The organism is Pseudonocardia sp. HH130629-09, assembly GCF_001294645.1.
Classification (GTDB): Bacteria; Actinomycetota; Actinomycetes; order Mycobacteriales; family Pseudonocardiaceae; genus Pseudonocardia.
In genome coordinates this window covers 4,007,958-4,065,628 of sequence record NZ_CP011868.1, presented here as the reverse complement: position 1 = coordinate 4,065,628, position 57,671 = coordinate 4,007,958, and the positions used below count along the sequence as shown (strand labels likewise).

Sequence of the window (57,671 nt, the reverse complement as noted above, 5' to 3'; positions counted from 1 at the left end):
GGCACGCCTGCGCGAAGGGGCTCGGGCTCGCCGAGCTGGACAACGACCCCGACCGGCTCTCGGTCCCGCTCGTCCGGCGCGACGGCGAGCTGCGTGAGGCGACCTGGGCCGAGGCGTTCGCCGAGATCGGGCGCCGGCTGGCGCCGGCTGCCGCCGCTGGTGGCCGCCGACCCGCAGTCGGTCGCCGTCTACACCGGCAACCCCGCGGCCCACCACCTCGACCACACGCTCTACCTGCCCGCCCTGCTCGGGGCGATCGGCTCCCGCAACCTCTACTCGCCGGCGAGCATGGACACCTGGCCGAAGAACCTGGTGACGGTGCTGCTCTACGGCACCGGGATCGGGATGTCGCTGCCGGACATCGACCGGACGGACTTCCTCCTGCTGCTCGGGAGCAACCCGCTGGTCTCCAACGGCAGCACCGTCTGCGCCCCCGGGTTCGGCGTGCGGCTGGACGCGCTGCGAGCCCGTGGCGGCACCCTGGTCGTGGTCGACCCGGCCCGCACCCGGACCGCGGAGGTCGCGGACAAGCACCTCGCCGTCCGTCCCGGGACGGACGCGCACCTGCTCATGGCGATGCTCGCAGTGATCGACGCCGAGGGGCTCGTCGACACCGGGGCGGCCGGCACGCTCGTCGACGGCCTCGACACCGTGCTCGACGCCGCGCGGCCCTTCACCCCGGAACGCGTGGCGGACGTCTGCGGGGTGGCGGCCGCGACGATCCGCGACGTCGCGATCCGTTTCGCGACCGCACGCTCCGCCGTCGTCCACTCCCGGATCGGCACCTGCACCCAGGAGTTCGGGACGCTGGCGAGCTGGCTGGTCGAGGTGCTGAACATCGCCACCGGCCGGCTCGACGTCCCCGGGGGTGCGATGTTCGCGACGCCGCCCGGCGGGGGACCGACGACCTGGCCCGGCAGCATGAAGCAGCCGCCGTTCGGCCGCTGGCACTCGCGCGTGCGCGGGATGCCGGAGATGCTCGGCGAGCTGTCCGTCGCCTGCCTCGCCGAGGAGATCCTCACCCCCGGCCCCGGGCAGGTGCAGGCGCTGGTCACGATCGCCGGCAACCCGGCGCGGAGCATCCCGGGCAGCGCCACGATGGAACGCGCGCTGCGCGAGGTCGGCTTCCTGCTCTGCCTCGACACCTACCTGAACGAGACGACCCGGCACGCCGACGTCGTGCTCCCCGCCCCCGGTCTGTTCGGGCACGGGCACATCGATCTCACGCTCAACCACTTCCAGATCCGCGACGTGGCCCGCTACAGCCCGCCCGCCGTCACCCCCGCGCCCGGCGCGATGCCGGAGTGGCACCAGGTGCTGCGGATCGCCGCGATCGTGCGCGGTACCCCGGACCTGCCGATCGAGGTGATGGACGACGAGGTCGCCGACCAGTCGGCCCGCCGGGCCGCCCGGCTCTGCGGGACCGGCCAGGACGAGGTGCTCGCGGCCGTCGCCCCGCGGACGGGGCCCGAGCGCCTGGTCGACATGCGGGTGCGCAGCGGGCCGTTCGGCGACCGGTTCGGCGCCGATCCCGGGGGCCTGACGCTGGAGCTGCTCGAGCGGACCCCCGACGGCGTCGACCTCGGCCCGCTGGAGCCGCGGCTGCCCGGGGTGCTGCGCACCCCGGACGGCCGGATCGACGTCGCCCCGGCGCTGCTGACCGCCGACGTCCCACGGCTGCGGTCGAGCATCGGGCACCGGCACGCCACCGACCTGCGTCTGATCAACCGGCGCCAGCACCGCGGGATGAACTCCTGGCTGCACAACGCGCTGCCCTACCGGGACGACGGCGCGGGCGGCCTGATGATGCACCCCGACGACGCCGGGCGGCTGGACCTGGTGGACGGCGAGCTGGTCCGGATCAGCGCCGGTCCCGGCGACGTCGTCGCCGAGCTGCGGGTGAGCGCCGCGATCCGGCAGGGGGTGGTGAGCCTGCCGCACGGGTGGGGGCACACGGGGTCCGGGCTGCGGATGCACCGGGCCGAGGCGGCGCCGGGGGCCAACGTCAACCGGCTCGTCGACGACCGGGTGCTCGAACCGCTCACCGGGACCCCGATCTTCAACGGCCTGCGCGTCACGGTGACGCCCGCCGACGTCCCGGTGCCGGAGGGGGACCGATGACGCACGTGATCACCCGGACCTGCTGCAACGACGCGGCGTGCGTCGACGTCTGCCCGGTCGACTGCATCCACCCCCGGCCGGGCGACCCGGGGTTCACGACGGCGGAGAGCCTCTACATCGATCCGGCCGCCTGCATCGACTGCGGGGCCTGCGCGGACGTGTGCCCGGTCGGCGCGATCGTCGGCGACCACGCGCTCGACGTCGAGGGCCGCACGAGCCTGCGCCTCGCCGAGACCTACCTCGAGGCGTTCCCGCCGGCGCCCGACCGCGCCCGGCGCCCGGCCCCGGCGCCGCGGCACACCGCCGGGCCGTTGCGGGTCGCCGTGGTCGGGACCGGCCCGTCCGCCTACTACGCGGCCCAGGAGCTGCTGGAACGGACCGGTGGCGACGTGTCGCTGACGTTGTTCGACCGGCTCCCGGTCCCGGGCGGGCTGGTCCGCTTCGGCGTGGCACCCGACCACGGCGCGACGAAGGGCTTCGGCGACGGGCTGGAGCGGCTGCTGCGCCGCCCGCAGGTCCGGCTGCACCTCGACGTCGAGATCGGCGAGCACCTGACGACCGGCGAGCTGCTCGCCCGGCACCACGCCGTGGTGTACGCGGTCGGTGCCTCCGGCGAGCGCCGGCTCGGCGTACCGGGGGAGGACCTGGCCGGCAGCCTGCCCGCCCGTGACCTCGTCGCCTGGTACAACGGCCATCCCGACCACGCCGGGCGGGACGTCCCGCTGGACACCGGGCGGGCCGTGGTGATCGGCAACGGGAACGTCGCGCTCGACGTCGCCCGGGTCCTGGTCTCCGGACGGGCCGCGCTCGCCGCCACCGACATCGCGCCGCACGCGCTGGACGCGCTGCGGGACAGCGCGATCCGGGAGGTGCACGTGGTGGGCCGCCGCGACGCGTCGCACGGCGCGTTCAGCACCCCGGAGCTGCTCGCACTGGACCGGATCGACGGGGTCCAGGTGCTCGTCGGTGACGGCGAGGCGGTCACCGGCCCGGTGGACGGGTACGCCGCCGGGCTCAAGTCCGAGGCGGTCGCCCGGTACGCGGCGCGCACGCCGGACCCGGACCGGCGGCGGATCGTGCTGCGCTTCGGCCGCACCCCGCGGGAGATCGTCGACGACGGCGCCGGGGCGGTGGCCGGGGTCCGGTTCGGCACCCCCGACGGCGGGACCGAGCTGCTGGACTGCGGGCTGGTGCTCCGGGCGATCGGGTACCGCGGGACGCCGCTGCGCGGCCTGCCGTTCGACGACGACCGCGCGGCCGTCCCGCACGCCGCGGGCCGCGCGCTGCAGGAGCCCGGCGGGGCGCCGCTCACCGGGCACTACGTGACGGGCTGGATCAAGCGCGGCCCGTCCGGCGTCATCGGGACCAACCGCGGGTGCGCGGCCGAGACCGTCGCCGCCCTGCTGGAGGACCACGCGGCCGGCCGGCTTACGGACCCCGGGCCCGGCGCCGAGGCCGACCTCGACCGGCTCCTCGCCGAGCGCAGGCCCGGACGGGTCGGACTGGCCGGCTGGCGGGCGATCGACCGGGCCGAGCGGCTCGGCGGTCGCGCCGCGGGCGCTCCCCGCCGCAAGATCGTCACCCTGGAGGCCCTGCGCACCACCGCCGCACAGGCACCCCCCACCCCCTGACCCGCCCACAGCCGCCCCACCCCGGCTCCAGGCCCTGCGGCAGACGCTCACGGAATGCGGCGGCGCTCGCGCGATCGGGCGAGCGTTCTTCGGTTCGGTGCGCGTCTGCCGGGGCGTGGCTGTCAGTAGGCGATGAAGAGGATCTCGTCCCGGGAGTACTCGTGGTCGGGGTGCTTCGCGGCGAGGTGCTCCTGGGTCAGGCGGACGAGGTCGTCCTCGTCCTCGCCGTGGATCCGGGCCCCGCACGGGCAGGTCAGGTTGGTCTTCACGGTCGTCCCTCCGGTCGTCCGGTTCCGGCGGCCGCGCCGACCGCCACGTGCTCCATGAAGTCGAGCAGGCTACCGGTGAAGACGTCGTTGTCGTCCCCGGCGACCATGTGCCCGGTGCCGTCGACCTCGACGTACCAGGCGTCCGGCACCAGCTCGAGCAGCTCGCGCGCACCGGCCGGGCTGACCACGTCGGACCCGGCGCCGCGCACCAGCATGGTCGGCACCGCCAGGTCGCGCGCGGCCGCCCGTGCCCGCCGCTCGTTCGCGGACAGCGTCTCCGGCGCGGTCTGCCGCTCGTCGACGAGCCGCGGGTCCCAGTGCCAGTACCAGCGCCCGGCCCGGCGCCGTAGGTTCTTCAGCAGTCCACGCGGATTGCGGGGCCGCGGACGGTGTGGGTTGTAGGCGGCCACCGCGTCGGCGACGGCCTCCAGCGACGGGAATCCCTCCTGCCCGGCCCGCATGAAGCGGGTGACCGCCGACGTCCCGGCCCGTTCCGTGGTCGGGGTGACGTCGACGAGGACCAGGCCGCGGGCGAGGCCCGGGTCGGTGCCGGAGGCGAGCAGCGAGGTCATCCCGCCGAGCGACGCCCCGATCAGGACCGGGGGTTCGTCGAGCGTCCCGGTGACCGACCGGAGGTCCGCGACGTGCGCGTCGAGGGTGTAGTCGCCGTCCGGGGACCACTCGCTGTCCCCGTGACCGCGCAGGTCGAGGGCCAGCACCGTCCAGCCCGCCGCGGCGAGGCGCCGCGCGGTGTGCCGCCACGAGTGGCGGGTCTGGCCGCCGCCGTGCAGCAGCACCACAGCGCCGCGGCGGTCCGGACCGGTGGGCTCCCACCGGTCGGCGGCGAGCCGGACGCCGTCGCCGTCGAGGTGGACGGTGCGGCTGCCGGGCTCGTCCCGGACGCCCGCCGTCACCGGTCGCTCCGCACGGCGGTGGCCGGCTCCGGGGCCGCAGGCCAGTCCGGCACCAGGTGGAGCCGGTCGGCGATGCGGTCGCCGAAGGCGGCGGGCCGCTTCTCCAGGAACGCGGAGACACCCTCGGCCACGTCGCCACCCCGCCCGAGCTCGTCGATCGCGAGCGTCTCGATCCGGTGCGCCTCCCACGGGTCCGCGGCGCCGAGCATGCCCCACAGCAGCTTCCGGGACAGCGCGACCGAGGCGGGCGAGGTGTTCCCGGCGATCTCGGCGGCGAGCGACAGCGCGGTGTCCAGAAGCTCGCCGGTGGGCACGACCCGCGAGACCAGTCCGCCCGCCAGGGCCTCCCCGGCGTCGAACACGCGGCCGGTGCTGACCCACTCCATCGCGCGCGAGATGCCGACGATCCGGGGGAGGAACCAGGTCGACGCGGCCTCGGGCACGAGCCCGCGCCGCGCGAACACGAAGCCGAACCGGGCTGTGTCGCCGGCGATGCGGACGTCGGAGGGCAGCGTCATCGTCGCGCCGACCCCCACCGCGGCCCCGTTGACGGCGGTGATTACCGGCTTGCGGGAGGCGGCGATCCGCAGGGCGACGACACCCCCGAGGTCACGGGCCACGCCGTCGACGGTGCCGTGGTCGGCCCGCGGCGCGCCGGCGGAGTCGCCGGAGAACGTGTCGGTCCCGCGCTCCAGGTCGGCGCCGGCGCAGAAGCCGCGGCCGGCGCCGGTCAGGACGACGGCGCGCACCGCGTCGTCGGCGTCGGCGGTGTCGAAGGCGGCGACCAGCTCGGCCGCCATGGTCGCGGTGAAGGCGTTGAGCCGGTCCGGCCGGTCCAGGGTGATCAGTGCGGTCGCGCCGGTGATCTCGTAGCGGATCTGGGTGCGAGGCGGGGTGTCGGTCGCGGTCATGACCTTCCTCCGGCTTCCGGGGCCCCGGGCGGGGCCAACACGGCCGGACGGCGTTCCCGCGCACCCGGCCATAAACCATAAGACATTAGTTTTAGTATGCCCGGGCGCGTGCCGGACGCGGAAGCACCGCGGTGTGGCTTACCGTAAGACATACAACGTTGATTGTCACATATCCTGCCGGATACCGTCCGCTCGCCGGACGCGACGCAGCGCCACCGGGCGCGGAATGGAGACCGGTTCGTGTCGAACGATCTCGCCAACGCCGTCGATCGCAGCACCTTCTTCGTCGGTGGTGACTGGGTCCCGCCCGCGGGGACGGAGCGGGTCGACGTCCTGGAGGCCGCCACCGGTACCGCCTTCGGCAGCGCGGCCCTGGCCGGCCCGGCCGACGTCGACGCCGCCGTGGCCGCCGCGGGCGATGCCCTGCACGGCCCCTGGGGAGCGACGACCGGCGCCGAGCGCGCGACCGTCATGCGCCGGCTGGCGGCCGCGCTGAAGACCCGCGCCAAGGACACCGCCGCGCTCGTCAGCCGCGAGAACGGGATGCCCCGCTCGCTGTCGATCGGCGCCAACGGGTTCAGCCCGCCGCTGATGCTCGACTACTACGCGGGCCTCGCCGAGGGCCTCGACGCCGACGACGTCCGCTCCGGCATGCTGGCCCGGGTGCGGGTCCGCCGTGGCCCGGTCGGCGTCGTCGCCGCGGTGACGCCGTGGAACTACCCGCAGGCGCTCGCCGCGATGAAGATCGCCCCCGCGCTCGCCGCCGGCTGCACGGTGGTGCTCAAGGCCGCCCCCGAGACCGCGCTCGACGCCTACGTCTGGGCCGACGCCGCCGTGGAGGCGGGGCTCCCGCCGGGCGTGCTGAACATCGTCCCCGGCGGCCGGGAGGCGGGGGCGCACCTCGTCGCGCACCCGGGCGTCGACAAGGTCGCCTTCACCGGGTCCACCGCGGCCGGGCGGGCGATCGGCGAGGTCTGCGGCCGGCTGCTCCGCCCCGTCACCCTCGAGCTCGGCGGCAAGTCGGCCGCCCTGCTCGCCGAGGACGCCGACCTCGACGCGTTCCTCACCGCGCTGCCCGAGGTCTCGCTGGCCAACAACGGCCAGACCTGCCACGCGTGCACCCGCATCCTCGCGCCGCGCGGCCGCTACGACGAGATCGTCGACGCGATCACCGACACCGTCCGGTCCCTGCCGGTCGGTGACCCCCTCGACAAGCAGACCCGGATCGGCCCGCTGGTCAGCGCGGCGCAGCGGGACCGGGTACTCGGCCTGGTCACCGCGGGCCGGGACGCGGGGGGCCGGGTGACCACCGGCGGCGCCGTCCCGGCGGGGCAGGAGCGGGGCTGGTTCGTCGAGCCCACCGTGTTCGCCGGCGTCGACAACGACAGCGCGATCGCCCGCGAGGAGGTCTTCGGCCCGGTGCTGTGCGTCCTGCCCTACGACGACACCGACGACGCGGTCCGGATCGCCAACGACTCGGAGTACGGGCTCGGCGGCACCGTGTGGACCACCGACCTCGACCGGGGGCAGGCGATCGCCGACCGGATCCGGTCCGGCACCGTCGGCATCAACCACTACGCGCTCGACGTCCTCGGGCCGTTCGGCGGGGTCAAGGCCAGCGGCCTCGGCCGCGAGCTCGGGCCGGAGGGCCTCGCCCCCTACGTCGACCTCAAGTCCGTCTATCTGACCCCGGAGTCCCGATGACCGGCAGTGCCACCCCGGCCGAGACCCCCGACGAGCCGGCCGCGACCTACGAGCGGCGCGGCCACGTCGGCCTGATCACGCTGAACCGGCCGCGCGCGATGAACGCGGTGAACTCCGCGCTGTCCGTCGCGGCCGGTGACGCGCTCGCCGCCGCCGGCGCCGACGACGAGGTGCGCGTCGTGGTGATCACCGGCGCCGGCCGGGGCTTCTGCGCGGGCGCGGACCTCAAGGAGGTCGCCCGCGGCAACCGGATCGACGACCGGGACCACCCGGAGCGGGGGTTCGCCGGGCTCGCCCGGCACTGGGTGGACAAGCCGACCGTCGCGGCCGTCAACGGCTTCGCGCTCGGCGGTGGCACCGAGATCGTCCTGGCCTGCGACGTCGCCGTGATCGACGAGACCGCCTCCCTGGGGCTGCCCGAGGTGAAGCGCGGCCTGATGGCGGCGGCGGGCGGGGTGATCCGGCTGGCCCGGCAGATCCCGCAGAAGGTTGCGCTGGAGGCCGCGCTGACCGGGGAGCCGATCCCCGCGGCCCGCGCGCACGAGCTCGGGCTGGTCAACCGGGTCGCCCCCGAGGGCACCGCCCTCGACGTCGCTCTCGGCCTCGCCGGTGTGATCGCGGAGAACGCCCCGCTGTCGGTGCGGTACAGCAAGCAGGTCGTGCACCGCTCCCGCGACGCCGGCTCCGACTGGGACGACCCGGCCTGGAGGCTCAGCGACGACGCGATGAAGGTCGTGTTCGCCAGCCGGGACGCCCGGGAGGGCCCGACCGCGTTCGCCGAGAGGCGTGCTCCCCGTTGGGAGGGGCGCTAGATGACGGGTGCGGCGATCGCCGGTCTCGGCACGACCGCGATGGGCAAGGTGTACGGCCGGTCCTCGACCTCGCTGGCGGCCGAGGCGGTGCGCGGCGCCGTCGCCGACGCGGGCCTGGCGCTCACCGATCTCGACGGGCTGCTCGTCAGCTCCGGGATCAAGCAGGACGTCGGGGTCGGGCTCGCCGCCGTCCTCGGTCTGCAGGACCTGTCGGTGCTGAACCAGGTGAACGCGTTCGGCGCGACGGCGGGTGTGATGGTCGCCCAGGCCGCGCAGGCCGTCGCCGCGGGCACGGCGAGCACCGTCGCGTGCGTGTTCGCGGACAGCCCGCTGAAGCCCAAGGAGTCCGCGGGCTCGACCTACGGCGCCCCGCAGCGCAGCGGCCGGGGCCGGCCCGTGCGCGGCTACGCCGGGTGGTCGGTGGCCTCGGGCGCGACCAACCCGAACATCCTCTACGCGATGTGCGCGCGCCGGCACATGGAGCGCTACGGCACCACCTCCGAGCAGCTCGGCGAGATCGCCGTCGCGCAGCGGTCGTGGGCGGCGCGCAACCCGCTGGCCCAGATGCGGGAGCCGATCACCCTCGCCGACCACCAGGAGTCGCGGTGGATCGCCGATCCGCTGCACCTGCTGGACTGCTGCCTGGTGAGCAACGGCGCCGTCGCGGTCGTGGTGACCTCGGCGGACCGCGCGGCCGGGCTCGCGCGGCCCGCGGTGCACGTGTGGGGATACGGCCAGGCCCACGCCCCGCGGCGGATGCAGGCGGGCTCCGACTGGGGTCTCGTCACCCCGGCCGCCCGTTCCGGGCCGCAGGCCCTGCGGATGGCCGGCGTCGGGGTCGGCGACGTCGACGTCGCCGAGATCTACGATTGCTACACCTACACGGTGCTGGTCACTCTCGAGGACTACGGGTTCTGCGCCAAGGGTGAGGGCGGTGCGTTCGTCGCCGACGGGCGCCTCGCCCCTGGTGGCACGCTGGCCTGCAACACCGGCGGCGGCCAGCTGTCGTCGTACTACATGTGGGGCTTCACGCCGCTGTCCGAGGCCGTGATCCAGGCGCGGGCCGACGGCGGGGAGCGTCAGGCGCCCCGGAACGACGTCGTGGTGGTCAGCGGCAACGGCGGGATCCTCGAGCACCACTCCACGCTGGTGCTCAGCCCGCACGCGAGGAGCGGACGGTGACCGGCTTCCCCCAGGTCGAGCGGGACGACACGAGCGCCGCGTTCTACGACGCGGCGGCCCGCGAGGAGCTGCTGATGCAGCGCGGCCCGTCCGGCACGGTGCTGCCCCCCGAGGCCAGGACCGACCCCGCGAGCGGATCGGCCGATCTCGAGCCGGTGACCGTCTCCGGCGACGGCGTCCTGGTCAGCTGGGCGGTGGTGCACCGCGCCCCGCTCCCGGCCCTGGCCGACGCCGTGCCCTACGTCAGTGCGGTCGTGGAGCTGGCGGAGGGGCCGTGGGTCATCGTGCGGCTGGTCGGCGACATCTGCTCGCTCAGCGCCGGTGACCCGGTGCGGGCACGGTTCGTCCGCTCGGGGGCTCCCGAGGACCCCGGCGAGGTGTTGCCGGTGTTCGAGCCGGTCGCGACCGGTGTGACCAGCTAGCATCGACGGGGTTTTCGACAGGGAGGGGCCGGACGTGGCACGAGGGCGAGGGCCGTTCGCGGGCGGGCCGGAGCAGGCCCGGCGCCAGCTGGTGGTGGCCGCGGAGGAGTGCTTCCTGGACTTCGGTGTGCGGCGTACGACGATGGACGACGTCGCGCGCCGGGCGGGTGTCTCGCGCCCGACCGTCTACCGCTACTTCTCCGACCGGGACGCGCTCGTCGTCGAGGTCGTCACACGCCGCGCGCGGACCTTCGGGGTCCGGGCGAGGGAGTACATCTCCGGGCGCCCCGACTTCCCGTCGAAGATCGTCGACGGGCTCGGCTACCTGGTGCGCGGCGGGCGGCGGGACCCGATCCTGAGCGCGTTGCTCCAGCCGGACAACCTGTCCGCCACCAGCGGGATCCTCACCGCGGGGAAGGTCGCCGAGCGGCTGTCCTTCGAGGTGTGGGAGCCGATCCTGATCGCCGCCCAGGAGGCGGGGGAGATGCGGCCCGAGATCGACCCGCAGGAGCTCTGCGGCGTAATGGCGGACCTGGAGCTCATGATGATCGGGCGGCAGGACCTGCTCGACCCGGACGGGCCGGGCGTGCGCGAACTCGTCGGCGACTTCCTGCTGCCGGCACTCGCGGCGTGAGGGTGCCCGGCCGTCCGCTCAGCCGGCGGCCGGCACCGGGACCGTGCCGTAGGTGCCGGCGCGGTGCAGAGCCGGCGCGACGAAGGTCTGCATGAGGGAGCGCTGCGCCTCGTCGGTGCTGCCGGGCCGGTTGGTGCGGCTGAGCACCACGAGTTCGATGTAGGTCAGCCAGGTGCAGAACGCCGTCACGTCCAGATCGGAGCGCACCTCGCCCGCGTCCTTCGCGTCCTGGACGATCGGGCCCCAGAGCTCCGCGGACAGGGTCACCGGCAGCCGGGACGCTTCGGGGTGACCCTGCATTCCCTCCATGAACTCCAGGCTGACCAGCTGCTGGAGCATGGGATCGCGGCTCCCGGCGTCGACCAGGAAGATCATGCCGTCGACGAGCTTGTCGTCGATCCGCGCACGAGTGTCGATGAAACGGCGGGCCCGGTCCAGCAGGTCCCGGGCGCGGGACAGCAGGACGCCGAGCACCAGGTCGTCGCGGTTGGAGTAGTGCCGGTAGACGGTCGGCCGTGACACCCCCGCCTCGCGAGCGATGTCGTCCATCGTCGTCTTGGTGATACCCAGACGTAGGTAACAGGCCTCTGCGGCGAGCAGGATCGCCGTCGCGGGGTCGGACACCCGTGTCCGGGCGGCCCGGGGCCGGCCGCCACCGGAGCTCTTCGACATGGCACCTCTTCTCGAAGCTCGACCGCAGGATACCTCGCCGCCGGACACACCGATGATCGATCGTTGGGCCGGACGGCGCAACGGCCGTCATGACACGTGACCCCGCGCGCGGGCGCCCGCTGCATGGCCCGCCCGTCCATGGTGCCATGTGATACGAAAAACACGGAGTGTCCGGTGTAGTGATCTCGGACGCGGAGGTAGCCTCTCCTCTTATCTATATTCTTTAGATTTCTGGGTGAGTGGCCGCGCCGACGCGGCCGGGACCGAAGGGGCGCACTGCGTGAGCGGCACGAACATCCAGCACGACGGCCTCCCGCTGGCAGGGCTGCGGATCATCGACCTGGCCGACGGGGCGGCCGAGGGGTGCGGACGTTACCTCGCCGACCTCGGCGCCGACGTCCTGCGGGTCGAGCCGGCCGGCGGGGCGCCCGGGCGGGCCGACCGGCTGGGGTTCGCCCTGCGCAACGCGAACAAGCGCAGCACCGTCCTCGACCTCGGCTCCGGCGCGGGACGGCAGCGGCTGATCGAGGAGGCCCGCCACGCGGACGTCCTCGTCGAGTCGTTCACCCACGACGAGGCCACCGCGCTCGGTCTCACCCCGGACGAGCTCGCCGCCGTGAACCCGGAGCTGGTCGTCGTCTCGGTGACCGGGTTCGGCCGCACCGGGCCGTACCGGGACCGGGTGGCGACCGAGGACGTGCTGGCCGCCGCCGGCGGCGTCCTGTGCCGGTCGGGCCGCCCGGGCGGGACGCCGCTGCTGCCGCCCGCCGGGCTCGTCGACCAGCTCGTCGCCGTGCACGCGGCGTGGGCGACGCTGGTCGCGTATGTGAAGCGGCTGCGGACCGGCGTGGGTGAGCACGTCGACGTGTCCGCGCTCGAGGCCGTCGTGCACGGGTTCGACCCGGCCTTCGGCGCCCAGGGCACGGCCGCGGCCGGCCGTGCCGAGACGTTCCCGCGGGACCGGCCCGACGCGGCCAACTTCTACCCGGTCTTCCCGTGTGCCGACGGGAGCGTGCGGATCTGCCTGCTGGCGGCCCGGCAGTGGCGTGCGATGTTCGCCTGGCTCGGCGAGCCGGAGGAGTTCACGGATCCGCGGTTCGACGCCATCCCGGCCCGCTACGCCGCAGCGGACCGCCTCAACCCGCTGATCGCGAAGCTCTTCGCCGGATCGACGCGCGAGGAGCTCGTCGCCGAGGGCACCGCCCGCGGCATCCCGGTCGCGGGGATGCTGAGCCCGGACGAGGTGCTCGGGGCGGAACACTTCCGGGAGACCGGCTCGCTGGTGGAGACCGAGCTCGCCGACGGGCTCCGGGCGCTCGTGCCGTCGGGCTACGTGACCGTCGACGGCGTCCGGGCGGGCCTGCGTGCCCCGGCACCCGGCCCGGGGACCGACGCCGGCGGGTTCGGCGAGGCGCCGCCCCGGGACCTCGGGCTGCCCCCGCTGCCTGCCGGTGCCGGACCGCTCACCGGGGTCCGGGTGCTCGACCTCGGAGTCATCGTCTTCGGCGCCGAGCTGGGCCGGGTGTTCGCGGACCAGGGTGCGGACGTGATCAAGGTCGAGAACAGCGCCTACCCCGACGGTCTGCGCCAGACCCGCAAGGGCGGCGGGATGAACCCGTCGTTCGCCTGGGGGCAGCGCAACAAGCGGGGTCTCGGGCTCGACCTGCGCAGCTCCGAGGGCGGCAGGCTCTTCCGGGAGCTGGTCGCCACGGCGGACGTCGTCCTGGCCAACTTCAAGCCGGGCACGCTCGAGTCGCTCGGCTTCTCCCAGGCCGAGCTCGCCGCCGTCAACCCGCGGATCGTCGTCTCCGACAGCAGCGCGTTCGGCGCGCGCGGGCCCTGGCGGAAGCGGATGGGGTACGGGCCGCTCGTGCGGGCCTCCTGCGGGCTCTCGGCGCTCTGGCGGGACCCCGCGGCGGACCCAGCGGACCCGGCCGCGTTCTGCGACGGGTCGACCGTCTATCCCGACCACGTGGCCGCGCACGTCGCCGCGGTCGCGGTGCTCGCCGCGGTGATCGGGCGGGCCCGCACCGGCCGGGGCAGCGCCGTCGACACCGCCCAGGCCGACGCGGCGCTCGTCGCGCTGGGCCCGGTCCTGGCGCGGTCGTCGCTGCGGCCCGGGACGGAGTCGGCGGAAGGGAACGCGCGGCGCGGTGCGGCGCCCTCCGGTGTCTTCCCCTGCGCGGGTGACGACGAGTGGTGCGTGATCACCGTTCGTGACGACGAGGCGTGGCGCCGGCTCGCGTCCGCGACCGGCCTGCCCGACGATCCGGGTCTCCGGACCGCCGAAGGGCGGCTCGCGCGGCGCGGGGAGATCGAGGAGACCCTCGCCCGGTGGACCGCGGGGCACTCCCCGGACAAGGTCGCCGAGATCCTGCAGCGGGTCGGCGTGCCCGCGGCCGCGATGCTGCGACTGCCCGACGAGCTGACGGATCCGCAGCTCGTCGCCCGCGACGCGTTCCACACGCTCGAGCACGAGCAGCTGTCCGCCGCGGTCCCGACCGGCGCCCGGATCGCGCGGTTCTCCACGGTGCCGGACCCGGAGCTGCGCCCGGCCCCGATGCCCGGCGAGCACACCCGACAGATCTGTGCCGAGGTGCTCGGCCTGCCGGATCCGGTTGTCGACGAGCTCGTGGAGGCGGGTGTCCTGCAGGTCCGCGACCCCGGGCCGGCGATCGGGTGAGGTTCCACCCGACCCGGGGTCGACGCCATCACCCGTATTGGCTAAGTTACTTCGAGACAATATTCGTCGTTTGTCATGTTACGCGTCACCGGCGACCGAACAGGAGCGACCCATGACCACCACTGAGGCCGACCTCACCCCCGATCTCGTCGTGGATTTCGACATCTACGACCCGTCCGTCACGATGCCGGTCGACCGGATGCAGGAGAAGACGGCCGAGCTGGCCGCCATCGGGCCCATCGTGTGGTCGACGACGCACGGCGGCCACTGGCTCGTCACGTCCTACGAGCACGTCCACGCGATCCTGCGGGATCCGGAGACCTTCTCCAGTCACCCGAACAACCTGGTCGACGCCGGGCAGGGCAAGTTCCTGCCGATCGAGCTCGACCCGCCGGAGCACACCTCCTACCGGCAGGCGCTGCAGCCCCTGTTCAGCCCGAACCGGATGAAGGTGCTGGAGCCGCGGATCCGCGAGATCGTCATCGAGCTGATCACCTCCTTCCAGGCCGACGGGAAGGTCGAGTTCGTCGAGAAGTTCGCGCACGAGCTGCCGACGCAGGTGTTCCTGGCCCTGATGGGGTGGCCGCTGGAGGACGCGGCGTTGTTCACCGACGCCACCGAGGTCGCGCTGAACGGACGCCCGGGCGAGACCCCGGAGCAGGCCGCGGAGTCGCGCACGAAGGCCGCCTACGAGATGTTCGGCTACTTCATGAAGGTCATCGCCGAGCGCCGGGCCGCCATCGCCTCCGGTGACGCCGCCCCCGAGGACGTCACCAACGCGATCATCGCCACCGAGATCACCGACTCCGAGGGCGTGCAGCGCCCGCTCACCGACGACGAGCTCGCCCGGATGTTCTTCCTGCTGCTCATCGCCGGTCTGCACACCACACAGGGCTCGCTCGCGTGGATGATGCTGCACCTCTCGCAGAACACCGAGGAGCGCGACAAGCTCATCGACGACCCGGGTGCGGTGCCCGCGGCGGTCGAGGAGATCCTGCGCTACGAGGCCGCGATCGCGATGGGCCGTCGCGCGACGACGGACGCCCGGATCGGCGACATCACGGTGCGTGCGGGCGACCAGATGCTCCTGCTGCTGTGCGCCGCGAACCGTGACGAGGGCGAGTTCGACGACCCCGGCTCGCTCGACGTCGAGCGGACGCCGAACCGGCACCTGACCTTCGGCTCGGGCCCGCATCGCTGCATCGGGTCCCACCTGGCCCGGCTGATGCTGAAGATCGCGGCGGAGGAGCTGCACCAGCGGATCCCGGACTACCGGCTCGACCCGGAGGACCCGCCCGTCGTCCTGCCGAGCCAGGTCCGCGGGTTCGCGCGGCTGTCGTTGCTGTTCACGCCGGTGGCCTGACGGCCGACGGCGACGTGAGGCCGGCCGGGCGCGCCCCGGCCCGCGACACCGGCGGCACCGCGACCGGGTCGGCTCCCGGGCTCCCGGGGCCGGCCTCGGTGCGCGACCGGCGCGGCTGCCGGGCCCGTGGCACGTACGAACGGGTCTGCACGGCATCGAGGAGCACGAGGAGAGACATGGAACAGCACCTGACGGTGGACCGGAAGGCCTGTGCCGGACACGGGCTCTGTTACGGGGCCGCGCCCGAACTCGTGGATTGCGACGAACAGGGCGACCCGGTCGTCCTCACCGATCCGGTACCACAGGCACGGGTCCGCGAGGCCCAGCATGTCGTGGACATGTGCCCGGAGCGGGCGCTGGCCCTCGAACAGACGCAGTCGGCGTGACCGGCGACGGCAGCGCGTGAAGTGAAAGGTCATCGAGGTGGGTAGGTCCGATCCGGCATCCGTGCACGACATCGACATGGAGGTCGCGGACCGGGAGACGGTCGCCGACGGCGTCGTGCGGCTGACCCTGCGCGCGATGGACGGGCGACCCCTCCCGGAGTGGGAGCCGGGCGCGCACCTGGACCTCCATCTCGGCGACGACCTGATCCGGTAGTACTCGCTCTGCGGCGATCCCGGAGACCGCGAGGTGTACCAGGTGGCGGTGCTGCGGGAGCAGCCCGGCCGGGGCGGCTCGACGCACGTCCACGACGTGCTGGAGACCGGCACCGCACTGCGGGTCCGCGGCCCGCGGAACAACTTCGCGCTGGCCGAGGCGCAGCGCTACCTCTTCGTCGCGGGCGGGATCGGCATCACGCCCGTCGTCCCGATGATCGCGGCCGCCGAGAAGGCCGGCGCCGAGTGGCGGCTGGTGTACGGCGGCCGCTCCCGCGCCTCGATGGCCTTCGTCGACGAGCTGGTCGAGCGGTACGGCGACCGGGTCGAGGTCGTCCCGCAGGACGAGCGCGGCCTGCTCGACCTCGACGGGCTCCTCGGCACCCCGCAGGACGACCTGCTCGTGTACTGCTGCGGGCCGGAGCCGCTGCTCGCCGCCGTCGAGGAACGGTGCGCGTCGTGGCCGGGTGGCGCGCTGCACCTGGAGCGCTTCTCCCCGAAGGAGGTCGCCGAGCCCGCCTCGGGCGACTCGTTCGAGGTCGAGTTCGCCGGCTCCGGGGTGACCGTGACCGTGCCACCGGGGGTCAGCATCGTCGACGCCGCCGCCGAGGCGGGGGTCGAGATCGAGACCTCGTGCCGGGAGGGCACCTGCGGGACCTGCGAGTCCGAGGTGCTCGAGGGGGTCCCGGAGCACCGGGACTCGCTGCTGACCCCGGACGAGCAGGCGGCGAACGACGTGATGTTCCCCTGCGTCTCGCGGTGCCTGTCCGGGCGGCTCGTGATCGATCGCTGAGCGGACGCCGCACGGCACGGTCGGGACTCCCGTGCTAAACCTTAAGGCTGTAGAATACGTCCGACCAGTTCTCGATCCGCGACGTCACCGGTCGCGGGAGCAGGAGGCGGCAGTGTCCACTGACCAGACCGCGGCGAGTGCCCAGCAGACGGACGAGCTCGCCGCCCGCAACGACCGGATCCGGCGGGCTCTCGACCACATCCGCAACGACAGCACGGATGAGTACGACGGCATCGCCTCGTTCACGGCCGAGGAGTTCACCGACCCGGAGATCGCCCGCCGGGAGCGGGACGCGGTGTTCGGCCGGGTCCCCTCGATCGTGTGCCACGGCAGCGAGATCCCGAAGCCGAACGACTTCATGACGCTGCAGATGCCGCGCAACGACGTGATCATCGTGCGGCAGAAGGACCACTCGGTGAAGGCGTTCGTCAACCTCTGTCGGCACCGCGGTGCGCTGCTGGAGGAGCAGGAGAAGGGCCGCTGCCGGCTGTTCTCCTGCGGCTACCACCGGTGGTCCTACGACACCGACGGCTCGCTCCGCGCGATCACCCGCGACAACACCTTCGGCGAGATCGACCGGTCGCAGTACGGGCTGATCGAGCTGCCCGCCGAGGAGCGCCACGGCTTCGTCTGGATGGTCGACGACGCGGCCGCCGAGATCGACGTCGCGTCATGGCTGGGTGCCGAGATGGACGGCATCCTCGCCGGCTATGGCATGGACAAGCTCGTCTCGGCGCAGGCCGAGGGCTTCGACGAGCCGGTCAACTGGAAGATCATGCAGGACGCGTTCCTGGACGGCTATCACATCCAGTACGCGCACCCGAACACCGCGGCCAAGCACATCCACACCAACGTGATGGCGGCCGAGGACTTCGGGCGGCACGCGCGGTTCATCGCGCCGCGCAAGACGATCGACAAGTACCTCGAGGAGCCCCCGGCCCCGGACGAGGACCTGTCGCCCTACGTCACCGAGACGCACTTCCTGCTGCCGAACAGCACCCTGCTGCGCCAGCCCGACCACTTCGAGCTGCTCACCTTCCGCCCGCACCCGACCGACCCCGGCCGCTGCCGGATGGAGATGCGGCTGGTCGTGCCGAAGGTCGAGGACTCGGGCATGGACTCCGAGCGCTGGACCAAGATCTGGGAGAAGAACTGGAAGATCCTCCTCGCGGTGCTGCACCAGGAGGACTTCCCGCTGCTGCGCAGCTCCCAGCGGGGCATGGGCAGCGCCAACGCCGGCGGCATGCTGCTCGGCCGCAACGAGGTCATCAACCAGATCTTCCACCGCGAGCTCCGGAAGCTGGTCTCGTGATCGATTTCGAGTGGTACCGGCCCGGCGGGCCCGGCTTCGAGCCGGACGTCGAGGCGGAGCTTCGGGAGATGCTGGCCGAGGCGTCGGAGACCGACGCCGAGGCCGGCTTCCCCCGGCTCTCGCTCGACGACCCGATCGAGCCGGGGACGTCGCACCTGCTGGTGTGGCTCCTCCCGGACGAGCGCTCCGGGCGGAACGTCCCGCTGGTGCCGAGCCTCGCCGGGTTCCTCCGGGTCGAGCCGCTGCGGGGCGAGGACGCGGGGACCGCCGAGGTCTCCTACCTCGTCCGGCCGGACTACCGGTCCCGCGGCATCACCACGCTGCTGATCGAGAAGATCGGCCTGGAGCTCGGCACCCCCGACGGCTGGCAGGGCACCGGCGTGTCCGGCCTGCGGGTCTGGGCCCGGGCGAACCACCCGGCCGCGCTGCGCATGTCGCTGCGGTTCCGCCGCTACGGGATCCGCACCGTGCTGCGCGAGTGGCAGATGCTCGCGCCGGTGCGGATCGGCCGGGACGTCGACCCGGGCGCCGAGCCCGGGCGTCCCGCGGTCCGGCAGGCCGCCGGCGCGGCGGAGCGCGACGCGGCCGCGGCGCTGTGGACGGCGAGCGGGCGCAGGCACGAGCCCCCGGCGGACACGGTCCTGCTTGTCAGCGGATCCGCGGAGCGGCCCGACGGCGCCGTCTGGGTCGACCCCGAGTCCGGCGAGCCGACGGAGTACGGCACGGCCGGACGCCTCGTCGCCGTCGTCACCCGGGACCCGGACCGGGACCGGGAGGAGGACCCGCTCGTGCGGTCCCTGCTGGTGGCCGGGCTGGAGTACCTGCGTGACGCGGGGCTCCGGGTCGGCGCCACCACGATCGACTCGGAGGACCGGCCGCTCGTGCACGAGGCCCGGACCCTCGGTTTCGTCCACGACCAGACCGACGTCCAGTACACCGTGCACAACCGGACCACCGAACCGTTGCCGGCCGTCCGGTGAGGGCCGGAATGGAGCAGAGATGACCGAGGTGCGGTTCCCCGACGTCCCCGCGGACCTGGCCGACGTGGTCGTGCGCCACGGCCGGGCCGTGGCGGCGGGCGAGAACGAGACCGTCCTGGCGGACTTCCGTCCCGACCGGGTCGGCCAGCTCCTGGCGTCCGCCCGGCCGCCGGACCGCATGAACGCCTCCGAGGTCGTGGCGATCGAGCCCGGCCCCGGCCCGCTCTACAGCGCGTACATCCGGTACAGCGGCGCGGGCGGCGACGAGGCCGTGTTCCGGTCGCGGTGGATCGACATCGACGGCACATGGCTGGTCACCCAGGTCCGTAACGTGCCCGACACCCCGCCGAGGACGCCGTTCGCGGAGCCGACCGAGGACGGGTCCGACACCCCGCACTGGGAGGGCCTGCGCCAGGGCGAGCTGCGGATCCAGCACTGCCCCCGGTGCGACGAGTGGATCTGGTCGCCCCGGCCGATCTGCCCGTCGTGCCACCACGACGAGCTGGAGTGGCCGTCGGTGGACCCGGCCGGGACCGTCTACGCGTGGACCCGCACCTGGCAGCCGTTCCACCCCTCGGTCTCCGGGCACCTGCCCTACGTGGTCGTGACCGTGGAGCTGCCCGCGGCGGGGAACCGTCGCGTGGTGGGCGTGCTGCTCGACGGCGACGGCGCCGACGTCCGGATCGGGCAGCAGGTGAAGGCGGAGTTCGACGACGCTGCGGACACGGCGGACTACCCGCTGCTCCGCTGGCGCCTGTCGTAGAGGAACGGAGCGACATGACCACACCCGACCGGTCCTTCCGGGGGGCCACCGCGGTGGTGGGGGCGGCCAACACCGCCTTCCACAAGCGCGGGACCGCGACGTCGTCGTCGCTGCAGCTGACGCTGCGGGCGATCCTCGACGCGGCCGCCGACGCGGGCCTCGACGCCCACGACATCGACGGCTTCGTCTCCTACGCGAACGACGACAACGAGGGCCTGGCCGTCGGTGCGGCGCTCGGCGTGAAGGAGGTCCGCTGGTCCAGCATGGTCTGGGGCGGTGGTGGCGGCGGGGTGGCCGCCGCGGTGAACGCGGCGGCCGCGGCCGTCGTCGCGGGGCAGGCCGAGACGGTCTGCGTCTACCGTGGCATCTCCGAGGCCGACGCGGGCAGGCAGAGCTACAGCAAGGGCCACATCGGCCCGCTGTACGGCGCGCACGGTGTCTTCGCGCCCGCGCAGATCTGCGCGCTGCGGACCCAGCGGATGATCGAGGTCGACGGCGTCCCCCGGGAGGCGCTCGGCGCGCTCGTGGCCGCCGCGTACCACCACGCGCAGAACAACCCGGAGGCCGTGGCCTACGGGAAGCCGCTCGACCCCGAGGTGTACGACGACGCCCGGATCATCTCCGAGCCGCTGCGCCTCTACGACTGCTCCCGCGAGAACGACGCGGCCGGTGCCGTCATCGTGACCAGCGCCGCGCGGGCCCGCGGGCTCCGGCAGGAGCCGGCCTACGTGCTCTCCGGGGTGCAGGGCTCCAGCTCGTCCTGGACCGAGTCGGTCGAGAACGAGAGCCCGTACAGCAGCGCGGGCTTCCACCCGGCGCTGGTCGCCCGGCTCTGGGAGGGCGCGGGGATCAAGCCCGGCGAGGTCGACGTCACCCAGGTCTACGAGAACTTCTCCGGGCCCGCCGTCGCGTCGCTGATCGACGTCGGGCTGGTGCCGCCGGGTGCCGAGGCCGGCCGGGTGATGCGCTTCGAGAACCTGATCGCCCCGGACGGCGGCCTGCCACTCAACACCGCGGGCGGCAACATCGCCGAGGGCTTCGTGCACGGCTTCGGGCTGATCGTGGAGGCCGTCCGCCAGATCCGCGGGACCTCGCCCAACCCGGTACCCGGCGCGGCGGTGTCGCTGCTGCTCGGCGGGCCGATGGCGCCGCTGGTCAGCGCCACCGTGTTCGGGGCCGGGTCGACGCTCTGACCCCCTGGGGCCGGCGGCCTCAGGAGGCTTCGGACGACCGGAGGTCGGCGACGGTCCTGCCGGCCAGGCCGTCCGGGGGCGGGGCGTCGGCCGGGACGTACGGCGCCGCCCCGCGGAGGAAGCTGCGGACGGTCTCGGCGAAGACCTCCTCGGTGCTCATCCGGTTCTGCGCGACCGCGTTCGCCAGTGTCGGCTCGGACTCCGGGTCGGCGGTGCCGAAGAGCTCGCCCGCCTCGGCCGGGTCCTTCGCGGCCTCGGCGATCGCGGCGCCGAGCGTCAGCTTGTCCAGCCCGTCGAGGAGCAGGACGCACTGGTCGGCCGGGACCCCGACGGCGGTCAGGAAGCGCGCGCTCTGCTCGTAGGTGCGGATCAGCACGTCGCGGGGCATGAACCGGAGCAGCACCGGTGCCGCGTTGCGGTGCCGCAGCACGGCGTGCCGGAAGTTGAGGCTCAGCGCGACGAACCACTCGATCCAGTTCGGGGTCGTCCGGGAGTCGGGCATCCGGGTCTCCACCACGATGGCGCGGGCGACGCCCCGGAGGATCTCGGCCTTGTCCGCGAAGTGGTGGTAGAGCGAGGGCGCGCGCACGTTGAGCGCACGGGCCAGCCGGGGCAGGCTGAACGCCTCCAGACCTTCCGCGTCGATGATCTCCAGCGACGTCGAGATCACCGAGTCGTACCTGATCAGAGGGCTGGCCGGGCGTGGCATACGGTCATTATCACCGTCCCCGCGGCGCTCGCGGGGGTGGCTCGCCGCACAGCCGCGCCCCGTGCAGGGGTCAGGAGCCGCGGGGCGCCGGTTCGACGCGGACGGGGACGGCGTTCATCTGGACGGTGCCCGACAGCGGGTCGAGCACCGAGCCGTCGGTGAGGGTGTTGCTGTTGACCCCCGGCTGCCGCGCCGCGACGTGGAGCCGGGCGTGGTCGTCGTCGTGACCCCAGCCGTGCGGCAGCGAGCACACGCCGTCCGGCACCTCGTCGGTGAGCCGCACCGGGACCCGGATCCGCCCGGCGGCCGAGCCGACCGAGACCGTCCCGCCGTCGTCGACGCCGAGCTCGTGGGCGTCGCCGGGGGAGACGTAGAGCATCGCGCGCTCCGGGCCCCGTGCGAGCCGGTCCACGTTGTGCAGCCAGGAGTTCTTCGACCGCAGGTCACGACGCCCGATCAGCAGCAGCGTCCCGGGCTCGGCCACCGGGGCGGCGACGCCGGCGAGCGCGTCGAGCACCTGCGCCGGTGCGAGCTCGATCGTGCCGGAGGGGGTGCGGATCACCTCGTCGAGCCGGGGGCCCAGCGGACCGAGGTCGATCCCGTGCGGCGAGCCGAGCAGCCGGGCCAGCGTGAGCCCGCCCGGTACGCGGCCGAAGTGGTCGCCGTAGGGGCCGGACCGGATGCGCAGGTCGAGCAGCCTGCGCGGTCCCCGCTCCGGGAAGTCGGTGACGATCCCGTCCTCGCCGGTGTCGAGCCCGCGCGCGACCGAGGCCCGCAGCGACGCGGCGATCTCGTCGTCGACGAGCCCGGGGTCGGCGCCGGGGCCGCGGCCCTCGTAGATCGCGCAGAGCCGCAGCAGGATCTCCCACTCCGGGATCATCCCGTCGGGCACCGGCCGGGCGGGCCGGGAGAACCGCGCGAAGTTCCGCTGCGCGAACTGGTAGAGCACCAGGTCGAAGTGGTCGCGGGTGAGCGAGCCCGGCGGCGGGAGGATCACGTCGGCGTACCGGGTGGTCTCGTTGAGATAGGGGTCGACGCAGACGAGCGCGTCGAGGTCGGCGAGGGCCCGCTGCATGCTCGTCGAGTCCGGCATGGACCGGGCGAGGTTGCCGCCGTAGACCACCATCCCGCGGACACGGCCCGGACCGGGGGTCAGGATCTCCTCCGCCAGCGCGGCGACCGGGAGCTCGCCGAGCACCTCGGGGTGCCCGCCGACCCGGGTGCGGTACCGCCCGGTGGTGAAGGGTCGCGGGGGCCTGGTCGCCCGCCGGGTGGTGGGGGAACCGGTGACGGGACGGGTGAACTGCAGCCCGCCCGGACGGTCGAGGTGACCGCACACGACGTTCAGGACCTGCAGCGCCCAGCAGGTCAGGGTGCCGTGCCGGTTGAGCGTGGTGCCGAGCCGCCCGTACACCGCGGCGCGTCCGGTCCCGGCGAGCTCGCGGGCGAGCCGGACGATCGCGTCCGGTGCGATCCCGCAGGCGCGGGCCGCGGCCTCGGGTGTCCAGGGCGCGACCGCGGTGCGGAGCTCCGCGAGTCCGGAGACGCGGCCCTCCGCGGCCCGCAGCCGGACCCGGTCCTCGGTGATCACCACGTGCAGCAGGCCGAGCAGCAGGAACAGGTCGGTGCCCGGCCGCACCCTCAGGTGGTCGTCGGCGACGTCGGCGGTCGCGGTCCGCGCCGGGTCGACGACGACGAGCCGGCCGCCGCGCGCCCGCAGGGCCCGCAGCTTGCCGCGGTAGTCCGGCGAGGCTCCGACGCTGCCGTTGGACACCAGCGGGTTGCCGCCGACGATCACGAGCAGGTCGGTGGTGTCGAGATCGGGCACCGGGATGCTGCTGGGCTCGCCGAACAGCAGGGCTGCGGTCACGGTCTGGGGCAGCTGGTCCATGGTGGCCGGCGAGTAGGTCTGGGCACTCCCCAGTGACCGCGCGAGCCTGCCCGCCAGCAGGGTGAAGGCGACGTTGTGGCCGGTCGGGTTGCCGATGTAGGCGGCGACGGTGTCGCGGTCCGTGGCGAGCAGCGGCCCCAGCAGCCGGTCCACCTCGGCGAACGCCTCGTCCCAGGTCGCGGGGCGCAGCTCCCCGTCGCGCCGCACGAGCGGCCGGGTCAACCGGTCGGGGTCGTCGTCGACCGCGCCGAGCGACGCCCCCTTGGGGCAGAGGTAGCCCGCGCTGTAGACGTCGTGGTCGTCGCCGCGGACCGTGACCACGCGGTCGTCGGCGTCGAGGGTGACCGCCAGCCCGCACATCGCCTCGCAGAGCGGGCACCCGCGCGGGACGGTGCGCGGGACGCCCGGTCCCGGGTCGGGGAGCGGGACGGTCGACGGGCGGGTGGACATGGCCGAATTCTATAGTCGTTAGGTTTTGTCGTCCAGGTCCGCCGGAGCGCGGCGGGACCGTCCGGGCAGCGGCCGTGCGGTGCCGGCGAAGGCCGAGCGCAGGAACGTCCCGATGCGGTCGAGCGAGCGCGCGGCCTCCGGGAGCACCGGCGCGAACACCTGGAACACGTGCGGCTGGCCGTGCCAGATCTCGAGCACGCAGTGGGCCCCCGCGGCGGCGAGGCGGCGCGCGAGCTGCTCGGTCTCCTCCCGCAGCACCTCGGCGGAACCGACGGTCAGCAGGGTGGGCGGCAGGTCCGCGAGGTCCGCCCGCAGGGGCGAGTACCGGTCCGGCGCGTCCCCGGCCAGGATCATCTCGATCATCCACTGGAGGGCGGCCGCCGACCCGGTCGGATCGTCGCCGGGATCGAGCGCGGCCCGCGCGGCGGTGTCGAGGTCGTAGACCCCGGACATCCCGACGACGGCCGCCGGCCGGGGCAGGCCGCGTTCCCGGGCACGCAGGGCGGTCGCGACGGCGAGGTGCCCGCCGGCGGAGTCGCCGGCGATCGCGATGCGCCCCGGCGCGATCCCGCGGGCGAGCAGCCACCGGTAGGCGTCGAGGCAGTCCTCGATCTCCTGGTCCAGCGACACCTCCGGGACCATCCGGTAGGCCACCGCCAGGGCGGCCTGCCCGGACGCCGACGACAGCCGGGAGACCAGCGAGCGGTGCGAGTTCAGGCCACCGAACAGCCAGCCCCCGCCGTGCAAGTAGAGGACGACGGCGTCGGGGTCCCGCACGCCCCGCCCGACCGACCACTCCGCGGGGAGGCCGTTGACCGAGGTGCGGCCGACCCGTGCGCCCCAGGGCACCGGCACGTGGGCGGCCCACTCGTCGAAGCGGGCCAGCCGGTCCCGCAGCGCCCGGGTCAGCGTGTCGCCGGTCAGGGCGCGCAGGGCCCGGGCCATGAGCTGGTCCATGACGGCCGTCAGGACGCGGGACCGGATGCTCGGCCGGTGGTGCTCCGTGACGAGCACGCCCACCGGCTCCGGACCCTCGGGGTGGGCCGCCGCCCGCGGACGGCCGTGGTGCTCGGCCGTCATCCGCGCAGCGTCGGCGTCGCGGTGCCCGGCGCCAGGTCGAGCACCTCGGTGAACCCGTCCACCAGGCACTGCAGGTACAGGTCGCCGTCGGCGAAGGCCGCGGTGTCGAGCCCGACCCCGATGCAGGCGGTGGAACCGTGGCTGACCAGCGTGATCAGCGAGGCACCCCCGCCGAGCGGGCCGTAGCCGTAGAACCGTTCGACCCGGGCGCCCGCGAGGTAGTGGTCCCCCTGCAGCCCCGGCACGTTGCTGGCGTGCAGGTCGTTGCCCTTCGTCATCGGCCCGGCGAGGATCGCGGCGAGCGCGCCGGGCATGCGGCCGAGCAGCGGCGCGAACAGGCCGATCACGTCGACCGCCGGCTCCTCCCGGACCTCGGACACCACGGCCCGGATCCGCTCGACCCGGCGGACCACGTCGGTCTCGGCCATCGGACCGGCGAACCGGGCCGAGGCGATGCGGTTCCCGCCCTCGGGATCGTCGGGCCGGCGCAGCGAGATCGGCATGGCGGTCGGGACGGCCTCCGGGGGCGGTGCCCCGGAACGCTCGTGGAAGAGACGGTACCCGCCGAGCAGCCCGGCCAGGAACGCGTCGTTCACGCTGCCGCCCGCGGCCTTCGCCGCCGCCCTGAGCCGGTCGAACGGGACGTCGACGGCGGCGAGCCGGAGGGTCAGGCCCCGCTCGGCGAGCAGCGCCGAGTTCTCGGCGGCCGGGGGAGCGAGCACCCGGCCCAGGGACGACACGTACCGGGACACCGCCCCGGCCATCGAGAACGGCGCGGCCAGCGACCGCAGCCCGGCCGAGCCCAGCCTGCCCACCTCGCCGGTCACGCGGCCGAGGTCGGCACGGGCCTGGGCGACCAGGGCCTCGTAGGGCGACATGGGAGGTGTCTGCAGGTGCGCCGGCCGCAGGCCGCCCGGCACGTCGTCCTGCCGCTCCGGCGCCAGGATGCGCGCCAGGTGCTGCATCACGCCCAGACCGTCGGTGACGGCGTGGTGCATCTTTAGCGCGTACAGGGCGCGGCCGCGGGGGAGACCCTCCACCAGGAGCGCCTCCCACGGGGACCGGGCCCGGTCGAGCGGGCTCATGTAGAACTGGGACAGCCCCTCCATCAGCTCCGTCCAGCCGCCGCGGGCCGGGAGCTGGTGGCGGCGCAGGTGGAACCGGAGGTCCATCTCCGGGTCGGTCGTCCACCGCGGTACCCCGAGGCCCAGCACCGGCTCCACGACCCGCTGGCCGAGCCGGGGGACGATGGCGACGGCGGCCTCGTGCACGGCGGCCAGCCGGGCGTGGTCCGGAACGGCGTCGAGCTCGAGACAGGCCATGGCCGGTGTCCGCAGTGCGGGATCCGACTCGATCCGCCACATGACGGTCTCGAAGGCGTTCATCTCCTCGCCGGCGGCGTCCGTGTGACTCGTCCCCGTCACGGCACGCGGGGGAACTGGGTCGTGGGCTCGTCGCGGAACCCGTGCCGGGCGGCGCCGGCGCCGGCGGGGACCGCCTGGTCGTCCATGTTGGCGCGGATCGCCTCCTGGGCCGCGGGCGGGAGCGTGTGCATCATCTCGCGGACCCGTTCCTGGCGGCGCCGGACGGCCGCCCGCTCGGGCATCCCCGAGGAGGCCTGGAGCTGCGGCTTCATGGGGGGCAGGCCGGCCAGGCCGCCGGCCTCGGCCATCTCCCGCTCGGCCTGCGCGGAGTCCTTCTCCTCGCTCATCCCGATCGGGCCCTGGCGGCGGCCGTTGAGGAACTGCGACACCACCGGCTCCTCGGAGGTCAGCAGCTGCTCGCGGGGGCCGAACATCGCCAGCTGCTTGCGGTAGAGCAGGCCAATGTTGTCCGGGATCGTCTGGGCGGTGTTGATGTCGTGGGTGACGATCAGGAACGTCGAGTCCGTCTGCGCGTTCAGGTCGATGATCAGCTGGTTCAGGTAGGCCGTGCGCACCGGGTCCAGCCCGGAGTCCGGCTCGTCGAACAGGATGATCTCGGGGTCGAGGACCAGCGCGCGGGCCAGCCCCGCGCGCTTGCGCATGCCGCCGGAGATCTCGCCGGGGAGCTTCGCCTCGTCGCCGCGCAGGCCCACCAGCTCCATCTTCTCGAACACGATGTCGTTGATCTGGGACTCGGTCTTCGAGGTGTGCTCGCGGAGCGGGAAGGCGATGTTGTCGTACAGGTTCATCGACCCGAACAGGGCGCCGTCCTGGAAGAGGACGCCGAACAACTTTCGGATCTCGTAAAGCCGCGACTCGTTGCACCGGACGAGGTCCGTGTCGTGGATCACGATGGAGCCCTGCTCGGGCTTGAGCAGCCCGATGAGGGTCTTGAGGAACACGGACTTGCCCGTCCCGGACGGGCCCAGCAGCACCGAGACCTCCCCGGGGGCAGCGTCAGCGTGACGTCCGACCAGATATTCGCCCGGCCGAACGACTTCGACAGGTTCTCGACCTTGACCTCGACGCCCTTCACGGCGCACCTCCTCGTGACGCTGCACCCGGCCGGTGCCGGGCTCCGATAATGAGACAACGAAACATATCTCGTCGAGTGTCTCTTCCGGCGCGCCTCGATCGGGTGATGCCAGGCGGCTGCGTTACTCCGATCGGGTTAACCGTGAGACGTAAGACGAAACTTGTAACGTCGTAGCTCGTTTCGCCTACTACCGGAGCCCGCAGTCCCCAGCGGCCGTCCGGGATCCCCGTCGTCTCAGAGCAGAGGCCCCGATGCAGCCCGATGTTGTGACCTGCACCGTCGCCGTTCCGGACAGGGAGGCGTGATGGCAACGCCTCCCGTTGTGACCCGGACGGTGGCGCCGCTCGGCACCTTCTTCGCCTTCACCGCGGACACCTTCGTCGCGATGTTCAAGCGACCCTTCCAGTGGCGCGAGTTCGTGCAACAGACCTGGTTCGTCGCAAGCGTCTCGCTGGGCCCGGCGATCCTGCTGGGCATCCCGTTCGTCGCCCTGGTGACCTTCCAGTTCAACCTGGTGCTCGTCGAGATCGGCGCCATCGACCTCAGCGGGTCGGGCTCGGCGTTCGCGACGGTGACACAGATCGGCCCGGTGGCGACCACATTCATCATCGCCGGGGCCAGTTCGACGGCGATCTGCGCCGACATCGGGGCACGGCGCATCCGCGAGGAGCTCGACGCGATGGAGGTGCTCGGGATCGACGTCGTGCAACGGCTGGTCGTCCCCCGGGTGCTCGCCACCGCGCTCAACGCGTTCCTGCTGAACGGCGTCATGATCCTGATCGGGCTGGGGGGCGGCTACTTCTTCGCCGTGTACCTCCAGGACGCCAGCCCCGGCCAGTACATCGACTCGCTCACCCTGCTGGTCGGCTTCGACGACCTGGTGCACGGCGAGCTGCGGGCGGTCGTCTTCGGGGTCGTCGGCGCGTTGATCGGCTGCTACCGCGGCATGACCTGCAAGGCAGGGCCCCGCGGCGTCGGGAACGCGGTCAACGAGACGGTCGTCTACACCTTCCTCGCGCTCTTCCCGATCAACATCCTGCTGACGCAGATCCCCTATTCGCTCGGTCTCGTGTGAGGGACGAATCCATGCTCTCCACTGTGCGCAACGCACTCGGTGCCCCGCTGCGGCTCCTCGACGACCTCGGCCGGCAGGCCGAGTTCTACGGCAAGGGCGTCATCTGGATCCCGAAGGCGGTCAAGAGCTACAAGACCGAGCAGGTCCGTCTCATCGCCGAGGTCGGTATGAGCAACGGCGCGCTGGCGGTGATCGGCGGTTCGTCGGTCATCACGTTCTTCATCACCCTGTTCGCGGGCGTGACCGGCGGCCTGCAGAGCTACGACGCGCTCGCCAACCTGCAGCTGGAGGCGCTCGGCGGGTTCGCCTCGGCGATCATCAACCCCCGACTACTGGTGCCGATCATCGCGGGCGCGGCGCTCGCCGCGACCGTCGGCAGCGGCTTCACCGCCCAGCTCGGGGCGATGCGGGTGTCGGAGGAGATCGACGCGCTCGAGGTCATGGGAGTGCGCTCGCTCCCGTACCTGGTCACGACACGGCTCGTCGCCGGGATGATCACCATCATCCCGATCTTCGCCATGGCGATGGTCGGCGCATGGGTGGGGTGGAAGACGACCCAGGTGGGCTTCTTCGGCCTGTCCGAGGGCACCTTCGACCACTACATGCAGACGTTCATGCAGTGGCAGGACGTCCTCTACTCCTTCGCCCAGGCGATCGGCATCGCCGTCGTCGTGATCTCCATCCACACCTACTACGGCTACACGGCGACCGGTGGGCCCGCCGGCGTCGGCCTGGCGGTGGGCAAGGCCGTCCGGACCTCGCTCATCGCGGTCCTGACCGCGGAGCTCGCCATCTCGATGGCCCTGTACGCCGACTCCGACGCCTTCCGCATCACGGGATGACCAGATGAACGAATCGTTCTTCTCGCGGTTCAAGTACCGCGTGTACGCACTCATCCTGCTCGGGGTGGTGTTCGGGTTCCTCGCACTCTGCACGGCGATGTACCTGAACGCGTTCGCCAACACCGTGCCGGTCACGCTCCGGGCCGATCGGTCGGGCCTGCAGATGTACCCCGGCAACCGGGTTCAGCTGAAGGGCGTCGACGTCGGCGAGGTCGGATCGGTGTCGCTCGCCGACGGCGACCGCGGTGCCGTCGACATCGTCCTGGCCATGGATGCCGACCGGATCGGCCAGGTCCCCTCCGACGTCACGGTGTCGCTGGACCAGCTCACCGCCTTCGGTGCGAAGACCGTGCAGCTCGCGGAGCCGACAGCGCCCTCGGGACGGACGCTGGCTGCCGGTGACGAGCTCACCAGCGACGCGGTCACCGTCGAGGTCAACACCCTGTTCGACTCGCTGGACCGGATCCTCGAGACCCTCGAGCCGGCCCAGGTCAGCGAGGTCGTCGGTAACCTGGCGAACTCCCTGGACGGGCGCGGCGAGGAGATCGGGCAGACCGCCCAGCAGCTCGCCGCATACCTGAAGCGGTTCAACGCCAACCTCCCTCAGCTGCAGACAGACTTCCGCAAGGGAGCCGACCTGGCCGGCCTCTACGGCGACATCGCGGGCGACCTGACGGGCCTCCTGGACAACGGCACGGTGACCAGCCGGACGATTGTCGAGCAGCAGGCCGACCTGGAGAGCTTCCTGTTCCAGATCTCCCGCGTGTCGATGACCGGTGAGGCGTTCTTCCTGCAGAACCGCGAGGGGATCCGCGACGTGTCGCAGACCGCTCTGCCGACCACGGACCTCCTGCGCGAGTACTCGCCGATGTTCGCGTGCTGGCTGCAGGGGCTCGACAAGTCCCGCCGGCAGTTGGAGCAGCAGCAGGGCAACACGGTTCCCGGTTTCGTCGGTCTCGTGACGTTGCAGCCCGGCGACGACGTCTACAAGAGCCCGCCCGTCGTCGGTGCGGACAACGGCCCCGACTGCCACGGCATGCCCGGGCTCGACGGCAGCGTGGTCCCCGAGTCCCTGCTGAAGAACGTCGACAAGGGCGGCGAGCCCAACTCGACAGGTGACAACACGGTCCGGGTCGCCGACCCGACCCTGGTCACGCAGCTGTTCGGGCCGTTCGCCGACGCCGGTGGGCAGGCCGGTCTGCCGGGCGCCCAGGTCCAGCCGCCGCCGATGGCCCCCGGCGCAGTGCCCGCGCCGGCGCCGGGCGCGCCCGCGCCCCTCCCGCCCGGCACGGAGTCAGCCCCGCCGGCCGCGCCGCCGGCTGGGTCCGGCGGCTTGCTGGGCGGCTTGTTCGGCGACGAGGAAGGTCAGTGATGAGCGTTTCCAAGGCACAGAACATCACCGGCCCGCTGGTCAAGACCACGATCTTCGTGGTGGTCACACTCCTGGTGCTGGCCGTGGTCAGCATCGAGATGGGGGCGGGTTCCGGCTTCGGCGACCAGCGTCGCTACTCCGGGGTGTTCACCGACACCTCGGGCCTCGTCGAGGGGGACTCGGTCCGGATCTCGGGTGTGGAGGTCGGGTCGGTCGAGGACGTCTCCGTCGTCGACAACACCCAGGGTCTGGTCACGTTCACCGTCGAGTCCGCGCGGGACCTGCCCGCGGACACCCGGCTCGCGGTCCGCTACCTGAACCTGACGGGGGACCGCTACCTCGAGGTCGCCAAGGGACCGGCCGGTGGGCCGGCGTTGGCGGAGGACGACGTCGTCCCCGTCGCCCAGACCCGACCGGCACTCGACCTCGACGTCCTGCTCGCGGGTTTCTCCCCGCTGTTCGAGGGACTGGCCCCGGACCAGATCAACCAGCTCAGCTCGGATCTGATCTCGGTGTTCCAGGGGCAGGGCGGCACCATCGAGTCGCTGCTCGCTCGTGTCGGCTCGCTGACCAACACCCTGGCCGACAAGGACGCGGTCATCGGCTCGGTGGTCGACAACCTCAACACCGTTCTCGGGACCCTCGACAGGCGGGCGCCCGAGCTGGAGTCGACCATCACGGAGCTCCAGCAGCTCACCAGCGGGCTGGCGGGCGATCGTCAGCGCATCGGCGAGTCCCTCGAGGGGGCCAACCGGCTGACCAGCAGCGTCGACCAGCTGCTGGGCAAGGTCCGCGGTCCGCTGAAGAACACCGTCGACCAGCTCGACCGCGTCGCCACCCAGGCCAAGGCGGGTGAGGCGGCGATCGACGAGAACCTCGCACTGCTGCCCGGCGCGTACCTGCGGGTCAGCCGCCTGGGCTCGCGGGGCGCGACCTACAACCTGTTCATCTGCTCGGTGCGGACCAAGACGACGGGCCCCGCCGGTGATCCGGTGTACTCGCCCTGGGTCGGTCCGGCCGACAACGTCGACCGCTGCAAGTTCGGCAACTCCCCGCTGGAGACGCCCGAGCAGCGGGAGGCGGACCCGATCCCGCAGGAGGACGCGGACGAGCAGGGCCAGGTCCCTGACGACCTCCTCCGCACCGACGGTACGGAGGGTGGGCGATGAAGCTCCGGTTCCGGGAGAAGAACCCCGTCACGATCGCCATCGCCGGCCTCGCGATCCTCGCGGTGCTGCTGGTCGCGTCGTTCCAGCTCGCAGAGCTGCCGGTCTTCGCCGGCAAGAAGTACGAGGCCCGGTTCACCGAGGCGGGCGGCCTGCAGGCGGGCAACACCGTCCGGGTCGCCGGGACCGAGGTGGGCCAGGTCCGGTCCGTCTCGCTCGAGGGTGCCGACGTCGTCGTCGCGTTCACGGCCAAGGACGTCGAGCTGGGCGACCTCACGTCGGCGACGATCGGGACCCAGACCCTGCTCGGGGAACGCAACCTCGAGCTGCGCCCGGACGGTCGTGCCCCGATGCAGAGCGGCGACACGATCCCGCTCGAACGCACGAAGGCGCCGTACAGCATCACCCAGGGCATCGAGGACCTCACCCGACGGACCGGTGAGATCGACATGCAGCAGGTCAGCACGGCGCTGGACTCCTTCACCGACGCGTTCCGGAACACCCCGGACGACATCGGGCCGGCCTTCGAGGGGATCACCCGGCTGTCGCGCACGATCGCGAGCCGCGACGCCGCGATCCAGGACCTGCTCGCGCGGGCCGAGAGTGTCACCGGCGTCCTGAACCGCCAGACCGCGAAGCTGACCGCCCTGCTCACCGACGGCAACAAGCTGCTCGGCGAGCTGGAGGCTCGCCGGGAGGTCATCGGCCAGCTCCTGGTCACGACGCGCGCGGCCACCGACCAGATCGTCGGCCTGGTCGACGACCAGCGCGGCCGGCTCGCGCCCGCCCTGACCGAGCTCAACGGCGTGCTGGAGATCCTCGAACGCAACGAGGGCAACATCGTCTCCTCGATCGAACGCGTCTCGAGCTTCATCACCGGGCTCGGCGAGGGTCTGGCCGGAGGCCCGTTCTTCGCCGGTCACGGCGATCTCGGCAACGTCGGACCGACTTTGTTCCCGGTCAACGACTTCGTCCCGAGCCTGGCCGTACCGGCCCCGTCGGCCGAGGGCTTCGCCCCCACACCGCCGTCGGTCGGCGGTCTCATCGGCGCCGGAGGAAACTGATGCCCCGTCTCACTTCGGGACCGCTGCTGTCCCGGATCCTGATCGCCGGGCTGGTGGCCGCCGTGCTGGCCGCCGCCGCGATCATCCTGATCAACACCACGACCAAGACGGGCGTGGCCTACTTCGCGTCGGTCAAGAGCGTCTACCCGAACGACCGTGTGCGGATCCAGGGCGTCGACGTCGGCAAGATCAAGTCGATCGAGCCGGCCGGGGACCAGGTGCGCATGGAGTTCACCTACGACGCCCGGTACGACCTGCCGGCGGAGGTGAACGCGGCGATCGTGTCGCCGACGCTGGTGGCCACCCGCTTCCTGCAGCTCGCACCCGCCTACACCGGCGGGCCGGTGCTGCCCGACGGCGGCGACATCCCCGTCGAGCGCACGGTCTCCCCGCTCGAGTTCGACGACCTCAAACAGGAGCTGCAGAACCTGAGCCGGGCCCTGGGTCCGGAGCAGGCGAACCAGAGCGGATCGCTGTCCCGGTTCCTCGACATGGCGGCGGCCAATGCCGCGGGGGGCCAGGGCGCCAGGTTCAACGAGCTGGTCCGGGAGGCCTCGGCAGCCGTGGAGACCCTGTCCGAGGGCCGCGGCGACCTGTTCGGCACCGTCCGCAACCTGCAGGCGTTCGTCACCGCGCTCAAGCAGGTCGACGGCCAGATCGTGGAGTTCAACCAGCGCCTCGACACCGTCTCCGGGGTGCTCACCGACAACGAGGACGAGCTGTCGGCCGCGCTGGACGGCATCTCGCGGGCCGCGGTGGCGGTCGACGAGTTCGTCGACGAGAACGGCCCGGTCCTCAACGAGTCGGTGACCGAGCTCGGGGACCTCACCCGGACCCTGTCCAACTCGCGCGACGAACTCGCGACGATCCTGCACGTCGGTCCCAGCACGCTGATGAACCTGTTCAACATCGTCTCGCCGAGGACGCGGGCGCTGTCGGGCAAGCTGGTCGTCGACAACCTGAACACTCCGGCGGACTTCGTCTGCTCGGCGTTCACGGCGGCGGCGCAGGACCCGGTCCAGGGCATCGACTACTGCAAGAGCAACCTCGGCCCGCTGTTCAACCTGCTGCGGGTGCAGCAGCCGCCGATCGGTATCAACCCGATCAACCCCGGTCTCGGGGGGCCGACCGACAACCAGCCCGGGCGCGACGCGCCGTACCGCCAGCCCCCGCCGGGCCCGGAGGCCCCGCCGGACGTCGACGCCCCGGGCCTGGGCGGTCTGCTGCTGCCCGAAGGAGGCAACTGATGGGCACGACACGGCGCGGTGCGGTGGTCGCGATGATCGCCGCGTGCGCGGTCTCCCTCACCGCGTGCGACTACAGCGGCCTGAACGACTTCACGCTGCCCGGGGTTCCCGGCGTCGGCGCCGGTGCCTACACCGTGCAGATCGAGCTGAAGAACGTCGCCGACCTGGTGCCGAACAACCCGGTCCGGGTCGGCGACCAGCCGGTCGGCAACATCACCGACGTCCGGCTCGACGACTGGACGGCCGTCGTCACGGTCTCCCTCGACCCGGACGTCGAGCTGCCCGCCAACTCCCGGGCGCGGATCGGCCAGACCTCGCTCCTCGGTGCCAAGTACGTGGAGCTGTCGCCGCCGACCGACCAGGCCCCGACGGGTCGGCTCGAGGACGGGGCGCGGATCGGTCTCGAGCAGTCGGGCAAGTATCCCGAGACCGAGGAGGTCCTCGCCTCGGTGGCCACCCTGCTGAACGGGGGAAACCTGCAGAACCTCAAGTCGATCACCGGGGAGCTCAACAAGGCCCTGGGGGGACGCACCGAGGACTTCCGCACCCTGCTGACCGAGCTCGAGACGTTCAGCCGCGGACTCGACGACCAGAAGGCCGACAGCACCCGGGCCCTCGACGGGATCGACCGGCTCGCCGCCCGGTTCGCCGAACAGGACCAGGTCATCGACGGCGCGCTGGAGTCGATCCCGCCGGCCCTGACCGTGCTGAACCGGGAGCGGGAGAACCTGACGGACACGTTGGTGGCGCTGGGCAGGTTCGGCGACGCGACCGACGCGGTCGTCGCCGAGAGCTCGGACAACCTGGCCCGGAACCTCGACAACCTGACGCCCGCCCTGAAGGGACTGGCGGACGCGAACAACTCGCTGACCGACTCGCTGGGGCTGCTCGGGACCATCATCTTCCCGCTGCGCAACTTTGGGGAGACGTTCCAGGGCGACTACATCAACTTCTGGCTGACGCTGGACCTGACGCTGGGCACGCTGGACCAGAACTTCCTCACCGGAACCCCGATGGAAGGCCAGCTGAACCGGTTGCAGGACATCATGAAGGCCGGCGGCAACGCGCTCGACGCGGCCGACCCGCTCACGGCGCCCGTCCTCCCGCAGGAGCCCGGAGCGCCCATCGGCGAGCCGGGACTGGACCTGCTCGACGGCGCGGTGCCGAACGACCCGCCGCCCGGACCGCCGTCGGGGACCCTGGAACCCCCGGCGCCCCCGGAACAGAGCGAGTTCGAGCGTCGCCAGCAGGAACAGCAACCGGCCGAGCAGCCCTCGGACGGCGGCCTGCTCGGCGGTCTGACGGGAGGCAACTGAGGTGATCACCCGCTACGTGAAGGTGCAGCTGGCGATCTTCACCGTGCTCACGGTGGTCGCGACGCTGCTGATCGTCTTCCACTACGTCCGGGTACCACAGGTGCTCGGCATCGGCCGCATCGCCGTGACGGCGACGCTGCCGACGGCCGGGGGCCTCTACCCCAACGCCAACGTCACCTACCGCGGCGCGACGGTCGGCACGGTCACCGACGTCGACCTGGACCCCGAGGGCGTCCGCATCCGGATGACGATCGACGAGGACCACGTGCCACCGGCGGGCAGCCGGGCCGAGGTGCACAGCGTGTCGGCCATCGGCGAGCAGTACGTCGACTTCGTCCCCCAGGACCCCGCCGCCCCGCCGCTGGCCGACGGTGCGCACGTCCCGCTCGAGCTGACCTCGGTCCCGGTCCCGACCGCCGACGTCCTGCAGGGCACGGACAACCTGCTCACCTCGGTCGACCAGCAGAACTTCACCACCGTCCTGAACGAGTTCGCCGACGCGTTCCGGGGCATCGGCCCGGACCTGGGCCGGCTGGTCGACAACACCGGACTGCTGGTCGAGGAGGCGGATCGGAACTACGACCCGACCGAGAAGCTGATCAACGACTTCGAGGGCTTCGCCGACCCGCAGCTGGCCACCAGCGACTCGATCAGGAGCTGGGCGGCGAACCTGAACTCCTTCACCGGGCAGCTGCGCGAGAGCGACCCCGCACTGCGGTCGGTCCTGACGGACGGCTCCCGTGCCGCGCAGCAGGCCGAGGGACTGCTCAGCGACCTGAGCCGTAGCACCCCGACTTTGCTGAGCACGACCGAGGTCCTGACCCGGCTGGCCGAGGCCTACAACGCCCCGCTCGAGCAGATCCTGGTCGTGTACCCGATGTTCACGGCCGGATCGCTGATCGTCGCGCCGGAGGCGGAGCCCGGCATCTTCCGGTTCAACCTCGGAACGAACGTGAACCAGCCCAACTGCGTCGAGGGGTGGATCCCCGCAGGCCAGCCGGGTGGACCGCGCAACGCGATGGAGGTCGGCGACGAGCCGCTCCCGGAGAACAGCTACTGCAAGCTGCCCCAGGACGACCCGACGCTGGCGCGCAGCGCGCGCAACCTGCCGTGCTTCGAGCCCGGGTCGCCTCCCGGACGCCGCGCGGCGACGATCTTCCAGTGCCGTGGTGACGGCTACAGCCCGTCGGCCGCGGGCCGGCTGACGCTGCGCCCGGACACCCCGGTGGACGGCGAGCCGGCCTTCGAGCCCCTCGGTGCGATCGGTGCGGTGAGCAGCCCCGCGCCCCCACCCGAGGCCATGACGCTGGGCGGTCTGATGTCCGTCCCGGGGGAGGCCTGACCTGCTCCTGCAGAGCTCGCGAGACCCCCTGACGATACAGAACGACGATTGTGTCAGTATCGGTTGGCCGTGACGGACACAACAGTCGCAGCCGTCAGGTTCGCGCCCCGGACCCCCGCCGGGGCGCTGGAACACGGTGCCGGTCCCCGCGTCCCGCTCATCCCCGGAGCGGGACGGCCCGGCACCGCCGAACCGAGGAGTTGACGTGGTGAGAACCTCCCAGAGCGGTCGGAGCGCGGGCTCGCCGCCGACCGGGGACGGGTCGGCCGCCGACCCGTCCCCGGACGATGTGACCCCCGAGGGTCCGGCGACCGACGCCCGTGGCGAGCGGGCGCGGGAGGGGACGGCCGGCGCCGGTGCGGCGGATCCCCTCCCTGCCACCGCACCCGTCCGCGGTGTCGACGAGCCCGGTCCGACCGGAGGCGACGCCCCCGCGGACGTCCCCCCGGGCGCCGACGGCGACGGGCCGGCGCCGAGCCCAGCTGTCCGGCGCGGTGTGCTCGCCTCGTTCGTCCTCGCGCTCGTCGCGGCCGTGGTGAGCGGGATCGTGTGGAACACGGGCCGCGCGGCCGAGTCCGATCGGGCCGCGGCGCTCGAGACGGCCCAGGACGCTGCGGTGATGCTGACGTCGATCAACCACGAGACCGCCGAGCAGGACGTGCGACGGGTCGTGGAGGACTCCACCGGGGACTTCGGCGGGCTGTTCGCGCAGAACCTGGACTCCTACATCGCCCTCGTGAAGGAGTCGAAGGTGTCCACCCAGGGCGAGGTGACCGGGGCCGGCATCGACTCCATCGACGCCTCGACCGCGCGGGCGATCCTGGCGGTGAAGGCGAACGTGTCCAATCAGAGCGTGCCGAACGGCGAGCCGCGGTTCTACCGGATGGTCACCGAGCTGGAGAAGAAGGACGGCGAATGGCTCGTGTCGCGAGTGGAGTTCGTGCCGTGAGGGGTCCGAGGGCACTGCTTCGTCCCGTGGGCCGCGGTCTGAGGTGGATCGGCCTGCTGCCGGTCCGGGCGTACCGGTCGGTCGTCGGCTGGTACCGCGACCGCCCCCGGCAGGCGACACGGGTGCTCGGGGCCGGTGCCGTGGTGCTGGCGGCGCTGGCGGTGCTGTTCACCGTGCTGCAGGTGCAGAACATGCGGACGGACTCGGCCCGGAACGAGGCGCGAGCGGTGGCCGAGGAGGTCGTGCCGCGGCTGCTGTCCTACGACCACCGCAGTATCGCCGACGAGCTCGACGAGCGGACCGAGCAGGTCGGCGGCAGGTTCCGCGAGGATTACACCAGCCTGGTCCGGGACATCGTCATCCCGGCGTCGAACCGCGACCAGCTGGTCACCCAGACCTCCGCGGCCGCGGTCGGCACGACCGAGGTGTCGTCGCCGGGGCAGGTCCAGCTCATGATGTTCCTGAACCAGACCTCCACGCGGGCGGGGCAGGACCAGCCGACGCTGTCGGGATCGCGCGTGCGGGTCACGATGGAGCAGGACGGCGACCGCTGGCTGGTGTCGGCGCTCGACCCGGTGTGACGGGCCGCGCCGGGAGGCTCGGCCTCCCGGCGCGCGGTCGATCCGGTGTCTGCTCAGTGCCCGCTCATTCCGCCGTCGACGGCGAGCGTCGCCCCGGTGACGTAGCCGGAGGCGGGTGCGGCGAGGAACAGCATCGCGGCGTCGAGCTCACGCTGGGTGCCGAGTCGCTGCAGCGGCGCGCCGGCGAGGAAGCGGCCGAGGGTCTCCTCCGGCATCTCCTCGGTCATCTCGGTGTTGACGAACCCGGGGGCGAGCGCGTTGACCCGGATCCCGCGGCGGCCCGACCACTGCTGGGCGAGGTCACGGGTCAGGCCGAGGAGGCCGGCCTTGCTCGCCGAGTAGGCGGCCTGCGGAAGCGCCGACGCGACGAGGCCCAGCACGCTCGCGACGTTCACGATCGCCGAGCCGGGCTCCATCCGCCGGGCGCAGGCCTGCGCCATCCAGTACGCCCCGGACAGGTTGACGTCGAGCACGCCCCGGAAGTCGCCGGGCTCCTCCCTCAGTGCCGGAACCACGCTGCTGATGCCGGCGTTGTTCACGAGTACGTCGACCCGGCCGAAGCGTTCGAGTGCGGCCCCCGCGACCCGGTCGCAGTCGTCGGGGTCGGCGACGTCGGCCGTGACGGCGTGCCACCGACGGTCGTGCCGCGCCACCGCGGCGCCGGTCTCGGCGAGGCGGTCGGCCCTGCGGGCGGCCAGGACGACGTCCGCCCCCGCCTCGGCGAGCGCGACCGCGAACCCGGCCCCGAGTCCGGAGCTCGCCCCGGTGACGACGGCGACCTTCCCGTCGAGCCGGAAGAGGTCGAGCAGGGGGGTCTGCGGGGCGGGCCGCTCCCCGGGAGCGGCATCATCGACGATCATATGACGGATGATGTCATATGTATCTATCAGTGCGGCCCAGGTGCGCTCCTACCTGGTGCAATGCATCTTGAGTTGTCCGTTACGAGACAAAAACACGAAGACGTATTGACGGCCCTACCTACCAACTTTAGGCTGGCCACGCTCTGGAGGGTCCCGATCTTCCCCGGCCCCCTCGCCGAGGCCGTCGAGGGAGACGGTCACTCCGCTCCGAGCGGCATACCGCACATTCCCCGAGAGGAACAAGACGATGAAGTCGAGGGCAGCTGTCCTGTGGGAGGCACCGAGCGAGTGGGACGTCATCGAGATCGACGTCGACGAGCCGAAGGAACACGAGGTCCTCGTACGGTACAAGTCCGCTGGGCTGTGCCACTCCGACGACCATCTCGCCAAGGGTGACGTGCCGTCGGCCCACTACCCCTACTGCGGCGGGCACGAGGGTGCCGGCGTGGTCGAGCAGGTCGGGTCCGGAGTGCGGGACCTGCAGCCCGGCGACCACATCGTGGCCAGCTTCATCCCCGGCTGCGGCCGCTGCCGCTGGTGCGCCGAGGGCAAGCAGAACCTCTGCGACAACGGCGCGTTCATGATGACCGGGACCCAGCTCGACGGAACCTTCCGGCTGCACCACGGCGACACCGACGTCGCCCAGTGCTCGTTGGTGTCGACCTTCTCCGAGTACAGCGTCCTCCCCGAGTGGGGCGCCATCAAGATCGACAAGAGCATCCCGCTGGAGAGCGCCGCCCTCGTGGGCTGCGGTGTCCCGACCGGGTGGGGATCCGCGGTCAACGCCGGCCAGGTGCGGCCCGGGCACGTCGTGATCGTCATGGGTGTCGGCGGGATCGGCATCAACGCGGTGCAGGGCGCGAAGCACGGTGGCGCCCTCCGCGTCATCGCGGTCGACCCGGTCGGGTTCAAGCGCGAGAGCGCGCTCAAGCTCGGTGCGACCGACGCGGTCGGCACCATGGCCGAGGCCACCGCACTGGCCAAGGACCTGACCAACGGCCAGGGCGCGGACAGCGCGATCGTCTGCGTCGGCGTGGCGACCGGCGAGCACGTCGCCGAGGCGTTCGCGTCGGTCCGCAAGGACGGCGTCGTGGTGCTCACCGCGGTCGCGAACTTCATGACCACCGGCATCCCGGTGAACCTGATGGAGCTCGCGATGTACCAGAAGCGGATCCAGGGTGCCCTGTTCGGGATGTCGTCGCCGACCCGCGACGTGCCCTACTTCCTGAACATGTACCAGCAGGGCTACCTGCGGCTCGACGAGCTCGTGAGCCGGCGGTACAAGCTCGAGGAGATCAACCAGGGCTACGCCGACATGCACGCGGGCCTGAACCTGCGCGGAGTGGTCGACTTCGCGTGACCGGCGTGGGGCAGGCGGAGGTGGCCGTCCGGCGGAGCGGTCCGGCGGCGACGATCGAGCTGTCGAACCCCGGCCGGCGCAACGCGCTGACCGCGTCGATGCTCGACGAGCTGTACCGCCTGCTGACCGAGCTCGACGACGACCCGCAGGTGCGGGTCGTCGTCGTGACCGGGCGGGACGGCGACTTCTGCTCCGGGGCCGACCTGTCGGCGGTGTCCGACGAGCGGCACCCGCTCGGCTCGATGAACCGGATCAACCGGGCGGCGCTGGCGCTGCACCGGATGGCCACGCCGACCGTCGCGCGCGTCGACGGGGTGGCCGTCGGGGCGGGGCTGAACCTGGCACTGGCCTGCGACCTCGTCGTCGCGTCCGACCGGGCCCGCTTCTCCGAGGTGTTCGTCCGGCGCGGGCTGGCCGTCGACTTCGGCGGGTCCTGGGTCCTGCCCCGCCTGGTCGGCCTGCACCGGGCGAAGGAGCTCTGCCTGCTCGGCGAGATCGTCACCGCGGCCCGCGCCGCCGAGATCGGCCTGGTCAACCGGGTCGTGACGGTGTCCGAACTGGACACCGTCACGGGCGACCTGGTGGACCGGCTCGCCGTCGGGCCCGCGGTGGCGATGGCGCTGACCAAGCGGCTGCTCACCGACGGCGGTGACCGCAGCATCTCCGAGGCCCTGGACGCGGAGTTCACCGAGCGGCTCTGACGCCGCCGCACCGGATCCCAGCGGGAGGAGACAGATGGCGCTGCGTACGAGGTTCACCGAGGTCTTCGGGATCGAGCACCCGGTCGTCCAGGGCGGGATGCAGTGGGTGGGCCGCGCGGAGCTCGTCGCCGCGGTCGCCGAGGCCGGCGGCCTCGGCTTCCTGACCGCGCTGACCCAGCCGACCCCCGAGGACCTGGCGAAGGAGATCGCGCGCTGCCGCGAGCTCACCGACCGGCCGTTCGGGGTGAACCTGACGATCCTCCCGGCGATCGACCCGCCGCCGTACGACGAGTACCGGCGGGTGATCGTCGAGTCCGGCATCCCGATCGTCGAGACGGCCGGGTCCAACCCCGAGCCGCACCTCCCGCTCTTCCACGAGCACGGTGTGAAGGTGCTGCACAAGTGCACCAGCGTGCGGCACGCCCTCAAGGCCGAGCGGGTGGGCGTCGACGGCGTGAGCATCGACGGGTTCGAGTGCGCGGGGCACCCCGGCGAGGACGACGTGCCGGGGCTGGTCCTGATCCCGGCGGCGACGGCCCGCCTCTCGGTCCCGGTGGTGGCCTCGGGCGGGTTCGCCGACGGCCGCGGCCTCGCGGCGGCGCTCGCACTCGGCGCCGACGGCATCAACATGGGCACCCGGTTCATGGCGACCGCCGAGGCGCCGGTGCACCGGAACGTGAAGCAGGCGATCGTGGACGCCGACGAGCGGGCCACCGACCTGATCTTCCGCCCGCTGCGGAACACCGCACGGGTGGCGCGGAACGCGGTCAGCACCGAGGTCGTCCGGATCCTCGACGAGGGCGGGCAGTTCCCCGACGTCCGCGAGCTGGTGGCGGGGGCTCGCGGACGGACCGTGTTCGAGACCGGCGAGCTCGACGCCGGTGTCTGGACGGCGGGCCAGTGCCAGGGACTGATCGACGACATCCCCACCGTCGCCGAGCTGGTGCACCGCATCGTCGCCGACGCCGAGGAGGTGCTCGGCCGGCTCGCCGGCCGGGTCGTCGTACCGGCCTGACCCGTACCGGGCCGGCCAGGCGGCCAACCGAAGGATGTCCACGTGACCGGGAGCCCGGGGCCCGAGGCCCTGTCCGGTCGCCGGCTGCGCACCGTGGCGCGAGAAGGAGAATCATGGCGACGTCAGTTGCATCGGCCCTGCACTGGTGGGCTCGTCGGAAGCCGGACCAGCAGGCCGTCGTCGTCGGCGACGACGCCGTGACCTACCGGCAGCTGCAGGACTGGTCCGGACGGCTCGCCCGCCGGCTGGTCGGGGAGGGCGTCTCGCCCGGCAACCGGATCGGCCTGATGAGCACGAACAGCGTCGAGTGGGTCGTGACGGCCTGGGGGATCATCAAGGCGGGCGGCGTGCTCGTCCCGCTCAACCCCCGGCTGGTCGCGAGCGAGCTGCACAAGATCCTCGGCGACTCCGGCGCCGGGGTGGTCGTGACCGCTGAGGCGCACGAGGAGACGCTCAAGGAGGTCGTCGGGCTCGGGCACGACCTCACGACCGTCCCGTTCGACGAGGTCGGCCGGCTCCGAACCGGCGGCACCGACGACTTCCGGATCGACCTCGACCCCGCGGACCCGGTGGCGATCCTGTTCACCAGCGGGTCGACCGGCCTGTCCAAGGGTGTCGTCTGCACCAACCGGACGCTGCTCGACATCGTCTTCGAGAACTCGCTGACCGACCCCGGGATGCGGCCCGGCGCGCGGACGCTCCTGCTGCTGCCCCTGGCCTTCACCCCGGGCCTGGTCTACGGCGTGGTGATCACCGGTGTGCTCGGCGGGACGCTGGTCGCGGAGCGGGAGATGAAGCCCTCGCGCGCCGTGCAGCTGATCGAGAAGCACCGGATCACCGTCATGTTCGGCGTGCCGCTGATCTTCCAGGCGCTAGCTGCGACCCCGGAGTTCGCCGACGCCGACCTCAGCAGCCTGGACACCGCGATCGTCGGTGGCGCGGCGGTACCCGTGCCGCTGCTGGAGGCGTACGCGGCGAAGGACGTCGTGCTCCGCCAGATCTACGGGATGACCGAGGTCGGCGGCGTCGCGACCGCGACGTGGCCGGAGGAGGCCGCCGACCACCCCGACAAGTGCGGCAGCGGCAACGTCTTCACCGAGATCAAGGTCGTCCGCCACGACGGCACCGAGTGCGATCCCGGCGAGAACGGCGAGATCGTCATGCGCGGGCCCGGTGTCACACCCGGGTACTGGCAGGACGAGGAGAACACCGCCACGGCGCTGCGCGACGGCTGGCTGCACAGCGGCGACCTCGGGAACCGCGACGAGGGCGGCCGGCTCACCTTCGTCGACCGGCTCAAGGACCTGATCATCACCGGTGGCATCAACGTGTCGCCGTTCGAGCTGGAGGCCGTGATCTCCCAGATCCCCGGGGTGAAGGAGGTCTCGGTGATCGCCGCCGAGGACGAGCGGTTCGGCGAGACCCCGGCGGCGATCGTCTGGGGCGAGGGCCTCGACGAGGCTTCGATCATCGCGGAGTGCAACCGGCACATGGCGGACTACAAGGTCCCGCGCTACGTCGTGGTCCGCGAGGACCCGCTGCCGCGGCTGCCCAGCGGGAAGATCGCGAAGCCGGCGATCCGCACCGAGTACTCGGACATCACGTCCACCCACCAGAAGGTGCGTTGATCCCCAGCGCGACGCATCCCTCCGGCGGCGGCGGGCCCCGACGGGCCCGCCGCCGCCGGCCTGCTCCCGTCCGCACCGTCGAGGACCACCGATGACCCATGTGATCACCCGCTCGTGCTGCAACGACGCGTCGTGCGTCGAGGTCTGCCCCGTCGACTGCATCCACCCGACGCCCGACGAGCCCGGTTACGCGACCGCCGAGATGCTCTACATCGATCCGGACACCTGCATCGACTGCGCGGCCTGCATCGACGTGTGCCCGGTGTCGGCGATCGTGCCGGACGAGGACCTCGAACCGGTCGACGAGCGCTACCTACGGATCAACGCGGCCTGGTACGACGGCCGGGAGCCGGCCGCGCGGACGGGGCGGACCGAGCCGGAGATCAGCTCGCCCGAGGGGGCGGGGCCGTTGCGGGTCGCCGTCGTCGGGACCGGGCCGGCCGCCTGCTACGCCGCGGAGAGCATGCTGCGCCGGCGCGGGCTGGACGTCGAGATCACGATGATCGACCGCCTGCCGGTGCCGGGCGGCCTGATCCGGCACGGCGTGGCTCCCGACCACCAGGACACCAAGGGCGCGGGCACCGCGCTCGCCCGCACCTGGGGGCGTCGGAAGGTCGCCCTGCACCTCAACGTCGAGGTGGGGGAGCACATCGGGCACGACGAGCTGCTCGCCCACCATCACGCAGTGCTCTATGCGGTCGGTGCCCCGGGCGGGCGGAGCCTCGGGATCACCGGGGAGGACCTGCCCGGCTGCAGCTCGGCCACCGACTTCGTGGCCTGGTACAACGGCCACCCGGACGCCGCGGACCGGCGGTTCGACCTGTCCGGCGAGCGCGCGGTCGTCGTCGGCAACGGCAACGTCGCCCTCGATGTCGCCCGCGTGCTGGTCGCGGGGGAGGAGCACCTGGCGGGCACCGACACCTCGGCGCACGCGCTCGCCGCGCTGCGGGACAGCGCGGTCCGCGAAGTCGTGGTCCTCGGCCGCCGGGGCCCCGCCCAGGCGGCGTTCACGACCCCCGAGCTCCTGGCGCTCGGCGACCTTCCCGGGATCGACGTCGTCGTCGACCCCGCGGAGATCGAGCTCGACGAGGTCACGGCGGCCCGGTTGGAGCGGGAGCCGGATCCGGTCCTCGCCCTGAAGCTGGACGCGCTGCGCGAGCTCGCCGGGCGCGAGCCGGGCGGTGCCGGCCGCCGCATCGTCCTCCGGTTCCTCACCGGGCCCGACGAGATCCTCGGGGAGGAGCGCGTCGAGGGCGTCCGCGTCGCGCGGAACACCGCGGTCGCCGACGGGGACCGGGTCGCCGCCCGGCCGACCGGCGAGACCGAGGACCTCGACTGCGGGCTCGTCCTCACCTCGGTCGGCTACCGCGGCGCGCGGATCCCCGAGGTGCCCTTCGACGAGCAGCGCGGAGTCCTCCCGAACGACGACGGACGGGTCACCGACCCGGACACCGGCGAGGCCGTCACCGGCGTCTACACCGCGGGCTGGATCAAGCGTGGCCCGAGCGGCGTGATCGGGACGAACCGCTGGTGTGCCGAGGACACCGTGAACGCCCTGCTGGCGGACTGGTCGGCGGGCCGGCTGGACACCCCGCGGGCCGGGGGGCCGGAGTTCTCGGCGCTGGTGGCCGAGCGGAGGCCCGAGGCGATGGGGCTCGCCGAGTGGAAGGCGATCGACGCCCACGAGCGGCGGACCGGCCGGGGCGAGGGACGCCCCCGGGTCAAGCTCGTCGACATCCGGGACATGCTCGACGTGGTCGAGGCCGCGGCGACCCGCTGACACCGTCCGTCCCGTTCACCGCCGGTCCGACCGGCCGGAAGGAGAGACCGCGTGGAGACCGACCTGTACGAGGCCGACCACGAGGCGTACCGCGAGACGGCCCGGGCCTTCGTGACCCGGGAGGTGGTGCCCAACGTGGAGCGGTGGGACACCGACCGGCAGATCGACCGGGAGACGTGGAAGAAGGCGGGCGCGGCCGGCCTGGTCGGGCTCGCGGTGCCGGAGGAGTACGGCGGCGCGGGGGAGCCGGACTACCGGTTCCGCTTCGTGCTGTCCGAGGAGATCGCCGCGGCCGGGGCGGCGTCCCTGCAGTCCGCGTTCGGGACCAACGACGACATCGTCCTCGGCTACCTGCTGAACCTCGCCGGCCCGGAGCAGCGGGAGCGCTGGCTCCCCGGCTTCGCGACCGGGGAGACGATCGCCGCCATCGCGATGAGCGAGCCGGCCGCGGGCAGTGACCTGCGGGGCATCGCGACGACCGCCGTCCGCGACGGCGACCACTGGGTCCTCAACGGCTCCAAGACGTTCATCAGCAACGGGATCACCTCGGACCTGGTCGTCGTCGTGACCCGCACCGACCCGGACGCGCGCTCCGCCGGGTACTCCCTGTTCGTCGTCGAGCGGGACACCCCGGGCTTCGAGCGCGGCCGCAAGCTGGACAAGATCGGGCTCCCCGGCCAGGACACCGCGGAGCTGTTCTTCCAGGACGCGCGGGTGCCGGCGGCCAACCTGCTCGGCGAGCTCGGCGGCGGACTGCCCGCGCTGATGCAGAACCTGCCCCGTGAGCGGATGGGCATCGCGGTCGCCGCGCAGTGCTCGGCCGAGGCCGCGTTCCGGTGGACGCTCGACCACACCCGCGAGCGCACGGCCTTCGGCAAGCCGCTCGCCGCGCAGCAGAGCGTCGGGTTCACCCTCGCCGACCTCCGGACCCGGATCAAGGTGACCCGCAGCTACGTCGACCGGTGCGTCCGCGAGCTGAACGCGGGCCGGCTCACCCCGGTGGACGCGGCCAAGGCCAAGTGGTGGGCCACCGAGATGCAGTGGCAGGTGATCGACGCCGGGGTCCAGCTGCACGGCGGCTACGGCTACATGACCGAGTACCCGATCGCGCGTGCCTTCACCGACGCCCGGGTCCAGCGGATCTACGGCGGCGCGAACGAGGTCATGAAGGAGATCATCAGCCGGGACCTCGTCCGGGACTGAGAGCCCCTCAGGTCCCGGCGAGCTCGGCGACGACCGGGGCCATCCGCTCCAGCAGCGTCTCGTTCACCGTCAGGTAGCTCACGCCAGTCTCGTCGCGGCGGCGGCGGAGCTCGTCGGCGATCTCCGCGGTGTCCCCCACGAGCACGCTGGGCAGCCGCGGTACCTCGCCGGGCGCGACGCCGAAGCTGTCGGCCAGTCGGTCGATCCGGGCGGTGTCGGCGCGGTCGTGGATCCCGGTGATCGACATGTGCAGCTCGACCGTGGCCCCGCGGGCCGCGGCCAGCTCCCGGATGCGGGCCGCCTTGGCGGTGACCTGCTCCCGCCCGGTGGTGCGTGCCGCGTCGCGGCCGATCCGGCCGCTCCGCATGTCCGGGGCGATCCCGACGACGTCGGCGTGCCGGGCCGCGAGATCGAGCACCCGCCGCCCGCCGCCGCCCACGAGCAGCCGCGGCGGGGCCGCGGTGGCGGCCCCCTCCGGCAGGGCGTCCAGCACGTAGTGGGTCCCGGCGAACGACGTCCGCCCGGCCCAGCACCCCCGGATCAGCGCGAGTGCCTCGCCGAGGCGGTCGACCCGCTCGGCCGGCTCCCGGAACGGGTGGCCGAGCATCGTGTGGTCGGCGGCCATCCAGCCCGCCCCGATGCCCAGCTCGAACCGGCCGCCGGTCGCGGCGGCGAGCCACGCGGCGTCCCGCGCGACGACGGCCGGGTGGCCGGTCTCGTTGTCCAGCACCAGCGTCCCGACGGTCAGCTCCGACGTGGTCGCGGCCGCCGTCGCGAGCGCGGGCAGCGGAGGTACCGACGGCACGCTGAAGTGCTGGGGGACCTGGAGCACCGACCAGCCCTGGTCCTCGACCCGCCGGGCGAACGCCGGCCAGCCTCCCGGACCGCAGGTGGCACCGGTGCTGAGCACCCCGAAACGGAATCCCGACATCGCTTCACCTTAAGGAAGAAGGTAGCTGTCGGCGCCGTGAGATGATTGACAGAAATTGTCTCACGTGTCACGGTTCGGCGACGGACGGAGGAGGAGTGGTGGGCGGATACTCGTTGCTCGACGGCGTGCGTGTCGTCGAGGTCGCGCAGCTGGCGCCGTCGTCGGTCGGCGGGCACCTCGCCGATCTCGGCGCGGACGTCATCAAGATCGAGACGCCCGGCCGCGGCGAGGGCGTCCGGTACGCCGGGGCGCAGGCCGTCGGCGGACCGGACGGCCCCGGGTTCATGCACCTGCGGTGGAACCGCGGCAAGCGCAGCGTCGAGCTCGACCTGCGCACGGCGGAGGGCGTCGAGGCATTCCTCCGGCTCGCCGCGTCCGCCGACGCGGTGGTCGAGGGGACGAGGCACGGGTATCTCGACCGGCTCGGGCTCGGCTGGGAGCGCCTGGCCGGGCAGCGCCCGTCGACCGTGCTGTGCGAGGTCTCCGGGACCGGGGCCGAGGGGCCGTACCGCGACCTCGCCACCGGCGGGATGTGGTTCGACGCCTACGCCGGGCTGCGCACGGTGGACACCGCGCGGCCCTCCCCGCCCGGGGTGATGGGCGGCTCGGCGGAGACCCCGCAGGCGATGTACGCCGTGGGCGCGTACGGCGCAATGGCGGTCCTGGCGGCGGTGCTGCGGGCTCGCACCACCGGAGTGGGCGCGCGCCTGCAGGTGAGCAGCGCCGACGTCGCGATCGCCTGGATGCCGGACCGGATCGACGGCGCGCTGAACGCCGGCCGCACCCACCGGCGTCCGGGCTGGACCGCCGACGGGCGGCTGCCGGACTGGCCGCTGCTCGACGCGTACGCCACGAAGGACGGCGGCGCGATGGTGTTCGGCTCGCACACGCCGAAGTTCTGGCGGGCGTTCTGCGACGCGGTCGACCGGCCGGACCTGCTGGAGGTCGATCTCGCGTCGGTGGACGAGGGGTCCGACGCGCGCGCCCGGCACGTCTGGCGGGAGCTCGACGCGGTGTTCCGCACCCGGACTCGGGCCGAGTGGACCGCGCTGTTCCTGGCCCACGACATCGCGGGAGGCCCGGTCAACACGGTGACCGAGCTGGTGGACGACCCGCACTTCACGGCCCGCGCCACTACCTACGACCAGGACGGGTTCCGGTTCGCCGCCAGCCCCGTCCGGGTCGTCGGGGAGGAGTTCGCGCCGCAGCGGGCCCCGGAGTTCGGGGCCCACACCGACGAGGTGCTCGGGGAGATCCGAGCGTCCCGCCCGTCGATCACCACCACTACCCGGGGGACCGAGACATGACACTGCTGAACGACGACGTCGCACACACCCTCGCCGAGCACCTGCGTGCCGGGACCACGGAGATGTCCCCGACCGACCTCCGGGTGCCGATCTCGCACTTCGTCGGCGAGGAGCGGGCCGCGCAGGAGCGGGCGCTCCTGAAGCGGCTCCCGGTGATCGTCGGGCACGGTTCGGAGATCGCGAGGCCCGGCAGCTTTCTGACCCGCGAGATCCTCGGGATGCCGCTGATCGTCGTCCGCCGGTCGGACGGCACGGTCGGCTCCTACCTCAACATCTGCCGGCACCGCGGCGGCCGGGTGGAGGACGAGCCGTGCGGGCAGAAGCGGATCTTCACCTGCCACTACCACGGCTGGAGCTACTCCCGGGAGGACGGCGGCCTGCGCGGCGTGCCGTACGACGACTTCTACACCCACGTCGACAAGGACCGGCACGGCCTGCACCGGATCCGGACCGAGGAGCGGCACGGCTTCCTGTTCGCCGTCCTGTCCGGCGACCAGGACCTCGACATCGACGACTGGCTGGGCCCCGAGGTGGACGCGCAGCTGTCGCCCTACGGCCTCGGCGGCGCTGAGATCTTCCTCGACGAGTCGTTCACCCTGGACATCAACTGGAAGATCGTCCTCGACGGTGCGATCGACGTCCTGCACCCGAAGTTCCTGCACCCCGAGGGCGTCGGGAAGCTGATCGAGACGAACACCAGCGTGTGGCGGCAGTACGGCCGGCACGGCCAGTCCTTCAGTCCGCGGACACGGATGGGCGATCTCGCCCGCGCCGGGGAGGAGGTCGACGCCGACTTCCGGCTGATGGGTAGCAACCTGTTCCTCTACCCGAACTCGATGGTCATCTCGACGCCGGACCACGTCGAGTTCTGGACCGTGTGGCCCGACACGACCGACCCGAACCGGTCGACGACGCAGATCCGGTTCCTGGTCCGCCCGGAGAAGCGGACCGAGCGGATCGAGCGGCGGATCCGGCGGAGCTGGGAGATCCTGCAGGACGCGGCCGTGAACGAGGACTGGCCGATGGAGCTGACGATCCAGCAGAACGCGGCCGCGTGGCCGCACGGGACGTTCCTCTACGGCCGCAACGAGCAGGCCTGCCAGCACCTGCACCGCGAGCTCGCCGCCGACCTGGGCGACTGAGCCCCGGCCGGCCCGCTCAGCCAGCCGCCGTGAGCGCGGGGACGACGAAGTCGGCCACGAGCCGGCGGATGCGGTCCGTGTCCTCCGGGGTGTCCTCCAGCTGGACGATGAACATGATCTCCAGCCGGGAGATCCACTCGCACAGGCCGACCAGGTCGAGGTCCGCCCGGATCTCACCGGTGTCCCGTGCCGCGGTCAGGACGGGCTCCCAGAACTCGTGGGTCAGCTCCGTCGCCAGCCCGGTCGAGCTCAGGAGGGTGTTCGCCAGCGCCATCTGCTCGGGGGAGACCAGCGCGTGCATCAGCGGGTCCCGGTGCCCGACCCGGACGTTGAGCGTGATGCCCTCCACGACGCGCTCGGTGAGCGAGTCCAGCGCCATGATCCGGGCCCGGCTGCGCTCGATGTTCATCCGCGCGCGGCGGCGGACCAGCGCCGTCAGGAGGCTCTCTCGGTCGGAGAACGTGCGGTAGAGCGTCGCGCGGGAGATCTCCGCCGCCGATGCGACGTCCTCCATTGTCGTCTTGGCGATGCCGTAGTGGGCGAAGCACGCGTCGGCGGCGTCGAGGATCCGCTCGACGGCAGCGGAGGGCCGGGCGGTCACCGGAGGCGAGCGGTCGGGCACCCGCCCAGCATACGGAGCGGGGTCCGTGTCCCTCGACGCTCGTCCCGTGCCGGCGACGTGACAATGGACGATAGTCGTCTCACGTGTCAGGATGATCAGAACCGAGGAGAGGACGTACGCGTGCCGTCACCCGACGCCGCGGCCCGGCGGGTCGCGCTGCTCACCGGAGGGGCCCGCGGGATCGGGGCCGCGGTCGCCCGGCGGCTCGCGGCCGACGGCCACGCCGTCGCCGTCGACTACGCGACCAGCGGAGCCGAGGCCGAGGCGCTCGTCGGGGAGATCCGGGGAGCCGGCGGGACCGCGGAGTGCCTGCAGGCCGACGTCACCGATCCCGCCGCGGTGACGGAGCTGGTCGAACGGGTGACCGCGCTGTGGGCCGCGCCGTCGGTCCTGGTCAACAACGCTGGGATGAACCTGACCGCGTCGGCCCGGCGGCTCGATCCCGCCGACTGGGACCGGGTGATCGGCGTCAACCTCAGCGGGGCCTTCTACTGCACGCACGCCGTGCTCCCGGCGATGTACGAGGCGGGGCACGGCCGGATCGTGTTCGTCGGCAGCCCGGCGGCCGGCCGGTCGGTCCTGCCCGGGACCGGTGCCTACGCCGCCGCGAAGGCGGGCGTCGGGGCGCTGGTCGAGGTGCTGGCCAAGGAGACGGCGCGCCGCGGGATCACGGTCAACTCCGTGATCCCCGGGTTCGTCGAGACCGGGATGACCCGCGGCGAGGGGGAGCGGGCTATGGAGGTCCTCCGTGGACAGTGGCCGGAGATCCCGCCCGACGCCGTCGCCGACGCCGTGTCCTACCTCGTCTCGGACCGTGCGGCACACGTCTCGGGCGAGCAGCTGGGTGTGTGGCTGGGCGGCCCGTCCGGCCTGCACCGGTAGCCCGCCGAGAGTACCCCTGGAGGACGGATGACGACCACCGGCGACGCCGTACCCGCACCGGACGACCGGCCGGTCCTGACCGACCGGCCGGAGCCGGGGATCCTGCGGATCACCCTGAACCGGCCCGGGGCGCTCAACGCCATGAGTGCGGAGCTGATCGAGGCCCTGCACGACGAGCTGCGCGCGGTCCAGGAGGACTCCGGGGTCCGCGCGATCGTGCTCACCGGCGCCGGCCGGGCGTTCTGCGCGGGCCTCGACCTCCGTGGCTACGGGGACCCACCGGGCAGCCCCGCGGAGGAGGGACGCTCCCAGGCGGGGATGCGCGTCCAGCAGCACATCTCGAGCCTCGGCGAGACCTTCCGGCGGGTCCGGGCTCCGATCATCGGCGCCGTCAACGGCGCGGCGGTCGGTGGCGGCATGGCGCTGGCCGTGTTCTGCGACATCCGACTGATGGCACGCTCGGCGATCCTGCAGGCGTCGTTCATCCGGCGCGGTCTCGGCGGCACCGACATCGGGCTGAGCTGGCTGCTGCCCCGGATGGTCGGCTTCGCCCGGGCGACCGACCTGATCCTCACCGGCCGGACGGTCGACGCGGACGAGGCGGAGCGGATCGGCCTGGTCGCGGCGGTCGTCGACGACGACGTGCTGCAGGAGGCCGCCCTGGAGCGGGCCCGGCTCATCGCCGGCCACAGCCCCTTCGGCGTGTGGATGAGCAAGGAGGTCCTGTGGGCGAACCAGGAGACCGGCAGCTTTCAGGCGGCGGTCGAGCTGGAGAACCGCTCGCAGATCCTGACCGCGCTGACGAAGGACCACCGCGAGGCGGTCGAGGCGTTCCTGGAGAAGCGCCCGCCCGTGTTCCGGAACCGGTGACGGGCTCCGCGCTGGCCGGGCGCACCGCGGTCGTGACCGGGGCGGCGAGCGGGATCGGGGCGGCGGTCGCCGCGCGGTTCGTCGCCGAGGGCGCCTCGGTGCTCGTATGCGACGTCGACACCGGGCGCGGTGCGGCGCTCGCCGGCGAGCTGGGGCCGCGGGCCCGGTTCCGGCGGGTCGACGTGCTGCGGGAGTCCGACGTGGAGGGCGCCGTCGCGGAGGTGCTCGACCGGGACGGCCGTCTGGACTGCCTGGTCGCCAACGCCGGTGCCGTCGGCCGGTGGCGCTTCGTGGACGACGTCCCGGCCGACGAGTGGGACGCCGCGTTCGCGCTGCTCTGCCGCTCGGTCCTGTTCGGGATCAAGCACGCGGTGCCGCCGATGCGGGCCTCCGGGCACGGCAGCATCGTCGCCACCGGCAGCGTGGCGGGCGTGCGGACCGGGTACGGTCCGCACGCCCACGGGGCGGCGAAGGCCGCGGTCGCCCAGCTCGTCCGCAGCGCCGCCGTCGAGCTCGCCCCCGACGGGATCCGGGTGAACACGCTCGTCCCCGGCGGTGTGGCGACGCGGATCGTGGGGCACGGCGCGGGCCTCACCGGTGACGCGCTGGACCGCTCGGTCGGCACGGTCCGGGAGAACCTGCGGTCGTTGCAGCCGCTGCCCCGTGCCGGGGAGCCCGACGACCTGGCCGACGCCGCGGTGTTCCTCGCCTCGGACGCGTCGGGCTTCGTCACCGGCCAGGAGCTGGTGGTGGACGGCGGCGCGTCCCTGGGCCGGGGGTGGCCCGCCGACGCGGTCCGGGCGGCGGCCCGGGCGCAGCAGCGCCACCGCTGACCCGGCGGGCCCGGACCGGGCCCGCCGGGCGGGTGGTCAGGCCGGTGCCGCGTCGCGCAGGGAGACCGCTTCGGGCGGGACCTCCCGGAACCTCTCGCGCAGCGCGGCCTTGGTCAGCTTCCCGGAGAAGGTCCGCGGCAGCGGATCCGGCGAGGCGACGGCGTGCCGCGGCTGCTTGAACCGCGCGAGCCGGGACCCGGCGGCGGCGGCGAGCTCCGCGACGACGGCGGACGCGTCGCGCTCGGAGTGGAAGACGACCATCGGCACCTCGCCCCACACCTCGTCGGGGACCCCGATGACGGCGAGGTCGCCCACCCCCGGGACGGCCGCGAGCACCTTCTCGATCTCGGCCGGGTAGACGTTGATGCCACCGGAGATCACCAGGTCCTTGCTCCGGTCCACGATGGACAGGAACCCCTCGTCGCCCGTCCGGCCGAGGTCCCCGGTGTGCAGCCACCCGTCGACGACGGTCTCCGCGGTCGCCTCCGGTCTGCGCCAGTACTCGCGCATCACGTGCGGGCCGCGGACGAGCACCTCGCCGACCTCACCGACGGCCGCGTCGACCCGGATCTCGGTGCCGACCAGCGCCCGGCCGCAGGACTCGGGACGGTGCAGCGCATCGTGCCAGGGCAGGCTCGTGACCAGGCCGGACGCCTCGGTCAGGCCGTAGACCTGGTTGAGCGGGACGCCGCGGTCGCGGTAGGCGCGCAGGGTCTCGGTCGCGACCGGGGCGCCGCCGGCGGCGGCGTAGGTGAAGGCCGCGAGCCCGGCGTCGGCGAAGCCGGGGTGTGCGGCCATCCGCTGCCAGATCACCGGGACGAACGTCGCCGCGGTGACCCGCTCGCGCACCATGATCTCCAGGCTGCGCTCCGGGTCGAAGTCGGCGAGCAGCACCATGGTCGCGCCCGGGTAGATCACGAGCTGGACGAACACCGACACGACGGAGCCGGTGTAGACCAGCGGGGCGGGCACCAGGACGCGGTCCCGCCAGGACAGCCCGTAGGCGATCATCTGGGCCTGGGCGGGCGCGAGCACGCTGCGGTGGGTCAGCAGCGCGCCCTTCTGCGCGCCGGTGGTGCCGGAGGTGTAGCAGAGGAAGGCGCCGTCGTCGTCGGCGATGCCGGCCGACGGTGCCGGGCCGGGCGTGCCGAGCAGCGTGTCGTACCCGGGGACGGCGGTCGAGCCCAGCGAGACGACGTCGTGGCGTCCGTCGCCGTCTGCGACCAGGGAGAGCAGCGACTCCTCGGTGACGACCAGGGAGCAGTCCGCGTCGGTCAGCAGTTCGGCGAGCTCGCCGGACAGCAGCCGGAAGTTCAGCGGGACGCAGATCGCGCCGAGCTTGAGCACCGCCACCATGGTCCGGGCGAGCTCGGGGCGGTTGTGCATGAGCACCGCGACCCGGTCGCCCCGGGTGATCCCGCGGGCGGCGAGACCGCGGGCGAGGTCGTCGGTCGCGGCGTCGAACGCGCTCCAGGACTCGGCGGCGCCCTCGAAGGCGATCGCGTCGTGGTCGGGCCGGGTACGGGCCCAGAATCGGACGAGGTCGGGGAGGTTCATCGGCTGCTCCGGTGGTGGGACGTCGAGTCGGGACGGACGCGGTGCTCACGGGCCCGTCGCCGAGCGCGCCGGTGCGATCGTGGTCCTACATGTCCAGAATGACACGTGAGACAAAAAACGTCGAGAGTCTCAACAGAGCGAGTCCGCGAGCCCGGCCTGCCTCGGCCCGAAGGGTGCGCGAATGGTCCGGAACGGCGCTGCGAACGATTTCCGAACGGTGATCGGAAGGCGACGGAATGCGTCCGCGCGGCGATCTCGGCCGTCGGCCCTGCGATGTGCCGACGCGAATCAGGAATGGAGTCCAGCTATCCTACCGAAAGTACCTTACGGCGATAGGTAAAGGGTGTCAAGGGTCACTCCCGGGTGGCTCCGGCGTCCGGCGTGCCGGGTGTCACGGCCGTCTCCGGGCGCAGGGTGTCGATGCCGCGCAGGAACGTCCGGACGGACTCGGCCCAGAGGGCCTCGGGGTCGAGCGCGTTGTCGCCGATCGCCCGGACCAGGGCCGGGTGCTGCTGAGGGTCCGCGTGCGGGAAGACTCGGTCCTGTCCGCTCGGCGCCTTCATCGCGTCCGTCAGTGCGGCGCCGAGGGTGAGGCGGTCCAGGCCGTCGAGGACGAGGACGTGCAGGTGGAGCGGGATGCCAACCTCCTCCAGGAAGGTCGCCGACGTCTCGTAGACCGGCGTGAAGACCTCGCGAGGCATGAACTCCAGCAGGATCGGCGCAGCGTGGGCGTGGCGCAGGATCGTCCGGCGGAAGTGCAGGCTCAGGGCGACGAAGTACTCGATCCAGTCGTCCGTGTCCCGGGCGACCGGCTGCGGCGTCTCGCGGATGATCGACCGGGCGACGGCCTCGAGGATCGACGCCTTGTCCGGGAAGTGGTGGTAGAGCGACGGGCCTGGACGCCCATCTCGCGGGCGAGCCGCGTGAGGCTGAACGCGTCCAGCCCGTCGGAGTCGATGATCGCGAGTGCTGCCGCGACGATGATTCTCCGGCTCAGTATCGGGCGGTCGGATCGTGGCATGGAGGAATCATGCCGGACCGTCGGGGAAATGGTTGACCGGTTCTCACCTAATTGCATAAGGTTCGGCCTCCTCGCGCGCCCGTTCCCGGCCGACGCGACCCAGCACACGGAGGACGTCGATGTCCAGATCCGCCACACGCAGCACCGGTTTCCGGGCCGTCGTGTCCACCTGCCTCGCGGTGACCGTCCTCGACGGGGTCGACCTGCTCATGTTCGGAGCGGTCCTCCCGGTCCTGCTGCAGGACCAGGTGTGGGGCATGACGACGGTCGAGGCCGGTCTGATCGGCAGCGTCTCGCTGTTCGGCATGATGATCGGGGCGATGCTGGCGGGGTACCTGACCGACATCGTGGGCCGGCGGCCCATCGTGCTCGGCTGCGTCGCGAGCTTCAGCGTGTTCACCGGGTTGTGCGCGCTCGCCCCGAGCCTGGAGGTCTTCGCGATCCTGCGCTTCCTCGCGGGGCTCGGGTTCGGTGGCGCGCTGCCGACCGTCATCGCGCTGACCATGGAGTACGTGCGGATCGAGCGGCGTCAGTTCTACAACGGCGTAGTCCAGACGGGGTTCCCGATCGGCGGCGCGCTCGTCTCGGTCCTCGCCATCGTCGTCATCCCCGTCTTCGGGTGGCAGTCCCTGTTCGCCGCGGCGGGCCTGGTGGGGATCGTGCTGTTCGCCGTCGCCTACCGGAACCTGCCCGAGTCGATGGCGTTCCTCGTCGCCCGCGGCCGTGCCGACGAGGCCGCGGAGCTCGCCCGCCGGTACGAGGTCGGGGTCGCCGCCGAGTCCGGCCTGGCCGTCCGGCAGGGCTCCACCGCCGGGGACGGGCGGCGCTCGGCGTTCCGCCTGCTGTCCGCCCCGGGGTTCCGCGTGGCCGCCGTGCTGTTCCCGCTGATCAGCTTCTTCGGGCTGCTCGTCTCCTACGGCATGAACACCTGGATCCCGCAGATCCTCCGCACGACCGGCTACGACCTCGGCTCGGCGCTGTCGTTCATGCTGGCGTTCAACCTCGGCAGTGCCGTCGGCATGGTCGTCCTGACCGGGCTCGCCGACCGGTTCGGCTCGCGCCGGGTCATCTCCACCGGGTTCCTGGCCGGCGCGGCGGCCGTCGCGGCCCTGACCCTGGGGCCCGCCCAGGGGGTCGTGTTCGGTCTCGTGCTGCTGATCGGGTTCTGCGCGTCGTCCCAGTCCGCGGTGTACGGCTTCGCCGGCGTCTACTACCCGGCTGCCGCGCGCGGCACGGTCCTCGGGCTGTGCACCGGGCTCGGCCGGCTGGGCGGGGTCGCCGGGCCGATCATGGTCGGCATCGTCATCGCGGCCCCGGCCGGTGCGACCGGCGTGTTCTGGGCGTTCACGGCGGTCGGTCTGGTCGCCGCGGTGCTCGTCGCACTGGTCCCACGGACCGGGCTCACCGACCGGCCCCGCCCGGTCGTGGACGACGGCCCCGCGGACCGCCAGGTCCCG

General features: G+C 72.9%; 49 protein-coding genes and 2 pseudogenes (1 of these 51 only partly in view). 37 read left to right on the top strand and 14 right to left on the bottom strand.

Annotated elements, in window-relative coordinates:
- The first annotated feature begins 93 nt into the window (after positions 1-93).
- Complete coding sequence (locus XF36_RS18680) at positions 94-2,121, top strand: molybdopterin dinucleotide binding domain-containing protein (RefSeq protein WP_238588958.1); 2,028 nt, start codon at positions 94-96, stop codon at positions 2,119-2,121.
- On the top strand, positions 2,118-3,752 hold the full coding sequence (locus tag XF36_RS18675; protein ID WP_060712964.1) for a 4Fe-4S binding protein: 1,635 nt from the start codon (positions 2,118-2,120) through the stop codon (positions 3,750-3,752). Before XF36_RS18680 ends, XF36_RS18675 begins: the two co-directional genes overlap by 4 nt.
- A 122-nt stretch (positions 3,753-3,874) precedes the next feature.
- Here XF36_RS18675 and XF36_RS29590 read toward each other — a convergent pair whose 3' ends face one another.
- From XF36_RS29590 to XF36_RS18665, 3 genes are read right to left on the bottom strand one after another with little or no spacing between them, the layout of a single operon-like run.
- The gene (locus XF36_RS29590) at positions 3,875-4,021 is read right to left on the bottom strand and encodes a DUF1059 domain-containing protein (protein WP_064485457.1); all 147 of its coding nucleotides are present in this window, start codon (positions 4,019-4,021) and stop codon (positions 3,875-3,877) included.
- The gene (locus XF36_RS18670) at positions 4,018-4,935 is read right to left on the bottom strand and encodes an alpha/beta fold hydrolase (protein WP_060712963.1); all 918 of its coding nucleotides are present in this window, start codon (positions 4,933-4,935) and stop codon (positions 4,018-4,020) included. Before XF36_RS18670 ends, XF36_RS29590 begins: the two co-directional genes overlap by 4 nt.
- The gene (locus XF36_RS18665; RefSeq protein WP_060712962.1) at positions 4,932-5,846 is read right to left on the bottom strand and encodes an enoyl-CoA hydratase-related protein; all 915 of its coding nucleotides are present in this window, start codon (positions 5,844-5,846) and stop codon (positions 4,932-4,934) included. Before XF36_RS18665 ends, XF36_RS18670 begins: the two co-directional genes overlap by 4 nt.
- A gap of 240 nt (positions 5,847-6,086) precedes the next feature.
- Between XF36_RS18665 and XF36_RS18660 the strand changes: the two genes are divergently transcribed.
- The 5 genes from XF36_RS18660 to XF36_RS18640 are packed head-to-tail and all read left to right on the top strand — an operon-like array spanning position 6,087 to position 10,600.
- Positions 6,087-7,550, top strand: coding sequence for an aldehyde dehydrogenase (locus XF36_RS18660; RefSeq protein ID WP_060712961.1), 1,464 nt, complete (start codon positions 6,087-6,089; stop codon positions 7,548-7,550).
- Positions 7,547-8,362, top strand: a complete 816-nt coding sequence (locus tag XF36_RS18655; protein WP_060712960.1) for a crotonase/enoyl-CoA hydratase family protein — start codon at positions 7,547-7,549, stop codon at positions 8,360-8,362. The genes XF36_RS18660 and XF36_RS18655 overlap by 4 nt, the downstream gene beginning before the upstream one ends.
- Entirely contained in the window at positions 8,363-9,544 is a 1,182-nt protein-coding gene (locus XF36_RS18650; protein WP_060712959.1) for a thiolase family protein, read from the top strand. It abuts the gene before it with no gap.
- Positions 9,541-9,966, top strand: a complete 426-nt coding sequence (locus XF36_RS18645) for a Zn-ribbon domain-containing OB-fold protein (RefSeq protein WP_060712958.1) — start codon at positions 9,541-9,543, stop codon at positions 9,964-9,966. Before XF36_RS18650 ends, XF36_RS18645 begins: the two co-directional genes overlap by 4 nt.
- A gap of 34 nt (positions 9,967-10,000) precedes the next feature.
- Positions 10,001-10,600: a TetR/AcrR family transcriptional regulator gene (locus XF36_RS18640; RefSeq protein WP_060712957.1), complete on the top strand. Its 600-nt coding sequence runs from the start codon at positions 10,001-10,003 to the stop codon at positions 10,598-10,600.
- 18 nt (positions 10,601-10,618) lie between these two features.
- Here the strand turns inward: XF36_RS18640 and XF36_RS18635 are convergent, their stop codons facing one another.
- The gene (locus XF36_RS18635) at positions 10,619-11,272 is read right to left on the bottom strand and encodes a TetR/AcrR family transcriptional regulator (RefSeq protein WP_060712956.1); all 654 of its coding nucleotides are present in this window, start codon (positions 11,270-11,272) and stop codon (positions 10,619-10,621) included.
- A 280-nt stretch (positions 11,273-11,552) separates the two neighbouring features.
- Here XF36_RS18635 and XF36_RS18630 point away from each other — a divergent pair, with 280 nt between their 5' ends.
- The 8 genes and pseudogenes from XF36_RS18630 (at position 11,553) to XF36_RS18590 (ending at position 20,958) form a co-directional block, all read left to right on the top strand.
- On the top strand, positions 11,553-13,955 hold the full coding sequence (locus tag XF36_RS18630; protein WP_238588957.1) for a CaiB/BaiF CoA transferase family protein: 2,403 nt from the start codon (positions 11,553-11,555) through the stop codon (positions 13,953-13,955).
- Between the two features lie 112 nt (positions 13,956-14,067).
- The gene (locus tag XF36_RS18625; RefSeq protein WP_060712955.1) at positions 14,068-15,318 is read left to right on the top strand and encodes a cytochrome P450; all 1,251 of its coding nucleotides are present in this window, start codon (positions 14,068-14,070) and stop codon (positions 15,316-15,318) included.
- Positions 15,319-15,494: 176 nt separating this feature from the next.
- Positions 15,495-15,704 (top strand): ferredoxin, encoded by a 210-nt coding sequence (locus tag XF36_RS18615; protein WP_060712953.1) that lies wholly within the window; start codon positions 15,495-15,497, stop codon positions 15,702-15,704.
- A gap of 76 nt (positions 15,705-15,780) precedes the next feature.
- A pseudogene (locus XF36_RS18610) lies at positions 15,781-16,710 on the top strand (PDR/VanB family oxidoreductase).
- A gap of 112 nt (positions 16,711-16,822) precedes the next feature.
- Entirely contained in the window at positions 16,823-18,022 is a 1,200-nt protein-coding gene (locus tag XF36_RS18605; RefSeq protein WP_060712952.1) for an aromatic ring-hydroxylating oxygenase subunit alpha, read from the top strand.
- The gene (locus tag XF36_RS18600) at positions 18,019-19,002 is read left to right on the top strand and encodes a GNAT family N-acetyltransferase (RefSeq protein WP_060712951.1); all 984 of its coding nucleotides are present in this window, start codon (positions 18,019-18,021) and stop codon (positions 19,000-19,002) included. Before XF36_RS18605 ends, XF36_RS18600 begins: the two co-directional genes overlap by 4 nt.
- Positions 19,003-19,021: 19 nt before the next feature.
- A complete protein-coding gene (locus XF36_RS30620) occupies positions 19,022-19,765 on the top strand; it encodes a Zn-ribbon domain-containing OB-fold protein (RefSeq protein WP_060712950.1) in 744 nt (247 codons plus the stop codon).
- Between the two features lie 14 nt (positions 19,766-19,779).
- A complete protein-coding gene (locus XF36_RS18590) occupies positions 19,780-20,958 on the top strand; it encodes a thiolase C-terminal domain-containing protein (RefSeq protein ID WP_060712949.1) in 1,179 nt (392 codons plus the stop codon).
- Between the two features lie 19 nt (positions 20,959-20,977).
- Here the strand turns inward: XF36_RS18590 and XF36_RS18585 are convergent, their stop codons facing one another.
- The 5 genes and pseudogenes from XF36_RS18585 to XF36_RS18565 form a co-directional block, all read right to left on the bottom strand.
- Positions 20,978-21,628, bottom strand: a complete 651-nt coding sequence (locus tag XF36_RS18585; RefSeq protein ID WP_238588956.1) for a TetR family transcriptional regulator — start codon at positions 21,626-21,628, stop codon at positions 20,978-20,980.
- Between the two features lie 109 nt (positions 21,629-21,737).
- Positions 21,738-24,008 carry a molybdopterin-dependent oxidoreductase gene (locus tag XF36_RS18580; protein WP_082375504.1) on the bottom strand — a complete coding sequence of 757 codons (2,271 nt, stop codon included), beginning with the start codon at positions 24,006-24,008 and terminating at the stop codon, positions 21,738-21,740.
- A gap of 18 nt (positions 24,009-24,026) precedes the next feature.
- Complete coding sequence (locus XF36_RS18575) at positions 24,027-25,088, bottom strand: alpha/beta hydrolase (RefSeq protein WP_060712948.1); 1,062 nt, start codon at positions 25,086-25,088, stop codon at positions 24,027-24,029.
- The gene (locus XF36_RS18570; protein WP_145981418.1) at positions 25,085-26,473 is read right to left on the bottom strand and encodes a wax ester/triacylglycerol synthase domain-containing protein; all 1,389 of its coding nucleotides are present in this window, start codon (positions 26,471-26,473) and stop codon (positions 25,085-25,087) included. The genes XF36_RS18575 and XF36_RS18570 overlap by 4 nt, the downstream gene beginning before the upstream one ends.
- A 35-nt stretch (positions 26,474-26,508) precedes the next feature.
- Positions 26,509-27,548, bottom strand: a pseudogene (locus tag XF36_RS18565) (ABC transporter ATP-binding protein).
- Positions 27,549-27,852: 304 nt separating this feature from the next.
- Between XF36_RS18565 and XF36_RS18560 the strand changes: the two are divergent.
- The 10 genes from XF36_RS18560 to XF36_RS18515 all read left to right on the top strand — a co-directional run bounded on the left by XF36_RS18560 (position 27,853) and on the right by XF36_RS18515 (position 38,502).
- Positions 27,853-28,623 carry an MlaE family ABC transporter permease gene (locus tag XF36_RS18560; RefSeq protein WP_060712946.1) on the top strand — a complete coding sequence of 257 codons (771 nt, stop codon included), beginning with the start codon at positions 27,853-27,855 and terminating at the stop codon, positions 28,621-28,623.
- 11 nt (positions 28,624-28,634) lie between these two features.
- Positions 28,635-29,465, top strand: coding sequence for an ABC transporter permease (locus XF36_RS18555; protein ID WP_060712945.1), 831 nt, complete (start codon positions 28,635-28,637; stop codon positions 29,463-29,465).
- Between the two features lie 4 nt (positions 29,466-29,469).
- Positions 29,470-30,837, top strand: coding sequence for an MCE family protein (locus XF36_RS18550; protein ID WP_060712944.1), 1,368 nt, complete (start codon positions 29,470-29,472; stop codon positions 30,835-30,837).
- Positions 30,837-32,006 carry an MCE family protein gene (locus XF36_RS18545; RefSeq protein WP_060712943.1) on the top strand — a complete coding sequence of 390 codons (1,170 nt, stop codon included), beginning with the start codon at positions 30,837-30,839 and terminating at the stop codon, positions 32,004-32,006. The genes XF36_RS18550 and XF36_RS18545 overlap by 1 nt, the downstream gene beginning before the upstream one ends.
- Entirely contained in the window at positions 32,003-33,067 is a 1,065-nt protein-coding gene (locus XF36_RS18540; protein ID WP_060712942.1) for an MCE family protein, read from the top strand. Before XF36_RS18545 ends, XF36_RS18540 begins: the two co-directional genes overlap by 4 nt.
- Entirely contained in the window at positions 33,067-34,314 is a 1,248-nt protein-coding gene (locus tag XF36_RS18535) for an MCE family protein (RefSeq protein WP_060712941.1), read from the top strand. Before XF36_RS18540 ends, XF36_RS18535 begins: the two co-directional genes overlap by 1 nt.
- Positions 34,314-35,630: an MCE family protein gene (locus XF36_RS18530; protein ID WP_064485455.1), complete on the top strand. Its 1,317-nt coding sequence runs from the start codon at positions 34,314-34,316 to the stop codon at positions 35,628-35,630. The genes XF36_RS18535 and XF36_RS18530 overlap by 1 nt, the downstream gene beginning before the upstream one ends.
- A 1-nt stretch (position 35,631) precedes the next feature.
- Entirely contained in the window at positions 35,632-36,972 is a 1,341-nt protein-coding gene (locus tag XF36_RS18525; RefSeq protein WP_060712940.1) for an MCE family protein, read from the top strand.
- A gap of 205 nt (positions 36,973-37,177) precedes the next feature.
- A complete protein-coding gene (locus tag XF36_RS18520; RefSeq protein WP_145981417.1) occupies positions 37,178-37,921 on the top strand; it encodes a hypothetical protein in 744 nt (247 codons plus the stop codon).
- Positions 37,918-38,502, top strand: a complete 585-nt coding sequence (locus tag XF36_RS18515) for a hypothetical protein (RefSeq protein WP_145981416.1) — start codon at positions 37,918-37,920, stop codon at positions 38,500-38,502. Before XF36_RS18520 ends, XF36_RS18515 begins: the two co-directional genes overlap by 4 nt.
- A gap of 53 nt (positions 38,503-38,555) precedes the next feature.
- Here the strand turns inward: XF36_RS18515 and XF36_RS18510 are convergent, their stop codons facing one another.
- On the bottom strand, positions 38,556-39,362 hold the full coding sequence (locus XF36_RS18510) for an SDR family NAD(P)-dependent oxidoreductase (RefSeq protein WP_060712937.1): 807 nt from the start codon (positions 39,360-39,362) through the stop codon (positions 38,556-38,558).
- Positions 39,363-39,609: 247 nt separating this feature from the next.
- On the opposite strand from XF36_RS18510, the gene XF36_RS18505 reads away from it, so the two are divergent.
- From XF36_RS18505 to XF36_RS18480, 6 genes are all read left to right on the top strand, one after another.
- Positions 39,610-40,722 carry an NDMA-dependent alcohol dehydrogenase gene (locus XF36_RS18505; RefSeq protein WP_060712936.1) on the top strand — a complete coding sequence of 371 codons (1,113 nt, stop codon included), beginning with the start codon at positions 39,610-39,612 and terminating at the stop codon, positions 40,720-40,722.
- A 5-nt stretch (positions 40,723-40,727) separates the two neighbouring features.
- Positions 40,728-41,423, top strand: coding sequence for an enoyl-CoA hydratase/isomerase family protein (locus XF36_RS18500; RefSeq protein ID WP_168169540.1), 696 nt, complete (start codon positions 40,728-40,730; stop codon positions 41,421-41,423).
- Between the two features lie 34 nt (positions 41,424-41,457).
- The gene (locus tag XF36_RS18495; RefSeq protein ID WP_060712934.1) at positions 41,458-42,438 is read left to right on the top strand and encodes an NAD(P)H-dependent flavin oxidoreductase; all 981 of its coding nucleotides are present in this window, start codon (positions 41,458-41,460) and stop codon (positions 42,436-42,438) included.
- 113 nt (positions 42,439-42,551) lie between these two features.
- Positions 42,552-44,066: a class I adenylate-forming enzyme family protein gene (locus tag XF36_RS18490; protein ID WP_060712933.1), complete on the top strand. Its 1,515-nt coding sequence runs from the start codon at positions 42,552-42,554 to the stop codon at positions 44,064-44,066.
- Between the two features lie 91 nt (positions 44,067-44,157).
- A complete protein-coding gene (locus XF36_RS18485; RefSeq protein ID WP_060712932.1) occupies positions 44,158-45,846 on the top strand; it encodes an FAD-dependent oxidoreductase in 1,689 nt (562 codons plus the stop codon).
- A 51-nt stretch (positions 45,847-45,897) separates the two neighbouring features.
- On the top strand, positions 45,898-47,049 hold the full coding sequence (locus tag XF36_RS18480) for an acyl-CoA dehydrogenase family protein (RefSeq protein ID WP_060712931.1): 1,152 nt from the start codon (positions 45,898-45,900) through the stop codon (positions 47,047-47,049).
- A 7-nt stretch (positions 47,050-47,056) separates the two neighbouring features.
- Here the strand turns inward: XF36_RS18480 and XF36_RS18475 are convergent, their stop codons facing one another.
- Positions 47,057-47,980 (bottom strand): TIGR03621 family F420-dependent LLM class oxidoreductase, encoded by a 924-nt coding sequence (locus XF36_RS18475; protein ID WP_060712930.1) that lies wholly within the window; start codon positions 47,978-47,980, stop codon positions 47,057-47,059.
- 98 nt (positions 47,981-48,078) lie between these two features.
- Here XF36_RS18475 and XF36_RS18470 point away from each other — a divergent pair, with 98 nt between their 5' ends.
- Together XF36_RS18470 and XF36_RS18465 are read left to right on the top strand one after the other, a co-directional pair.
- Positions 48,079-49,287, top strand: a complete 1,209-nt coding sequence (locus XF36_RS18470) for a CaiB/BaiF CoA transferase family protein (protein ID WP_060714808.1) — start codon at positions 48,079-48,081, stop codon at positions 49,285-49,287.
- A complete protein-coding gene (locus XF36_RS18465; RefSeq protein ID WP_060712929.1) occupies positions 49,284-50,429 on the top strand; it encodes an aromatic ring-hydroxylating oxygenase subunit alpha in 1,146 nt (381 codons plus the stop codon). Before XF36_RS18470 ends, XF36_RS18465 begins: the two co-directional genes overlap by 4 nt.
- Before the next feature lie 16 nt (positions 50,430-50,445).
- On the opposite strand, the gene XF36_RS18460 is transcribed toward XF36_RS18465, so the two are convergent.
- On the bottom strand, positions 50,446-51,051 hold the full coding sequence (locus XF36_RS18460; RefSeq protein WP_202968419.1) for a TetR/AcrR family transcriptional regulator: 606 nt from the start codon (positions 51,049-51,051) through the stop codon (positions 50,446-50,448).
- Between the two features lie 120 nt (positions 51,052-51,171).
- Here XF36_RS18460 and XF36_RS18455 point away from each other — a divergent pair, with 120 nt between their 5' ends.
- Genes XF36_RS18455 through XF36_RS18445 form a run of 3 tightly spaced genes read left to right on the top strand, consistent with a single transcriptional unit; the run spans position 51,172 to position 53,636 of the window.
- The gene (locus XF36_RS18455; protein WP_060712928.1) at positions 51,172-51,933 is read left to right on the top strand and encodes an SDR family oxidoreductase; all 762 of its coding nucleotides are present in this window, start codon (positions 51,172-51,174) and stop codon (positions 51,931-51,933) included.
- Positions 51,934-51,960: 27 nt separating this feature from the next.
- On the top strand, positions 51,961-52,803 hold the full coding sequence (locus tag XF36_RS18450) for an enoyl-CoA hydratase/isomerase family protein (RefSeq protein ID WP_060712927.1): 843 nt from the start codon (positions 51,961-51,963) through the stop codon (positions 52,801-52,803).
- A complete protein-coding gene (locus XF36_RS18445) occupies positions 52,800-53,636 on the top strand; it encodes an SDR family oxidoreductase (protein WP_060712926.1) in 837 nt (278 codons plus the stop codon). The genes XF36_RS18450 and XF36_RS18445 overlap by 4 nt, the downstream gene beginning before the upstream one ends.
- A 36-nt stretch (positions 53,637-53,672) precedes the next feature.
- Here XF36_RS18445 and XF36_RS18440 read toward each other — a convergent pair whose 3' ends face one another.
- Positions 53,673-55,193 (bottom strand): class I adenylate-forming enzyme family protein, encoded by a 1,521-nt coding sequence (locus XF36_RS18440; protein ID WP_060712925.1) that lies wholly within the window; start codon positions 55,191-55,193, stop codon positions 53,673-53,675.
- A 353-nt stretch (positions 55,194-55,546) separates the two neighbouring features.
- Complete coding sequence (locus XF36_RS34345; RefSeq protein ID WP_414706252.1) at positions 55,547-55,936, bottom strand: hypothetical protein; 390 nt, start codon at positions 55,934-55,936, stop codon at positions 55,547-55,549.
- Positions 55,937-56,333: 397 nt separating this feature from the next.
- Between XF36_RS34345 and XF36_RS18430 the strand changes: the two genes are divergently transcribed.
- On the top strand, positions 56,334-57,671 hold the 5' portion of the coding sequence (locus tag XF36_RS18430; protein WP_060712924.1) for an MFS transporter. 6 nt of this gene lie beyond the right edge of the window; the window shows 1,338 of its 1,344 coding nt (coding positions 1-1,338); it begins with the start codon at positions 56,334-56,336; the stop codon falls past the right edge of the window.

Excerpts from the sequence above, each read along its gene's own strand:
- XF36_RS18545 (WP_060712943.1), top strand. The coding sequence starts at position 30,837 with ATGAGCGTTTCCAAGGCACAGAACATCACCGGCCCGCTGGTCAAGACC.
- XF36_RS18490 (WP_060712933.1), top strand. The coding sequence starts at position 42,552 with ATGGCGACGTCAGTTGCATCGGCCCTGCACTGGTGGGCTCGTCGGAAG.
- XF36_RS18510 (WP_060712937.1), bottom strand. The coding sequence starts at position 39,362 with ATGATCGTCGATGATGCCGCTCCCGGGGAGCGGCCCGCCCCGCAGACC.
- XF36_RS18530 (WP_064485455.1), top strand. The coding sequence starts at position 34,314 with ATGGGCACGACACGGCGCGGTGCGGTGGTCGCGATGATCGCCGCGTGC.
- XF36_RS18570 (WP_145981418.1), bottom strand. The coding sequence starts at position 26,473 with ATGAACGCCTTCGAGACCGTCATGTGGCGGATCGAGTCGGATCCCGCA.
- XF36_RS18590 (WP_060712949.1), top strand. The coding sequence starts at position 19,780 with ATGACCACACCCGACCGGTCCTTCCGGGGGGCCACCGCGGTGGTGGGG.
- XF36_RS18495 (WP_060712934.1), top strand. The coding sequence starts at position 41,458 with ATGGCGCTGCGTACGAGGTTCACCGAGGTCTTCGGGATCGAGCACCCG.
- XF36_RS18580 (WP_082375504.1), bottom strand. The coding sequence starts at position 24,008 with ATGTCCACCCGCCCGTCGACCGTCCCGCTCCCCGACCCGGGACCGGGC.
- XF36_RS18465 (WP_060712929.1), top strand. The coding sequence starts at position 49,284 with ATGACACTGCTGAACGACGACGTCGCACACACCCTCGCCGAGCACCTG.
- XF36_RS18665 (WP_060712962.1), bottom strand. The coding sequence starts at position 5,846 with ATGACCGCGACCGACACCCCGCCTCGCACCCAGATCCGCTACGAGATC.
- XF36_RS18550 (WP_060712944.1), top strand. The coding sequence starts at position 29,470 with ATGAACGAATCGTTCTTCTCGCGGTTCAAGTACCGCGTGTACGCACTC.
- XF36_RS18625 (WP_060712955.1), top strand. The coding sequence starts at position 14,068 with ATGACCACCACTGAGGCCGACCTCACCCCCGATCTCGTCGTGGATTTC.
- XF36_RS18555 (WP_060712945.1), top strand. The coding sequence starts at position 28,635 with ATGCTCTCCACTGTGCGCAACGCACTCGGTGCCCCGCTGCGGCTCCTC.
- XF36_RS18485 (WP_060712932.1), top strand. The coding sequence starts at position 44,158 with ATGACCCATGTGATCACCCGCTCGTGCTGCAACGACGCGTCGTGCGTC.
- XF36_RS30620 (WP_060712950.1), top strand. The coding sequence starts at position 19,022 with ATGACCGAGGTGCGGTTCCCCGACGTCCCCGCGGACCTGGCCGACGTG.
- XF36_RS18475 (WP_060712930.1), bottom strand. The coding sequence starts at position 47,980 with ATGTCGGGATTCCGTTTCGGGGTGCTCAGCACCGGTGCCACCTGCGGT.
- XF36_RS18635 (WP_060712956.1), bottom strand. The coding sequence starts at position 11,272 with ATGTCGAAGAGCTCCGGTGGCGGCCGGCCCCGGGCCGCCCGGACACGG.
- XF36_RS18560 (WP_060712946.1), top strand. The coding sequence starts at position 27,853 with ATGGCAACGCCTCCCGTTGTGACCCGGACGGTGGCGCCGCTCGGCACC.
- XF36_RS18505 (WP_060712936.1), top strand. The coding sequence starts at position 39,610 with ATGAAGTCGAGGGCAGCTGTCCTGTGGGAGGCACCGAGCGAGTGGGAC.
- XF36_RS18450 (WP_060712927.1), top strand. The coding sequence starts at position 51,961 with ATGACGACCACCGGCGACGCCGTACCCGCACCGGACGACCGGCCGGTC.
- XF36_RS18675 (WP_060712964.1), top strand. The coding sequence starts at position 2,118 with ATGACGCACGTGATCACCCGGACCTGCTGCAACGACGCGGCGTGCGTC.
- XF36_RS18535 (WP_060712941.1), top strand. The coding sequence starts at position 33,067 with ATGCCCCGTCTCACTTCGGGACCGCTGCTGTCCCGGATCCTGATCGCC.
- XF36_RS18540 (WP_060712942.1), top strand. The coding sequence starts at position 32,003 with ATGAAGCTCCGGTTCCGGGAGAAGAACCCCGTCACGATCGCCATCGCC.
- XF36_RS18650 (WP_060712959.1), top strand. The coding sequence starts at position 8,363 with ATGACGGGTGCGGCGATCGCCGGTCTCGGCACGACCGCGATGGGCAAG.
- XF36_RS18655 (WP_060712960.1), top strand. The coding sequence starts at position 7,547 with ATGACCGGCAGTGCCACCCCGGCCGAGACCCCCGACGAGCCGGCCGCG.
- XF36_RS18575 (WP_060712948.1), bottom strand. The coding sequence starts at position 25,088 with ATGACGGCCGAGCACCACGGCCGTCCGCGGGCGGCGGCCCACCCCGAG.
- XF36_RS18440 (WP_060712925.1), bottom strand. The coding sequence starts at position 55,193 with ATGAACCTCCCCGACCTCGTCCGATTCTGGGCCCGTACCCGGCCCGAC.
- XF36_RS18615 (WP_060712953.1), top strand. The coding sequence starts at position 15,495 with ATGGAACAGCACCTGACGGTGGACCGGAAGGCCTGTGCCGGACACGGG.